Origin of the sequence: Tersicoccus phoenicis (genome assembly GCF_001968835.1) — a bacterium.
In the GTDB taxonomy this organism is placed as follows: Bacteria; Actinomycetota; Actinomycetes; order Actinomycetales; family Micrococcaceae; genus Tersicoccus; species Tersicoccus phoenicis.
This window is the reverse complement of record NZ_MRDE01000016.1, coordinates 168,584-223,011: the sequence shown is the minus strand read 5'-3', so window position 1 is coordinate 223,011 and position 54,428 is coordinate 168,584. Positions and strand designations below refer to the sequence as shown.

The following is a 54,428-nucleotide window of genomic DNA, read 5'->3' as shown; positions in this document are numbered from 1 at the left end:
GCTGCCGGCCGCATGGCGGCTCATGGCAGATCGGTGAGCGGGGTCCCGAGCGCGTCCAGTTCGTTCCGCGCGTCGGGATGTTCAGCCAGGTGTGCCACGACCCGATCCCCGTCCGCACGGATCGCCGCACGCCGCACCCGTCGTGCTTCGGCCTCAGCGATCTCCCGCACGAAGGCGCTCAGTCCCTTGCCCTGCCCACGGGCTGCTGCCTCCAGCGCGGCCCGGTCGTCCGCATTCAATCGAATGGTCAGCGTCTCACCCACATACACCATTGTAGGACACCGGAGTAGCACGCGTTGGTGTCTACTTCCGGGACTGGACCGCGCCTACTCCTTGGCGCCCTTGAGGGAGCCGGTCACGCCGCCGGACTCCCGGCCGACCAGGCACAGCACCTGCCGGTCCGTCTGCCCCCGCCAGCTGCGCTGCGTGGGGTACAGGTAGAGCATCGTGTACGTCGACTGGTCGTTCGGCACGCCGACGAAGTCCGCGAACGCGGTGCGGCACTCCCGCTCAGCGACCGTGCCGGCCTCCTCCATGCCGGGAAACGTGGGCTCCGCCATCGTGTGGGCGGCGTACACCTCGAAGGCGTGCGACCGGTCGCACGGGATGACGTCGACCGTCTCGATGTTGTTCGCGGGATCGATCGGGCCGGTGCAGTCGCCGACCTCGAGAGCGAACGCGCTCGTCCGGGCCGTCTCGGTCACTCGCCCGAGGGCGTCGCGCGGCGGGTCGGAACTCGGGGCGCCGCAGCCGGCGGTCACCCCGACCAACGCGGCCAGACCCAGCGCCAAGGACGCGATCCGGAGCACGGTCGACGGCCGGACGGGAACCGCGTCCCGCATGCCGCCTCCCCTCGCTGGGTCGCTACCTCGTGTCCGTTCAGGGTAGACCTCGAGTCATGGCGGAGCGCCTCGCCGGACCGTAGACTCCCGTCCAACGGCCCGCGCGGGCCGCACCGGCCCCGAGTGACGACCTCATGATCGGCGACCTGACCTCCACCTCCGCACAGGGACGTGCCCGGCACGCACACCAGGCCCTCGGCGACGGCGCCGCGGACCTCGACGGTCTGCGCGCCGTCGTCCGCAGCTCCTGGTTGCGCTCCCTCGAGCTGCGGTCCGGCGCGGCACCCGCCCCGGCGCCCGGGGGTTTCCTCGACGAGCTGGACCGTTACCGCCGGGCCCACCCCATGGCCGCCGTCATGCCCGTGGTCGAGCGCTTGCTGATCCGGCCGAGCGCGTCGACCGGGCTGCTGGTGGCGATCGGCGACGGGATCGGGAACCTGCTGTGGGTCGAGGGCGACGACGACGCCGTGCGGCGGGCCGAGTCGCGGTTCTTCGCTCCGGGGATGGACTGGTCCGAGCGGGTGATGGGCACCAGCGCACCGGGCACCGCCCTGGCCACCGGCGCGGGCGTGCAGATCAGCGGGGCCGAGCACCTGAGCGAACTGGCCCACATCTTCAGCTGCACGGCGGTGCCGCTGCACGACCCGGACACGGGGGCGGTGATCGGGGTCGTCGACATCACCGGCGGGCCGGAGGCGGTCGCGCCGCACACGCTCGCGCTCGTGCAGGCGACGGTCGCCGCCGCCGAGGCCGAGCTGCGGATCGCGCGGCTGACCCGGAAACCGCACCGGACCCGGGGCGCCGGCGCCGGCGCTCCGAGCCCGCACCGGGACGTCCTGCAGATCACCGGGCGGGATCGCGGGCTGCTCAGCCTGGGCGGGAGCAGCCGCGAGCTGAGCCGGCGGCACACCGAGATCCTCACGTTGCTGGTGCACCACCGTGACGGCCTGACCGCTCAACAGCTCGCGGCTCTGCTCCGTGTCGAGCCGGAGCCCGCCACGCTGCGCGCGGAGCTGGTGCGGCTGCGCCGGGTGCTGACCGGGCTCGGGGCCGGTGACGCGCTCGGCTCGCACCCGTATCGGCTGACCACCGACGTGACGCTCGATGCCGACCAGGTGGTCCGGTACGTCCGCCGCGGCGCGCACCGGTTGGCGCTGACGCTGTACCGGGGACGGCTGCTGCCCCACTCGGTCGCCCCCGGGATCGTCGCCCTGCGAGTGGAGGTGTCCGCACAGTTGCGGGAATCGATCCTGGCCGACGCCGGCCACGAGGCGCTGATGACCTACCTGGAGCTGCCCGAGGCCGCCGACGACGTCGACGCCTGGCGGCTCGCGCTCGAGCTGTTGCCACCGCGCTCACCGCGCCGTGCCGGCGTCGTCGCTCACCTGGCGCGGCGGTCGCCGTGACTACCGACCGGCGCGCCCCATCGGCAGATGCGGGATGCCGTCCTCGCTGTAGGGGTCCCCGGTGACGGCGAACCCGAACCGGGCGTACCAGTCGGCCAGGTGAGCCTGGGCATCGAGCAGGATCGGGGCGCCGGGTGCCAGCTGCTCGCAGCGGGCCACGGCCGCTCCCATCAGGGACGAGGCCACCCCGCGTCCGCGCACCGTCGCACTGGTCGCGACCCGGCCGATCCGCAGCACCGTGCTGTCGTCGTCGGGCGCGGGCTCCCGCAGGATCCGCAGCGTGGCGACGGGCAGTCCGTCCTCGGCCGCCCACATCAGCTCCGCGCCCGGGTCGATGTCCCTGCCGTCCAGCTCGGCATAGGCGGCCCGCTGCTCGACGACGAAGACCCGCACCCGCAGCCAGAGCAGGCGATAGAGCAGGGTGGGGTCGCAGGCGGAGACGGGGGCGTGGTGGATGTCGAAGGGCACGGTCCACCGTACCGAGCCGGCCGCGCTGCAACCCCGCTGCAACCCTCCCAGGGCCGTCCGGCGCTAGCGTGATCCGCATCACGTAAATGACGACGTCCGTCAGGAGGATCAGCATGACCGTCTACGCGCAGCCCGGCCAGGAGGGCGCACTCGTCTCCTTCAAACCCCGGTACGACCACTGGATCGGCGGTGAATGGGTCGCCCCGGTCAAGGGCCAGTACTTCGAGAACATCTCCCCGGTCACGGGCAAGCCGTTCTGCGAGGTCGGCCGCGGCACCGCCGAGGACATCGAGGCGGCCCTGGACGCCGCCCACAAGGCCGCCCCCGCGTGGGGCCGCACGTCGGTCGCGGAGCGCGCCGTCATCCTCAACCGGATCGCCGACCGGATCGAGGAGAACCTCGAGCTGCTCGCCGTCGCGGAGACGTGGGACAACGGCAAACCTGTGCGGGAGACCCTGGCCGCGGACCTGCCGCTGGCGGTGGATCACTTCCGCTACTTCGCCGGCGCGATCCGGGCCCAGGAGGGCTCGCTGAGCCAGATCGACGAGACCACCACGGCCTACCACTTCCACGAGCCGCTCGGCGTCGTCGGGCAGATCATCCCGTGGAACTTCCCGCTGCTGATGGCCACCTGGAAGCTCGCCCCCGCGCTCGCGGCCGGCAACGCCGTCGTGCTCAAGCCGGCCGAGCAGACCCCGGCCTCGATCATGGTGCTGATGGAGTTGATCGCGGACCTGTTGCCCGCCGGCGTCCTGAACGTCGTCAACGGCTTCGGGGTCGAGGCGGGCAAGCCGCTCGCGTCGAACAAGCGGATCCGCAAGATCGCGTTCACCGGGGAGACCACCACCGGACGGCTGATCATGCAGTACGCCTCGCAGAACCTGATCCCGGTGACGCTGGAGCTCGGCGGCAAGAGCCCGAACATCTTCTTCGAGGACATCGCCGCCGCCGACGACGCGTTCTACGACAAGGCGCAGGAGGGCTTCACCATGTTCGCCCTCAACCAGGGCGAGGTGTGCACGTGCCCGTCGCGGGCGCTGATCCAGGAGTCCATCCAGGGCGACTTCCTCGACGCCGTCGTCGAACGGACCAAGCGGATCGTGCAGGGCAACCCGCTGGACACGGCCACGCAGGTCGGCGCCCAGGCCTCCAATGACCAGCTCGAGAAGATCCTCTCCTACCTGGACATCGGCCGGCAGGAGGGTGCCACGGTGCTCACCGGTGGGGCCCGGGCGGAGCTGTCCGGGGACCTGGCGGAGGGCTACTACGTGCAGCCGACCATCTTCGCCGGTCGGAACAGCATGCGGATCTTCCAGGAGGAGATCTTCGGTCCCGTGGTCTCGGTGACCTCCTTCACCGACTACGACGAGGCCATTCACCTGGCCAACGACACCCTCTACGGGCTCGGTGCGGGCGTGTGGAGCCGCAACGGCAACGTCGCCTACCGGGCGGGCCGCGACATCCAGGCCGGCCGCGTGTGGGTGAACAACTACCACGCCTACCCGGCGCACGCGGCCTTCGGCGGGTACAAGTCCTCGGGCATCGGGCGGGAGAACCACCGGATGATGCTCGACCACTACCAGCAGACGAAGAACCTGCTGGTCAGCTACGCCGAGAGCAAGCTCGGCTTCTTCTAGGCCGAAGCCGGGCGGTTTCCGGGCGGGCGGTCGACTGGCCGCCCGCCCGGTCCCGCTTCCCGCTCGGTCCCGCTTCCCGCTCGGTCCCGCTTCCCGCTCGGTCCCCAGCCCGCTCGGTCCCGCTTCCCGCTCGGTCCCCAGCACATCGGAGGATCCCATGACCACGCCGACCGCCGACCTCGATGCGCGCGTCACCGTGCCCGGTGAATCCGCCTCCCGGGTGGCCCTCACCCCGGCCGCGATCACGCTGCTGCAGACGCTCTGGGCGCAGCACGGCCCGTTGATGTTCCACCAGTCGGGTGGCTGCTGCGACGGCTCCTCGCCGATGTGCTACCCCGCCGGGGAATTCATCACCGGGGACGCCGACGTGCTGCTCGGTGTGTTCGACCTGCCCGCGGGTGATGCCGCCGGAACCGAGGACGGCACGCTCGGCGAGATCGACTTCTGGATGTCGGCCGAACAGTTCACCTACTGGCGGCACACCCGACTGCGGGTCGACGTCGTCGACGGACGCGGCAGCGGCTTCTCCGTCGAAGCGCCCGAGGGCAAGCGGTTCCTGATCCGCAGCACCCTGCTCCCGTCGCCGACTGATTCCCCTTCCGCGAGCTGACTGGTTTCCCCAGCGCCTCTCCCCCTGACAGAACCCTCCGTCGACCTTCCTCGCTCGCCGGTGCACCCCGACCGCTGACTGGTCAATAGACGCGGGAAATGTGGCTGTCCGGTCACGAATTCACGCATCAACTGACCAGTCGATGGGAGGGGGGCCGGAGCACGGGCGAAAGCGGCAGGGGAGAAGTCGCGGGGGAGGTGCGGAAGGGAGAGGAGACGGGGCGCGCGCGCGTCATGGCGCCGGATCCGTCGGTGCCAGCGTCTAGCCTTGAGTGCAGACGGGTCGTGGGGTGTCCGTCGCCGCGGGACGAGACGTGTTCCGCGGAGCCTGTCATCGCGCCGACGCGTCGACGGGCCACTCACTGCGGGACGGATCCAGGCTCGGCATCGAGCGGGTCCGCCCACCGGACCGAGGGGAGTCGCGGGTGGAACGACGCACACTCGATGACGGCCGCGACGTCGCGCGCACGACGCCGGACGTCGCGCGCACGACGCCGGACGCCGCGGGTAACGAGGTCGGCAACGGGGGCGGCCGCAGCACGACCACGCCACGGCGGGTCGATGAGCGCGCCGGCCGGTCGGGCCACATCGGCGGCCTGGACGGCCTCCGGGCGCTCGCCGTCGTCGCCGTGCTCGTCTACCACCTCAGTCCCGCCCTGCTACCCGGGGGCTACCTCGGGGTGGACGTCTTCTTCGTCGTCTCCGGTTTCCTCATCACCACCCTGTTGCTCCGGGAGCGGGACCGCTCCGGGCGGGTGGCCCTCGGCCGGTTCTGGCTGCGCCGTGCTCGCCGGCTGCTCCCGGCGCTCGCCGTCGTCGTCGTCGTCAGCGTGGCGCTCGGCCTGTTGGTCGGCAAGGACCTGCTGGTCGGGATCGGCCGGCAGACCCTCGGCGCCCTGACCTTCTCCAACAACTGGCTCGAGATCGCGGCCGGGTCCAGTTACTTCGCGCGCACGTCACCTCAGCTGTTCGTGAACTTCTGGTCGCTCGCCGTCGAGGAGCAGTTCTACCTGGTCTGGCCGTTCCTGTTCCTCGGGCTGATGGCGCTGCCGATCCGGCGCAGCACCCGGGCCTGGGTGGCCGCCGCCGGTGCCTTGGCCTCGGCGTTGGCGATGGCGGTGCTGTTCACTCCGGGCACGGACGCCACCCGCGTCTACTACGGCACCGACACCCACGCCTTCGGGCTGCTGCTCGGCGTCTGCCTCGCCTTCGCGTGGGACGGCGGGCACGGGATGAATCTGAGCCGTCCGCGGTGGCGACGTCGGCGGGTCCCGATCTCGCTCGGCGCCCTGGTGCTGCTGGTCGGGGCGATGGCGGTGATCGCCTCCGACGGCGCGTTCGCCTACCGGGGCGGCATTTTCATCGCCTGCGTCATCACGGCGGTCCTCATCCTCACCCTGCTCGAGGGCGCGAGCCCGGTGCAACGCGTGCTCGACAGCCGCCCGGTCGCCTGGGTCGGGGAACGCTCGTACGGCATCTACCTCTGGCACTGGCCGGCGCTGCTGGTCGCGGACGCGCTCCTTCCCACCGCCGTCGAGTCGCCTGGGTGGTGGATGGCCCGGATCCTCGCCCTCGTGGTCGCGGTCGTCGTGTCCGCACTGTCCTACCGCTGGGTCGAACTGCCGATCCGCCGGCACGGGTTCCGCGCGACCGGCCGGGTGGTCCTCGAGGCCCTGCGCGGAGGTGCGCGGGGGCTCACGACGCCGCGGGCGGTCGCCGGTGTCGCGGCCACGGTGCTGGTGCTGGCCGTGATCGGGATCGTCACCGCCCCGGAGAAGTCGGCGGTTCAGGCCACGATCGAACGGAACCAGTCGCTCGTCACCGGCACGGTGCCGACCGGGCGGGCCCCGGCCTCGCCGGACGCCACGCCGGGACCGGGCACCCCGGCGCCGTCGACCACTGCGAGTGCTGCCGCCCCCGGTGCGACGGCACCGGCGAGTGCCGCACCCAGTGCCGCGCCCAGCGCGACGCCGTCCGCCTCGACCGGCGCGCCCACGACGTCGTCGCCCGCTCCCGACGGGGGACCGCCGCTGGCCTATCCGGCGGGGGAGGAGACCATCGCGATCGGCGATTCCCTCGTCGTGACCAGCGCGGACGGTCTGCGGGACCGGTTCCCCGGCCTCGCGTTCGACGCGCAGTCCAACCGGCAGTGGCCGGACGGGGCCGCCGCCGTCGAGGCGCGGCTCGCCGCCGGCACGATGCCCCGCGCGGTGATCCTCCATTTCGGCACCAACGCCGGCGTGCCGGATCCGGAGCTGGTCCGGAAGGTGCTGGACAAGCTCGGCCCGGACCGGATGGTGGTGCTGGTCAACCTCTACGGCGCCAGCCCGTTCGTCCCGGAGGCCAACAAGGTGTTCGCCGAACTCGCACAGGGCCGGCGCAACGTGATCGTCGCGGACTGGAACAAGGCGATCGCCGGCCGTGTGGATCTGCTCCAGCCCGACCAGATCCATCCCGGCATCCTCGGCGCCCATCTCTACGCGGACACCATCAAGCAGGCGTTCCGGGATCTGGCCGTCCGTACCGGCGGCGCCGTGCCGACGGGCTGGGAGATCGCCAAGGACTACTGAGCGCCTGGGTGTCCGCAATGGCGGGCATGCACACAGATGCCCAAAGACCCTCACTCCACCGGCAACGACCCGAGGATCCGGTGCAGCGTCGCCCGGTCCTGGGCGGTGAGCGCTCCGAAGAACTCGGCGTTGCGCTCGGCCCGGGCGGCGTCGATCGCCTCGACGAGGCGACGGCCGTCCTCGGTCGGGCTCACCAGGGTAGCCCGCCGGTCCAGCGGGTCGGGCTCGCGGGTCACGAGTCCCTTCTCCTGCAGCGCGTCGACCACCTCGGTCGCCGAGCGAGCCGCGATCCGCAGCCGGTCCGCGACGTCCCGCAGCCGCGCCCGGTCGGTCTCGCCGATGCAACGCAGCGCCCGGGCATGGTGCGGAGTGATCCCCCACGGCTCCAACTGTGCCAGCATTCGCCGCCGCATCGAGCGGGAGACGGCGTGGAACAGTTCGGCCAGTTCACGAGGGTCGGCGGCGTCGTTCACGGCGCCAGTCTACCGATTGCGCGGTAACCACATAGTGAGGTAACCTCCTGAATAGCCGTGAGCCGCCGGGTGGCCGCTCCCCGCCCGCCGCCGACCTCGTGATCAGGAGGAGACGCATGACCGAAGCCGCCACGATCGGTGGGCGCTCACATGGCACCGCCCGGGTGGACCCCGCCGACGCCGCCACCCTGGCCGAGGCGCCGGTCTCCTTCCGCCGCGTCGCCGGCCTGTTCCGTCCCCATGCCGCGACACTGACGATCGTCGCCGTCATCATCGCGATCTCCTCGATCGTCGGGCTCGCGCAGCCCTTCCTGGTCCGGGAGGTGATCGACGTCGCGCTGCCCCGGCAGGACGTGACGGTGCTGCTGTGGTGCGTGGGCGGCATGCTCGCCGTCGCCGTCGTGACCGCCCTGCTCGGCGTCGTGCAGACCTGGCTTTCCACGGCGGTGGGGGAGCGCGTCATGCACCGCCTGCGGACCGAGGTGTTCACCCACGTCCAGCGGCAGTCCCTCGGGTTCTTCACCCGGACCCGCAGCGGCGAGGTGCAGTCCCGGCTCACGCACGACATCTCCGGCATGCAGGCCGTCTTCACGACGACGGCGACGTCGATCGCCGCGAACCTGACGACCGCGGTCGCCACCGCGGCCGCGATGGTGGCGCTGTCCTGGCAGCTGAGCCTGATCTGCCTGGTCGTCATCCCGCCGGCGGTGTGGTTGAGCCGGCGGGTGGCCCTGCTGCGACGCGACCTCACCGCCCAGACGCAACGCCACCTCGCGGCGATGCACTCCCAGGTCGAGGAGAAGCTCTCCGTCAGTGGTGCCCGGCTGGCCAAGACGCTCGGTACCACCGCGCGGGACACGGCCGCGTTCACCGACACGTCCGCGCGACTGGTCGACCTCGACGTGCGCTCCCAGCTGGCCGGCCGCTGGCGGATGGCGACGATGAGTATCGTCTTCTCGGCGATCCCCGCCGTGCTGTATCTGGTCGCGGGGCTGCCGGCGACGTCCGGCGCGATGACCATCGGCACCCTCGTGGCGTTCATCGCGCTGCAGACCACCATCTTCCGGCCCATCATGGCGCTGCTGAACGTCGGCGTGCAGTGGGTGTCCTCGATGGCGCTGTTCAGCCGGATCTTCGGCTATCTGGACCTGCCCGTCGAGGTGGCGCCGCCCGAGCGTCCCGTGCCGCTGGACCCGGTCGGCGTGCGCGGCGAGGTGCGGTTCGACGGCGTCGGCTTCGGCTACGGAGACGGCCCGAACGTGCTCTCCGGCGTCGACCTGACCGTGCCGGCCGGAAGCTCTCTGGCGGTCGTCGGGCACACCGGTGCCGGCAAGAGCACGCTGGCGTCGCTGCTGCCCCGGCTGCACGACGTCGACGCCGGCGCCGTCACCATCGACGGGGTGGACGTGCGCGACCTCGCGCCCGAGACGCTCGCGGCGATCGTCGGCGTCGTCTCGCAGGAGACGTATCTCCTGCACGACACCATCCGGGCGAACCTGCTGTTGGCGGCTCCGGACGCGACCGAGCCGGACCTCTGGGCGGCGTTGCGAACCGCCCGGCTGGCCAGTCTCGTCGCCGGGCTGCCGGACGGGCTCGACACCGTGGTCGGCGCCCGCGGGTACCGGTTCTCCGGTGGCGAGCAGCAGCGGCTCGCGATCGCCCGCACCGTGCTGCGTGACCCGCGGATCCTGGTGCTCGACGAGGCCACCAGCGCCCTGGACAACGGCACTGAACACGAGGTGCTCGCTGCCCTCGACGCGCTCGCCGCCGGCCGCACCACGATCTCCATCGCCCACCGGCTGACCACCGTGCAGGCCGCGGACCAGATCGCCGTGCTCGACGGCGGCCGGGTGGTCGAGCGCGGCACGCACGCGGACCTGCTCGACGCCGGCGGCCCCTATGCCCGGTTGGTCCGCGCCGTCGAGCGCGGCGGGGAGCTTCCGGCGCAACGCCCGGCGGCGTGACGCCCGGCAGCGTGAGCGTCCGGTCTGCCCACCCTCCCGTCGACGATCGCCGACCCCGCCGCGCTCACGCCGAAAGTGCGGACGTTGCACTCAAACCGGCCGGATGACTGCGTCACCCGCACACTCGACGGTAAGGAGGCGCCTCGTCCGTCGCCGATCGCCGACCCCGCCGCGCTCACGCCGAGAGTGCGGACGTTGCACTCAAAGCGGCCGGATGACTGCGTCGCCCGCACACTCGGCGACAAGGAGGTGCCGCAGCGAGCAGCGAGCAGCCGGGTTCATCGCGACACATGACGACACACCGTTGTGTACGACGTTCACATCGACAGCATCTGCTCGGTAGAGTCCAGGATCATGGCTCGCTCCACGTACCGACACGGCGATCTGCAACGCGCGCTGATCGACGCCGGGCTCGAGTTGGCCCGGGGGAGCGGGCCGGACGCCGTCGTGCTGCGGGAGACGACCCGCAAGGCGCAGGTCGCCGCGAGCGCCGCCTACCGGCACTTCACCGACCGCGACGCCCTCGTGCACGCCGTCTCCATGGCTGCCCAGGCGCATCTGGCCGAAGCGATCGAGCGGGCCCAGACCGAGGAACTGGCCGGGCTCCCGGCCGACGCCGACGACGTCGCCCGCTCCCGTGCCCTGCTCCGTTCCGTCGGTGCGGGGTACCTCGGATTCGCCTGGGCCGAACCGGGCTGGTTCCGCACCGCGTTCTGGGTGCACGAGGACCTTCGGGACGCCGCCGCGCCGATGACGGCGGGCCCGCTCGGCAAGACGCCCTTCCAGATGCTCGGTCACGCCCTGGACACCCTGGTCGACGCCGGCGTGCTGCCCGCCGATCAGCGGGCGGGCGCCGAGGTGCTGGCCTGGTCGACCGTGCACGGCATGGCGACCCTGACCATCGACGGGCCGCTGCGCGTGATCGATCCGGCGACCCGGTGGACGCTGGCCGGTCGGCTGCTGGCCATGGTCGAACGCGGACTGTAGACGTCGGCCGGACGTCACCGGTCGCCCAGGACCTCCCACTCCTCGACCGGTCCCGGCACGACGTCGAACAGGGGATGCGGCACGCGGTCGGCGGCGGCGAGGCGGTCGTGCCACGCGGGGTCGCGTCCGGCCGTCTTGGCCAGCAGATGCGCCCACTCGTGGTCGAGCTGGCCGGTGGTCACGGTCATCCGCGCCGGGGGGACCGCCGTCGACGGCGGCACCACGACCAGTCCCCGGTTGAACGTGAACTCTCGCGCGTCGGCCTCGTCCGCCAGTCCGGCGAGGTACGCCCCGACGGAGGCGACCGGGTCCACCATCCGACGGAACCGGGTCAGCTGCGGATGGTTCCGGTAGCCCTTCGTCCGACCCTGCAGCACCTTCTGCGCCAGCAGTGACTCGCGCCAACAGGCCACCAGCCCCCGCCGGTCCAGCAGCGAGGGGTGCAGGCTCCACAGACGCATCCGGCAAGGCTATCGGCGGGGCGAGTAGGTTCGGGAACGGGACGATCAAAAGGGAGGCCCCGAGGATGACGCCGACGACGCGGTGGGACGCACCGGAGAACGAGGTGATGCGCCGTCTCTACGAGCAGCGGTTCCGCGGGCTGCACGCCGACGGGGTCGACCTCGACGGGGAGGGTCGCCTCCTGGACGCCCTGCTGCCGCGGAACGCGACGGTGCTCGACGCCGGGTGTGGCACCGGGCGCCTCGCCGCTTACCTGACCCGGCAGGGGCACACGGCGGTGGGCGTCGACAAGGACCCCGCCCTGATCCGTGCCGCCCGGGAACTGCAGGCTGAGCGGGTCCGCGTCGTCCAGGGCGACCTCGTCGACCTCGACGCCGGCACGCTCGTCCGTGGAGGGCTGCCCGGCCGTTTCGACGCCGTCGCCGCGATCGGCAACGTCCTGGTCTTCGTCGCACCGGGCACCGAGCGGACGGTCCTGGCACGTTTCCGGGCGTTGCTGCCCGACGGTGGGCTGCTGCTGACCGGGTTCGCCACCGACCGCGACTACACGGTCGCCGACCTCGACCGCGACGCCGCGGCCGTCGGCTTCGTCCTGCGCCACCGGTTCGCGACGTATCAGCTGGCCCCCTTCACCGACGACGCCGGCTGGGCAGTCACCGTGTTCGACGCGGTGGCCGCGGACGGAGGGACGCGATCAGCGGGAGTGAGGTCCGGTCATCGATTGGACCCGCGGAGTTGCGTCCTCCACACTGAACGGTGACACGGATCACGCCGGCTCCCGAAGCCGACCGAGGCGCGAGGAAGCACACTCATGACCGTCACCACCCGCTCGCCCTGGACGTTCGCCCTGTGCTGGCTGACCGTCGTTTTCGAGGGCTACGACATCGTCGCCCTCGGCGCGGCCATCCCGCGGCTGCTGGACAGCCGTTACGCCGGTATCACCGCCCTCGACGCCACCTTCATCGCCACCATCTCCCTGGTGGGGGTCGGCATCGGTGCGGCCGCCATCGGCCCGATCACCGACCGGTTCGGCCGCCGCATCCCGCTGATGCTGTGCGTCCTCGTCTTCTCGGTCTTCACCCTGATCTTCCCGGTGCTGCCGAACACCGGGCTGCTGGCCCTGGCCCGGTTCCTGGCGGGCCTCGGCCTCGGCGGGTGCATGCCGGTGGCCGTGACGATGATGCAGGAGAGCGCCCGCGAGAACGGCAAGGCGCACTCCAGCACCATGACCATGACGGGCTACCACGCCGGAGCGGTCACTGCCTCGCTGCTCGCCATCGTGTTCGGCGCCCACTGGGGCTGGCTCTTCACCCTCGGCGGCGTGCTGGGCCTCGTGCTGCTCCCGGTCATGTGGGCGAAGCTGCCCGAGACCAGCACCGTGGCGACCGGTGGGCACGACGACGCCCACCCGCGCGTGCGGCCCGCCGACGTGCTGCGTCAGCCCTACCTGCGCACCACGCTGGGACTCTGGGTCGCGGCGTTCATGGGGCTGCTGCTCGTGTACGGGCTGAACACGTGGCTCCCGCAGCTGATGCGCGGGGCCGGGTACGGCGTCTCGAACTCCCTGCTGATGCTGCTCGTGCTCAACGTCGGGGCCATCATCGGCCTGCTGGTGGGCGGCCGCATCGCCGACCGGCGCGGGGTCAAGGGCACCACGATGTTCTGGTTCGGCGCCGCAGCCGTCCTGCTGCTCCTGCTCAGCATCCGGATCCAGAACGAGATCCTGCTCAACGCCGTCGTCCTCGTCACCGGCGTCTTCGTCTTCTGCGCCCAGGTGCTCGTCTACGGGTTCGTCGGCTATCTCTACCCCCGGCAGATCGTGGCCACGGGCATGGGCCTGACCTCCGGAGTGGGCCGCATCGGCGCCATCGTCGGCCCCTGGTTCACCGGACTGCTCGTGGCCGGTGGCGTCGCGTACCCGGGCGGCTTCTACCTGTTCGCGATCGCCGCGGTGCTCGGCGTGCTCGCGGTCGCCGTCATCCCGAAGCCGCGGTTGACGACGCCGACCGACGGGCAGGCGACGCGCGCTGCCCGCGCCGCGTGAGCGGTGTGTCGAACGACGGCGTGCCTCCCTGCCGTACCGAACCCCCGAGAAGGAGCAGACCGTGACCACCGTGAACGACGCCGCCTGGGAGCTGCTGCGGCACCACGGCATGACCACCGTCTTCGGCAACCCGGGCTCAAACGAGCTGCCCTTCCTCGCCGGCATGCCGGAGGACTTCCGGTACGTGCTCGGACTGCACGAGGGCGCCGTGCTCGGAATGGCCGACGGCTTCGCCCAGGCCACCGGCCGCCCGGCGTTCGTCAACCTGCACGCGGCCTCCGGGAGCGGCAACGCCATGGGCGCCCTGACCAACGCCTGGTATGCCCACACCCCGCTGGTCATCACCGCCGGGCAGCAGGTCCGCTCGACCGTCGGCCAGGAGGTGATGCTCTCCAACGTGGACGCGACCGTGCTGCCGCGGCCCCTGGTCAAGCACGCCGCCGAGCCGACCTGCGCCCAGGACGTGGTGCGCACGCTGTCCCAGGCCGTGCACACCGCCACGCTCGACCCCGCCGGCCCGGTGTACGTCTCCGTTCCGTACGACGACTGGGCGGCACCGGTCGGCACGGACACGGCCCATCTGCTGGACCGGCGGGTCGTGGCGGGCGGGGCAGTCGCGGAGGCGGAGATCGCCCGGATGGCGGGACTGCTCGACGCGGCGGAGGCGCCCGTGCTCGTGCTCGGTCCGGACGTCGACAGCGCCCGCGCCAACGACGACGCCGTCGTGCTGGCCGAGCGACTCGGCGCGGACGTGTGGGTCGCGCCGTCGGCGTCACGCTGCCCGTTCCCCACCGTCCACCCGGCGTTCCGCGGGGTGCTTCCCGCCTCCGTCACCGGTATCACCGAGCGGCTGACCGGTCACGACGTCGTCCTCGTGATCGGCGCCCCGGTGTTCCGGTACCACCAGTACGACCCGGGCGAGTACCTGCCCGCCGGGACCCGCCTGCTGCACGTCAGCTGCGACCCCGGTGAGGCGGCGCGGGCGCCCATGGGCGACGCCGTGGTGACCCCGATCGGGCCCGCGGTCGCCGCGCTCGCCGAGGCGGTCACCGAGCGGGGCCGCCCGGCCCGCTGGGACACGGCCGAGGGCGCCGACGAGGCGTCCGTCCCGGACGCGGGAGCCCGCGCCGCCGGTGGCCGTTTGGTGGCCGCGGACGTGCTCGCCACCATCGACGCGCTCGCCCCCCGGGACGCGGTGTACGTCAACGAGGCGACCTCCACGGTGGGCGACTTCTGGGCGAACATCCGGATGCGCCGGCCCGGCAGCTACTACTTCCCGGCGTCGGGCGGTCTCGGCTTCGGCATGCCGGCGGCGGTCGGCGTGCAGCTGGCCGATCCGCAGCGGCGGGTGATCGCGGTGATCGGCGACGGATCCGCCAACTACGGCGTCACCGCCCTGTGGAGCGCGGCCCAGTACCGGATCCCGGTCGTCTTCGTCATCCTCAACAACGGGACCTACGGCGCCCTGCGCGGGTTCGCGACCAAGCTCGACGCGCTCAACGCCCCCGGACTGGACGTGGCCGGCATCGACTTCGTGGCGCTCGCGGAAGGGTACGGCGTCCCCGGTCGTCGGGCGGCGACGCTCGAGGAACTGCGCGCGGCCCTCACCGATGCGCTCGCGGCCGACACGCCGACCCTGATCGAGGTCACGACCGAGGCGCTGGCCCGGATGTGATGCCCGACGTGTGAGCGGGAACACCAGCACCGGCCCGGCCGTTGGCCCCAGTACCGAGAGCCACCACGATGGTCACCACCGCGTCCCGTGGCGCGGACACCGCAGAAGACGCGGTTGAGCCGGCCATCGTGTCCATCGAACCGAAGGAGCACCGATGAGTCTGCTGGAATCGTCCGCGTGGGACAGCAAGATCTTCCTGAACGGTTGGCGCGCCGGCCGCGGTGGCACCGCGGACGCCATCGAGCCGGCAACCGGGAACGCCCTGGGCAGGTACGGCGTCGCGACCGCTGAGGACGTGGCCGAGGCCGCGGAGGCGGCCGCCCGCGCGCAACGGGCCTGGGCGGCGACCACGCCGGAGGACCGCGCCGCCGTCCTGCGCCGCGCGGGAGATCTGTGGCAGCAGCACGCCGAGGAGGTGGAGGACTGGATCATCCGCGAGTCCGGGGCGATCAGACCGAAGGCGCAACTCGAGACGCACATCGCCGCCAACGAGTGCTACGAGGCCGCGGCGCTGCCCACGCATCCGGCCGGCCAGGTGCTCGCCAGCAACGATGCGCACTGGTCCTTCGCCCGGCGCAAGCCCGTCGGCGTCGTCTCCGTCATCGCGCCGTTCAACTTCCCCCTCATCCTCTCGATCCGCGCCGTGGCGCCCGCGCTCGCGCTGGGCAACGCGGTGCTGCTCAAGCCGGACCCGCGCACCGCCGTCAGCGGCGGCGTCGCCCTGGCCCGCGTGTTCGAGGAGGCGGGGCTGCCGGCCGGGCTGCTCGCCGTGCTCCCGGGCGGCGCGGACGTCGGGGCCGCCGTCGTCGAGGTGCCGCAGGCCCGGGTCGTCGCGTTCACCGGTTCGACGGCGGCCGGCCGCTCCGTCGGTGAGGCCGCGGCGCGGAACCTGAAGCGGGCGCATCTGGAGCTCGGCGGCAACAACGCCCTGGTCGTGCTGCCCGGCGCGGATGTGGCGAAGGCAGCGTCGGCCGGGGCGTTCGCGTCCTTCCTGCACCAGGGCCAGATCTGCATGACCACCGGCCGGCACGTCGTCCACGCGTCCGTGTACGACGAGTACGTCGCCGCCCTCGCCGCGAAGGCCGCCGACCTGCCGGTGGGGGACCCGGCGAGCGGGACGGCGGTGATCGGGCCGATCATCGACGAGAAGCAGCTCAAGCGGATCGACGGGATCGTCCAGGACGCCGTCCTGCACGGCGCGCGACTGGCGGCGGGCGGCTCGAACGACGGGCCGTTCTACCAGCCCACCGTGCTGGCCGACGTGGCGACCGACAATCCCGCGTGGACGCAGGAGATCTTCGGGCCGGTGGCCCCGGTCGTGTCCTACTCGACGCTCGACGAGGCGGTGACCCTGGTCAACGACAACGAGTACGGGCTCTCCGTCGGTGTCCTGGGTGACGTCGGGACCGCGATGACGTTGGCCGACCGGCTCGAATCCGGCAAGGTGCACATCAACGAGCAGACGGTGCTGGACGAGGCCAACGCCCCGTTCGGCGGGGTGAAGGCGTCGGGCAACGGTTCGCGCTTCGGCGGCGCGGAGGCGAACCTCGACGCCTTCACCGAGGTGCAGTGGCTGACGGTCAAGCCGGAGATCGCCGACTACCCGTTCTGAACCTGTCCGTGCCGGAGCCGGACGTCCGGGCGCGGGCTGATCCGCCGGGTGCCGCGGTGCCGGTCGCCGATCAGCACCACGACGCCGTGCGCGAGCACGCACGCGACCAGGGCCACCCCGATCGGGTTGTAGCCCGCGCCCTGCAGCAACACCGACGGCGCCCACACGTTCGTCGCTCGGATGGTGCCCGTGCCACCGATCACGACGACCAGGCTCAGGCCGGTGACCAGCAGCAGCCCGAGCACACCGACGATGCCGGCGCGCAATGCGGGCAGGAACTGGACGACGGCAGCCATGAGCCCGGCGAGACAGACCATCACGATCAGCAGGACCGCGGTGGCCGGAACCGTGCTGACCAGTGGGCCACCGGAGTCGACCGTCACGGACCGCAGGGAGGACGCCAGCACACCAGCGAGGTAGGCGAACACCAGGCCGACGGCGCCGCCGGTCACCAGCCAGTGCCGGTGACCCGGGCAGGCGGCCTGGGCGGAGATGGCCGACGTCTGCCCCGTCCGCGTTCTTCCGGTGGCCCCGCGTGGAACCCGCGGCGCTCGACCGTGGCTGGGCCCGGGAGGAGGTCCTTCGGGGGGAGGGAGCTCGATCGGCGCCTGCTCGCTGTGCAGGTGTTTCATCACCGGCCCCCTGTCCGCGAGATTCCCCGGTTTCACGCCGATCCGGGTGCCTCGCAACCCGTCGATGACCCGACCGTACGTCACCGGGACGTCGTTCGCCAGCCGTCCCGTCATCTACTGACGGGTAGCCCCGCTGCACTCTCGGCAGGGCGTCGGCCGGTCCAGGTCGCGGCCGTGCTCCCGGTCAGGTGTCGGCGTCGACACCCGGTTCGTGCGCGTCCTCGGTCTCGTCCACCTCGGTGTGGCCCAGGTGTTGGAGCGCTTGATCGAGGAAGGCGGTGACGTGGCCGTCGAACAGGCGGTAGGTGACCGACCGTCCCTCTCGCTCCCCGGCCACCAGCCGCGCATGGCGCAACACGCGCAGGTGGTTCGAGAGCGTCGCCTGCCCGGTCTCCAACTCGTCCGCCAGGACGTTCACGCTGCAGGGACTGCGGCGGAGACGCAGGAGCACGCGCAGACGTGTCGGTGACGCCAAGCCCTGGAAGACCTCGGCAAGCTCGATGGTGTCTTCCGCGCTCAAAGTCGCCTCATCCATACCCACGCTCCTCGCGAACCAGTCTAGACGAGAACGACTCTGATCAACGTCCCCGTGCACCGGCACGGTCACTGTGCTCACGTGCGACCTCTAGACTGATGGACGATGAAAAGAGGTCGAATGTGCGGTCACGACCACTCCGCACGATGGGCATGAGAACGTCGTACCCCGTTGAGAGGATGGTGGTCGTCGTGTCCGGCGTGGTTGCCCGGCCGATCGGTCCCCGATCCGGAGTCCGTGGCTCGTCGGTGACCGGCCGACCGCACCCGGCACTCGCGCAGCCGGGGCCGACGCAGTGAACGACACCATGGCGGAATGGCCGGTGTGGCTGCCCACGGCGCCTCCCAGCCTCGCGGAGTACCTGTCGTGGAATCCGCAACCCATTCCGTTGCTGCCCATGGTGGCCGTGCTCAGTGGCGCGCTCTACCTGGCCGGTGCCGTGCGGTTGTGGCGGCGGGGCACACGGTGGTCCGTGGTGCGCACCCTGTCCTTCTTGTCGGGTTGTGCGGCTCTGGCCGTCGTGATGGGTGCCGGTATCGAAGGCTACGGCTTCTCGATGTTCTCGGTGTTCATGTTCCAGCAGCTGACCTTGATGATGGCGGTGCCGCCGCTGTTGGTGTACGGCTCACCGGGAACGCTGCTGCTGCGCGCCACTCCGCGAACCGGTCTGGGCCGTCCCGTGCTGGCTGCCGCGCTGGGTGCGTTGCGCTCGCGATGGGCCCGGATCGCACTGCATCCCGTGGTGGCGGTGCCCTTGTTCCTCGTGAGCTTCTACGGCCTCTATTTCAGCAGCGCGGCCGACGTGCTGCTCTCCAGCTGGGTCGGCCACAACGCCCTGGAGGTCGTCTTCCTCCTGTCCGGCATCCTCTTCACCGTCCCGATCATGTCCCGCGATCCGCTGCCGGTGCACCAACCACAGTGGGGCCGGTTGCTGGACCTGTTCGCCGAGATGCCGCTGCACGCGTTCTTCGGGGTGATCGTGATGATGTCGCCCCAGCCACTCGTCGATTGGTTTCGTGCTCCACCGCAGTGGGGTGTGGACCCGTTGGCGGATCAAGGCGTGGCGGGCGGACTGGCCTGGTCCTACGGGGAACTTCCCTCCCTGCTGATCGTGCTCCTGCTGCTCGTTCGATGGCAACGGGAGGACACTCGCCGGGACCGGCTGGCCGATGCCCGTGCGGACGTCGTGGGCACGCCCGATCTCGACGCCTACAACGACTACCTCGACATGCTCGGCCGGCGGCGCGAGCAACGCTGACCGGCGAGCGCCATCCGGCGCACCCCCCCCCCGCAGCAGCCCCTCCGGCGTCCCCCTCCGCGTCGACCCTCCGGCGTCCCCTTCCGCGTCGACCCCTCCGCGTCGACTATTGGATTTCTGGGGTTATGAGGGTGCTATTTCCCCAGAAATCCAATAGTCGACGGGGGGTGGGGGTGGGGGTGGGAGCGGCGTCGGTGAGGGTTAGCGGTCGACGACGGGGGTGGGGGTGGGAGCGGCGTCGACGACGGGGGTGAGACCGGGGTTGCCGTCGTCAGACGAGACTGGCGAGCAGGGCGCCGACGAGCATGGACGGGCCGAAGGGGATGGTGCTGCGCAGACCGCCGCGCCGCGTGACGAGCACGCCGATGGAGACCACGGCCCCGACCGCGAAGCCGAAAAACGCCCCGACGACCATGGTGCTCCAGCCCTGGAACGCGAGCACCAGACCGATCAGTGCCGCGAGTTTCACGTCGCCCATCCCCATGCCCGCCGGGTTGATCAAGGCTAGGAGGAGATAGAGCGCGAACAGGATGACACTGCCCAGTGCTGCCCGGGCCACGGACCCACCGTCCGCCCGGGCCACGGCTGCCGCGACGACGAGCAGAGCGGTGATGCCGAGGCTCGGGAGCACGACGGCGTTGGGCAGGCGGCGGTGCCGCAGGTCGATCACCGCCAGCGCGATGCCGACGGTCGCGACGAACAGGAGGACCGGCAGCGCGGGGGAGAGCCCGAATCGCCACGTCAGAGCCGCGAACACGAGAGCGGTCAGCAGCTCGAGCAGCGCCCGCCGAGGCGGCCGGGATGCCGCAACTTCAACCGCTCCCGCCGCCGTCGCCGCGGTCGCCGCGGAAGCCGGCGCCGCGGAAGCCGGCGCGGCGGAACCGGCGACGGAACCAGCGGCGGTCGACTCGCGCTCGGCGGCCCCCCAAGCGGCAGGTTCGAACATCGTCACCAGGTGCCGGGCGTACCGGCCGGCGGCCAGCCCGACCACCCCGGCCAGGACGAGCAGCCAGGGCGCGACGCCGGCACCGGGAGGAAGCATCACTTGGCGAACGTGTCGATGACGCCGAGGGCGGCCGGCCCGATCATGATGATGAAGAGAACCGGCAGGATGCAGAACATCAGCGGGAAGAGCACTTTGACCGGGATCTGCATGGCCTTCTCCTCGGCGCGCTGTCGGCGCTTGAGCCGCATCTCGGCCGCCTGGGTCCGCAGCACCCCGGAGATGGCGATGCCGTACATGTCCGCCTGGATGATCGAACGCACGAAACGGCGCAGATCCGCCACGGCCGTCCGCTCGGCCAGGTCCGTGTAGGCCTCGCGGCGGGACCGGCCCACCTGCATGTCCTGCAGGGTGCGCACGAGTTCCTCGGCCAGGGCGCCCTTGCCGTTGTAGGCGGCCCGTGACATGGCCCCCTCGAAACCCAGCCCGGCCTCCACGGCAATCGTCATCTGGTCCAGCGTGTCCGGCAGTTCGCGGGCGATCGCCGCCTGCCGCTCCTTCCCGCGGCTGTAGAGCAGCAGATCGGGGACGAAGTAGCAGAGGACGGTGGCGAACACGGCCAGCAGGAACCGGCGTCCGTCGCTCGACCCGAGCGTGAACAGCACACCGAGGGCCGCCGCGACCGCGGCGAGCACCACCTTGGCCGACAGCACCCGCCGCATCGGCCAGGCCGCCGGTCGTCCGGCCCGGGCCAGCGAACGATCCAGCCGGGCGATGAAGCTGGCCGGGGTGAATCTCCGCGCCAGGTCCGCGAGGCGCTGCCCCCGGTTCGCCTCGGTCACGGCCGCCACCGGCACCAGACCGCGGGACAGGTTGCGGCCGGCGGCGCGGTCCCGGTAGAGCCGGGGCGACAGCACGGCCCAGCCCAGCAGCGGGACGGCGAGCACGACGGCGGCGACGGCCAGGCTGACGGTCAGGGGCACGGGTGTCGTCTCCGCTCAGAAGGTGAAGCTGATGACCTTGCGCAGCCACAGGCCGCCGACGATCAGCAGCACGGCGGCGGCGGCGAGCATGGCCCAGCCGAGGGGATCCGCGAAGAGGCGGTTGAGGTAGGTGGGGGTGATCAGCACCAGGATCCCGCCGAGCGCGAACGGCAGGACCATCAGCACCAGCGCGGAGATGCGGCCCTCCGCGCTGAGCGCCTTGACCTGGCGGCGGATCTGGTTGCGCTCCCGGATGGTCTGCCCGACCTGGTCGAGGACCTCGGCGAGGTTGCCGCCGACCTCCCGGTGGATGGCGATGGCCTGCGCGACCCAGAGGAAGTCCTCGCTGCGCATCCGGGCGGCGGCCGCGTCCAGTGCCTGGCCCAGATCCCGGCCGAGCCGGGTCTCGTTCGTGATCCGGGCGAACTCCTCCGACGTCGGGGCGTCCGCCTCGGTGGAGAGCGCGTCGATCGCGCGGGGCAGGCTGTGCCCGGCGCGCAGACCGCTGGCCATCAACTCGAGCGTGTCGTCGAGCTGGTCGGAGAAGGCGGTCCGCCGTCGTCCGGCCAGCATGCCCAGCACCAGCCGGGCGCCGAAGGCCGCGACGAGGACGACGAGCAGGATGCCCAGCACCCCGGCGACGGGCACGATCAGCACGGACAGCACGACGGTGCTCGAGGCGACGACGATGATGAACTCGGCCGGCTTCATCCGCAGGCCCGCCGCCTCCAGTGCGGCCGCCAGGGCGGGAGCGCCGCGCAGCTGCTGCAGCATCCGTTCGATGGCCCGGGTGGTCGCGGCGGTGACGCTGGTGAGCTTCGACTGCTGCGGGGCGGCGGCGGGACCGTTGCGGGTCAGGGAGATCCGGCGCCGCGGCGGGAAGACGGCGAGGTACACCGCGGCCAGGGCGGCGGCGCACAGCAGGAGGCCGACGATGAACAGCACCGGCGACGGACCGGCCGTCGCGACCGTATCGGCGGCCACGGCTGTCCCGCGCAGCGGCGTCGTCAGCATCGGCGCACCCACCGCCGTCGTCATCGGCGTCGTCATCACCGACCGCCCGTGAACGAGGGGGCGGCGAACGACTGCCCCGCCGCGGCCGGGGCGGCGCCGAAGACGCGCGGGGAGAGCTCGATGCCGAGTTCGCGGAACCGGTCCGTGAACCGGGGGCGGACACCGGTCGGGATCGCCTTGCCCAGGAACCGGCCGTTGGGGTCGACGCCGGCGCTGTAGTCGAACACGAACGCGTCCTGGAGGGTGACGATCTCGCCCTCCATGCCCTGCACCTCGGTGACGTGCGTGACGCGGCGGGTGCCGTCGCGCAGGCGGGTCAGCTGGACGATCACGTCCACCGCCGAGGCGATCTGCTCGCGCACCGCCCGCAGGGGCAGGTCCATGCCGGCCATCAGCACCAGCGTCTCCAGCCGGGAGATCGCGTCACGGGGGGAGTTGGCGTGCACGGTGGAGAGGGAGCCGTCGTGGCCGGTGTTCATGGCCTGGAGCATGTCCAGGCTCTCCCCGCCGCGGCACTCCCCGACGACGATCCGGTCCGGGCGCATCCGCAGGGAGTTGCGGACCAGGTCGCGGATGGTGACCTCACCCTTGCCCTCGACGTTGGCGGGCCGGCTCTCCAGGGTGACGACGTGGTCCTGCTGCAACTGCAGTTCGACGGCGTCCTCGATGGTGACGATCCGCTCGTCGATGGGGATGAAGGAGGAGAGGACGTTGAGCAGCGTCGTCTTGCCGGTGCCGGTGCCGCCGGAGACGATGATGTTCAGCCGGCCCTTGACGCAGGCGTCGAGCAGTTCGGCCATCTCCGGGGAGAGGGTGCCGAAGCCGATCAGGTCATGCACCTGGAACGGGTCGGTGGAGAACTTGCGGATGGTCAGCGAGGAGCCGCGCACGGCCAGCGGCGGGATGATCGCGTTGACGCGGGAGCCGTCGGAGAGGCGGGCGTCCACGAGCGGGGAGGACTCGTCGATCCGGCGGCCGACCTTGGAGACGATGCGCTCGATCACTCGGCGCAGGTGCTCCTCGGACGAGAACCGGACGCCGGTCAGGGCCAGCCGCCCGCGGTGCTCGGCGTAGATCTGGGACGGGCCGTTGACCATGATCTCGGTGACGTCCTCGTCGTCCAGCAGCGGCTGGAGCGGGCCGTAGCCGATGACGTCGTCGGTCACCTCCTTGATCAGGCGCTGCCGCTCCTCCCGGGAGAGCGGGACGGCCTCCGCCTCGACGACCCGGATCAGTTCCTCGTGCACCAGCTCGTAGAGGGCCTCCTCGGTGAGGGAGGCGTCGAGCAGGCGGGTGCCCATCCGCTCGAACAGTTCTTCCCCGGCGCGTTGCTTGAGTTTGGCCAGCGCGTCGTGCTGGGCCGGGGAGCCGGGCGTGCCGATCCACGTGCTGGTGGGCTTGCCGCCGACGGGCGCCGGCATGGCGGTCCAGGAGGGCGGGGGACCGGACCGGTCGGTCGATCGGTCCGCCGGGGCCCCGGTGCCGGGGGAGGCGTTGGGGGAAGCGGGAGCGGGGGAGCCGCTGCCGGATGCGGGTCCGGTCGTCGGCGCGAGGGTCGGTGTCGTCGTGGCCGGCTCCCCGCCCGGTTGCCGGCTCGGCGTGCGAGCGGGTGCGGGCGGTGCGGCAGCGGTACCGCTGCCGGCGGCGGCGAGTCGTTGGGCCAGGTTCACGCCGTCCCCCTGCGGTGTCGGGCGGTACTCGTGGGCCGGCTCTTCGGCGTGGGCGGCTGGAACCGGTGGACCAGCTGCCGCAGGGTGCGCCCGGCCTTGTCCCGGGCGCCGGCCTGCAGCAGCGGCACCCCGCGGTTCGTGGCGAGCCGGACGGACCGGCTGAACGGGACGACGACGTCGGCCGCGTGCCCGAGGGTGGTCTCGATGTCGTGCCGGGACAGCCCGTCCCGGGTGTCGGCGTTATTGAGCACGATGTGGCGATTCCCCGGGACCAGGCCGAGCTGGCGGAGGATGTCCAGTTCCTTGCGCAGGCCCCGGACGCTGGGCACGTCCGTGCCGGCGACGAACACGTGGTCGGTCGCGCGGTCGAGCGCGGCCAGCGTCGCATCGGACAGCCCGGCGTCGGTGTCGACGACCACCCAGGGGTACTGGGCGGCGAGCTGGTCGAGCAGGTGGGTGATGTCCTCGGCGGTGATCTGGGCCTCGGCGCCCGGGGAGTCCGGTGCGCAGATGGCGAAGATCCCGGTTGGGTGCGCGCTCAGGAACGACTTGAGCACCATGGTGTCCCGCGCAGCCGCTCGGCTGACCGCATCGGAGAGCGTCTGCTCAGGGGTGAGTTGCAGGGTGTGCGCCACGTCGCCGAACTGCAGGTCGAGGTCGACGAGGACGGTGCTCTGCGGATCGGAAGCGGCCAGTCCGATGGCCAGGTTGGTGGCCACGGTGGTCTTCCCGGCGCCTCCCTTCGGGGAGAGCACGACGACGACCCGACCCCGCGCGGCCGGCCGACTACCGTCCGCGCCGGGCGTCCGGGCGGCGGAGGACCGCCGGTCGGCGGCGGAGCGGGCGGCCCGGTGCAGCAGGTCGCGGAACTCGGTGTCGTCGATGCCGGGCGCGATCAGGTCGCGGATGCCGGCGCGCATCGCGGCGAGCGGCAGGCCCCGTTCGACGGGTCGGACCAACAGGACGGTGATCTCCGGGTGGAACCGGTCGAGGGAGGTGGCCAGGGCCAGTCCGTCCGCGACGGGAACGTCGGGGGAGAGGACGACGACGTCGGGCCGGGACCCGTCGCGTGCAACGGAGAACAGGACGCCCGGATCGGCGGGCAGCACCGGCTCTCCCCAGCGGTCGAGGTCACCGCCGGTTGCCGCGGCGACCCGGTCGACGAACGCGTCGTCGCGGCTGATCACCAGGAACTGGCTCATTTGAAGAGTCCGTCCACGTTCAGTTCCTTCGTGCCCGTCTCGGAGGCCGTGACGGGCTCCTTCGTCAACCAGATGGCGCCGTTCTCGGCCGCCCAGACGATCTTCTCCACATCCGGTGCGGTCCGTGCCAACGTCACCAGCACAGCGCCGGCCGGGACCGCGGGAGCGTTCGGCGCGCTGCCGCCGCCCGTCGTGGTGGGCTCGGCGGAGGCCGTGGGCGCAGCGGTCGGCGTGGGCAGCCCCTGCACACTGGTGACCAGCACCTTGTGCAGTTTCAGGTGGGTGACGGCCTGGCTCAGGGGGTCCTTCTTCACGTTGTAGCTGAAGACGACTCCGACGGTGTCCCCCGGCACGAGCTGGCCGCCGACCACCCGCTGCGGTTCGAGCTGGATGGTGACCTCCTGCATACCGGCAGGCACCTTCACCCCGGGCTTCTCCGGCTTCAGGCTGGCCGGGTCGACGAATCGGCTGGTGAGCAACTGCTCGCCCGGGACCAGGGCCGTCGAGGGAACCTTGCCGGTCAGCTGGGACAGGTCGGTGACGGCGCCGGCGGCGACGGCGTTGGCCGGCAGGGTCTGCTGCGCCGTGAACTGCCCCAGCTCGTCCGCCGTCGTGCCCGCCGGGATCGGGGCGCGCACGACGTAGACCTGGCGGGACTCGGCGCCCTTCAGGGCACGCTGGTCGGCGCCGGCGACGTAGTTGGTCAGGGCGACCGCGCCGACGACGGCGAGCACGACGGCGATCACGGCCGCCAGGATCCGGACTTTCACGGAAGAGAATCTCCTACTGGCTCAGGGAGACGAAGGATGCGTTCATGGTCGGGCCGCCCAGCCGCGTCACGGACCACCGGGCGGCGCTCTCCAGGCTGACGAGCTTGGTGAAGGAGCCCTTGATGCCGGTGCACTTGCTGCACTCCGCCGACGGGGAGCGGGCCCAGTTGCCCGGCCAGCTGGAATCGGTGATGCGGAACGCGGCGAACCCGTAGACGGTGTAGACGGCGTTCTGTCCCTGGCCGGACGCGGTGGAGTAGATCGGCAGCAGGATTGTGGTGTTGAGGATCTTCGACATGTCGCACGGCGGTCCGCTCTTGCCCGGGCGGCTGCCGACCTGGGTCACGATGTCGACGTCGGTGGCGCACGGGCTGGACTCGTCCAGCCAGCCGAAGCCGCCCGGGACGACGTTGCCGGAGCGGTCCGTGCAGGACGTGGTGGTGGTGATCCACACCTCCTGGTTGGCCGGCGTGCGGTCGTAGATGCAGCGCGCGGTCGTGAAGGGGAAGACGACGGCCGCGGCGGGGCTGCCCCAGCTGGCCTTCGCGCTCGCCGTGACGGTGCTGAACGGGACGCCGAGGATCCTGGCGAAGCTGTTGGTGAGCACGCCTTGGCCGCTCGTGGTGAGCGTGCCGGTGTCCACGGTGACGCTGTTCGTCGCGGTGTCGACGATCGCCGTCGCCCGGGAGGCGTTGTCGTTGGCGTTCTTCCCCGCCATCGCAACCGCGGTGGCGTTGGGATCACCGCATGCCCCGGCGGCACAGTTCTGGGCGACGGCCAGGGCCGCCGCGTCCGCGCCGTTCTGCAGCTGGACCCGTTCGGCGTAGATGCCACCGACGTCGATGACCAGCGCGGCGATGCCGAGCAGGACCACCATGCACAGCGCGGTGGTGACGGCGACGGCGCCGCGTTCTTGACGGAGCCGTTCCTGACCGAGCCGTTCGCGCTGCAGGCGGCGAAGCCGGAGCATCATCCTCCGCATTGCATGCTGCTCTTTCCGGTGATCGTGACGGTGGCGCCGAACATCCCGGTCAGGAAGGTCAGCGGGTAGGCGGCGGTGACGGTGACCACGGGGGTGGCGGCACCGGGAGCCGTGGTGCAGGAGGCTCCGCTGCTCGTGCCGACGGCGATCTCTCCGTCCGTCAGGGCGGGGTTCAGCGAGGGCGCCGCGGCGCGGGCGGCGGCGCGGGCCGCCGCTGGGTCGTTCCGGACGGCCATCACGCGCGCGGCTTCCCGGGCGGCACCGGACAGTTCGATCTGCGCGTTGTAGGCGCGACCGAACTCGATGATGCCGATCAGCAGGACGAGCAGGACGGGAACGACGAGCGCGAACTCCACGGCCGCGGCACCCCGCTCCGAACGCAGCCGTCGAAGCAGCATCCGGCGGAACGGCGTGCGCGGGAACAGGGGTGACCGGGGCCCGGCGGGGGACGACGTCGCCGTGACGACGCCGTCCCCCACCGGTTTCGCGCTCCCGAGGGACTTCACCTCAGGACCGCGATCGTGGTCAGCCGGCGGCCGGAACTCGGTTGAACGTCTGATCGGCGAGGCCGCTGAAGAAGGTGCTCAGCGCCGGACCGAAGGCCATGACGCCGCCAACGAGGACGACGGCGATCAGGCCCACGAGCAGGGCGTACTCGACGGCGGTGGCACCGGTCTCCTCACGGCGGAGACGCTGCTGCAGGTTGAACCCGAGGGCACGGAGGGTGACATAGAAGGAAACCATGGTTCTTTACTCCCCAGTAAAAGAGCATCGGCCCAGCGCCGACGCGATGGATCTGAAGGGGCGGCCCGGGCGAGTTGGGTGCCCGGTCCGCCCTTCATGCGCCACTGTCGGCACGAATCGCGCAACGGTAAGCAGTCTGTTCAGCGGCGGCGGCGTCACACGTGAACGCCCACGTCAGCGCCTCGAAGCTCCGCCCATGCCACCCCGATGCCCCGCCACCTGGCGTCCGGTCGCCGTTCCGCGGCGTGCTGACATGCTGGACCCATGACGACGGTGGCCGGTCTGGACGGATGCCGCGCCGGGTGGGTGCTCGCGGTGGTCGAGGAGCGACATCGCGGACTGCGACTGGCCGAGTTGCGGGTCATTCGTTCCCTGACCGAGCTGGACCGATCCGGACGAATGGCGTGCATCGGCGTCGACATCCCCATCGGTCTGCCGCAACGCGGTACCCGGGAGACCGACCAGCTGGCCCGGGCCGCCCTGGGCGACCGTCGGTCCTCGGTCTTCTCGACGCCGACCCGGTCGGCGCTCGCCGGGCCCACGCGCGCAGCCGCCGACGTCGTCAACCGCGCGCACGACGCGGGGGCGTATCGGCGCAGAGCTTCGGGCTATTCGCCAAGATCACCGAGGCCGACGCGTGGGTGCGGACGGCCAGGGACCCGGTGGTCGAGGTGCACCCGGAGCTGAGCTTCACGCAGTTGCTCGGTCATCCCGCCCGATTCGGCAAGAAGACGACGGCGGGCCTGTTCGAACGCATGGAGGCGCTGCAGGGCGTCGGGCTGGACCCGACGACGGCTCGAGACCTGGACTGTGCGCCGGACGACGCCCTGGACGCGGTGGTCGCGGCGTGGTCCGCGTGGCGGGCGGCGAAGGGAACGGCGGTGGCCTTCCCCGCGGAACGCGTCCTCGACGCGACGGGCCTGCCGATGCAGATCCTCGCGTGAGGGACGAGCCGGCGGGTAGATTCGCCGCATGCCGGTGTTGATCTCGTCCGTCACTGCCGACTCCTTCGGCGCGGCGGAGGTGGGCGCAAACCCGCTCCTGTCCACGGCCTGGGAGGTGCTCGCCGGTGGTATCGGTCTGGCGCTTCTCTTCTACCTGGTGGTCGGCCTGGTCTCGGTCCTCGCCGATCACGGGATCTCCGGCCCCGTCAGAGCGGCGTGGGCCGTCGTCGTGCTCGCGTTCCCGCTGATCGGTCCCACGGCGTGGTTCCTGTGGCGGTCGCAGCAACGCATTCCGCGCCACCGAGGCGCCGTTCGAGATCGGCGAATCGCAGGTGAAGCCTTCTCAAGTCGTGCCAACGTGCTGGAGCGCTGCGTGGTGAAGGTCGATCCCGACGTCCCGCTCGAGATGGTCGCCCCGCTGGGCTGCGGTCTGCAGACGGGCGCCGGCGCGGTGGCGGTGACGTGGTGAGAGGATCGTAGGGGAGCGCCGTGCCGGGCTCACGCAGGTGAATTCCAGCCGGGTGGGTCTGGACTGAACGAGGAGAAGCCATGAAAGTCACTGCCGCAGTCGTCCGTGAGACAGGCGCTCCGCTCACCATCGAGGAGCTCGACCTCGGCGAGCCTCGGCCCGACGAGGTGCGCGTCCGCATGGTCGCCTCCGGCATCTGTCACACCGACGCGACCGCCCGCGGCGGCGCTTACCCGATCGAGTGGCCGGCGGTGCTCGGCCATGAGGGTGCCGGGATCGTGGAGGAGATCGGGTCGGCGGTGAAGAGCGTCGCCGTCGGTGACCACGTGGTCATGGCCCCGGCCTCCTGCGGCCGATGCACCTCGTGCCGCCGCGGCGAGGCCGCCTACTGCGTGCACTACATCGAGTTGAATCTCAGCGGTCGTCACGGGTCGCTCTCATCCGGCGACGAAGCGGTGTCCTCGCACTTCTTCGGCCAGTCCTCCTTCTCCAGCCACGCCAACGTGCTGGAGCGCTGCGTGGTGAAGGTCGATCCAGACGTCCCGCTCGAGATGGTCGCCCCGCTGGGCTGCGGCCTGCAGACGGGCGCCGGCGCGGTGCTCAACGACTGCAGGCCGGAGGCGGCGTCGTCGTTGGCGGTGATCGGCACCGGAGCCGTCGGCTCTGCGGCCATCATGGCGGCCAGGATCGCCGGTTGCACCACCGTGATCGCCGTAGACCTGCACGATTCCCGGCTCGAGACGGCGTCGGAACTCGGCGCGACCCACACGGTCAACTCCGGAACGACGGACATGGTCGAGGAACTCGACCGGATCACCGACGGCGACGGAGTGGACTACATCGTCGACACCACGTCGGCGCCCCCGGTGCTGAATCAAGCCGCTCGGGCACTGGCGGTCCGCGGCAAGCTCGTGGCGGTGGGCAACACAACCTTCGGCACGGAGGCGCCGTTCGAGATCGGCGAATCGCAGGTGAAGGGGTGGACGTTCACGATGAGCGTCCAGGGCAGTTCGGTGTACCAGCTCTTCATCCCGAAGCTGATCGAGCTGTGGAAGCAGGGAAGATTCCCCTACGACAAGCTCATCAAGACCTACCCGTTCGAGGACATCAACCAGGCATTCGAGGATTCGGCGAAAGGATCCACGATCAAGCCCATCGTCGTGTTCTGACGAGCGGCGACCGGCACCGGACCTGCGCGCCAAGAACGCTGGCATCGCGTGGAGCCGGGTCACCGCCCCCGGCGGGGAGGAGTCCAGTCCCGGGGGCCGGGCGCTCGGACGTGGGTCCGAGGAACCTGACCCCGGCCTCGCCGCCGCCCGCGCGCACGGCCCGCGGCTGACGTCGCGGTGCGGGCGGCGCTGAAAGGACTCGGACCGCTCGATCCGGAGATCGCTGCGGAGGTCCCGCTCTTCCAAGAGCGCCGCTTGGCCGAAGGCAGGTCCGGTTCGGTGATCGCGCCCTGCCAGCCCTTGAGCTGGGTGGCCAACAGCCGGGCGAGACCGGGCTGGTAGTTCTGCTGGCTGTGCACGTTGACCCACGCGCCCCAGTCCACGAAGCTGCGCGCGGTCTCGATGCTCAAGCGGTGGTCCTCGGAAGTCCCGCTCGTCGTGACACCTTCGCCGTGGATCACGATCATGGCCGTGACGAACAGAAACGGGTACCGCTTCGCCAACCGGTCGACGGCCACCTTCATGTGGTTGTCGATGAGCCGCCCGGAGACGGTGTCACGGACCTGGGACCACTCGTTCAGCGTGTAGTCGCCGGGCCGGTACATCTTCGAGTCGATGAGCAGCAGGTTGTTGCCGAACAGGACGGCGTGGTCGATGTCGGCCCGCCGGGAACCGGGGAACCGGAGGCTGTGGAACACCGCGACGCCGGGAATCAGTGCATAGAACTTCAGTAGCTCAGCGGTGTAACGCTCGCCCATCACACCACGCGCGACGCGCGCCTCGCCGAACCGATCGACCGAGTCGGCGACCGAGCCGACGCTGCCGAACACCCGAGCCGGCGGCTCACAGTGGTTCAAATCGGGCAGGTAGCTCCCGAGCGTCTGGTTCCGACGGTACTTCGCGTCAAGTCGGAGCTTCGCGGCCTTGGGGATCACCAGGGCCATGACGAACAGGTAGACGCCCCACCACGGGCTGAAGCCGGTGAGATACCAGGGCACGAGCGAGAGGAGCGCGACGGCGGCGACGGCGACGTGACCGACCCGGCGGGTGAGCGCCTCGAACCGTTCCGTCGGAAAGGTGCGGACGACGGCGGCGGCGGTCAGGGCCAGTGCAAAGCCGAGGGCGGTGCCCGTGACTGACGGCAGGTGGGCGGCGGCGTACCACCGGGCCGACGCGTAGACGTCTGGCGACCCGGTGAAGGACGGCAACCCGGTGTGGTCGAACGGTCGGGTCAGTGCGACGAGGACCAGACCACCGATCCAGACCAGGCCGGTGATGAGCAGGAACCAGGCTTGCTTGCGGACGACGACCCTCCGGGCCATCACCACCGCGGGCGGATGGACCGGCTCGGTGATGGCGTCGAGCCAGGCAGGTCGCGGATCCACGCCCGTCGCCTCGAGTACATCCACGTCGATCGACGGTGTCGCTACCGGCTGCATTCGTCCCCCACTCGCCTCGATGCGCGGACGGATCGGCATCCGCCCTCTCGAGACTGTCGGCCGGCGGGCGCCAGGCGTAACGCGTGACCGCGCGCCCGCAGCTGTCAGTCGGGCAGCTGCGACCAGTGATCGGTCATCAGTCGCTGAACGTCATCTCGCTCCAGTGCGCTGGTCTGCTCCTCGATGAGATCGAGCTTCCGCTCCAGCGCCACTGTCAACCACGGCGGAAGGTCGGGATTGACACCGGACGGCAAGGCGACGGGTTCTGCGTGGGCGTGGATGCCGGAGTGGAGGCGACCCATGTCCGCAATCACGAGGACCGGCATGGTCAGGGGGAACCTGCTTCTGATTCGAGTTCGTTTCGACTCAGCCCGAACGCCTCCAGGGCACTGTCGAGATCCGTGCGAACACCGGAGTCGGTGGCGAATCGAGCCATCACGATGGCCGCGTCCTTCAGCAGCTCCCGATCCCTGCGCAGCCGGGCGATCTCCTCCGCAGACACGATCTCAGCCACCACGCGGCCGTGGCGGGAAAGGACGACGTCCTGGCCGGCTTCGGCGGAGGAGACCAGGCCGGAGATGCCGGTGCGGGATGCCGCAGAGATGGTCATCGGGATCATGGCATCGATTTTCCACAGGTTTCTGCACAGAATCGACCCGTCGACGTGCTCAATTGCCTGAGGCACGTCGACCCGTGGCGCATGCGCAATGGTCCAACTACGATGGACCATATGACCGTGGTGAACGTGGCCAGCGCCAAGGGCAGGCTCTCCGAACTCGTGGCGCGAGCCGAGGCCGGCGAGGAGATCATCATCGCGCGCGCCGGGCGGCCCGCCGTCCGCCTCGTCCCAGCGCAGGCAGGGCCTCGTCAGTTCGGCGGCCTTCGCTTCTCGGTTCCCGACGACTTCGATGAGGCGCTCCCGGAGGAAGAGCTCGCCGCGTGGGAATGACCTATCTGCTCGATACCCATGTCGTGCTGTGGTTGCTCGGCGACCCGGACCGTGTTCCCGAACACTGGCGACGGACCCTCGCTGACCGTGAATCGACAGTCGTCGTCTCGGCGATCTCCGCACTCGAGGTTGCGACGAAGGAGCGGCTGCGAAAGCTCGAGGTGCCCGGACTCGTCGCCGGTTGGGAAGCGCATCTGACGGCCTCCGGGATGACCTCGCTCTCGGTCAGCGCTCGCCATGCCTTGGCTGCCGGGAAGCTGGTGTGGGAGCACCGAGACCCCTTCGACCGAGTGCTGGTGGCGCAAGCGCGCTGCGAGGGCCACACGCTGGTGACCGTCGACCGTACGATCACCGCCCGAGAAGACATCGCCACCGCCACGTGGTGAGGTCACCCGTCGAGTGGCCGGACGACGTCGTCAAGGACGACGAATGAGAGCAGCTGCCGGCCACTCGGCGGCCCATCTGGGCCGGGGTTCGTCGAGTGGCTGGACGATGTCGTCACTGGGTTCACATGAGAGCGGTCCCTCGACCTCAGACGACGTATTCGGGCCCCGACGTCGGCCCCTCGGCCTCCCGCGCCAGCCGCTTCGCCAGACCGATGTACGACGCCGGGGTCAGCCGCTGCAGCCGGCCCTCCGCGCCGTCGGACAGGCCGAGCTCGCCGACGAACTCCCGCAGCCGGGCCTCGTCGACCCGGTGCCCGCGGGTCAGCTCCTTGAGCCGCTCGTAGGGGTTGTCCATGCCCGGGACCCCGGCGATCGCCTCGGCGCGCATCACCGTCTGGATCGCCTCGCCGAGCACCTCCCAGTTGTGGTCGAGGTCAGCAGCCAGAACCGAACCGGCGACGTCGAGCTGCCGCAGCCCCTTGGCGACGTTGTTCAGCGCCAGCAGGCCGTGACCCAGCGCCACCCCGACGTTGCGCTGGGAGGACGAGTCGGTCAGGTCCCGCTGCCAGCGGGAGGTGACCAGCGTGGCGGCCAGCGTGTCCAGCAGCCCGTTGGCGATCTCGAGGTTCGCCTCGGCGTTCTCGAACCGGATCGGGTTCACCTTGTGCGGCATGGTCGAGGACCCGGTCGCGCCCGCCACCGGGATCTGTTTGAAGTAGCCGATCGAGATGTAGCTCCACACGTCCGTGCAGAAGTTGTGCAGGATCCGGTTGAAGCGCGCGACGTCGGAGTACAGCTCCGCCTGCCAGTCGTGCGACTCGATCTGTGTGGTCAGCGGGTTCCAGGTCAGCCCCAGCCCGGTGACGAAGCTCCGCGACACGTCAAGCCAGTCGACGTCGGGCGCGGCGACCACGTGTGCGGCGTACGTCCCGGTCGCCCCGTTGATCTTCCCCAGGTACTCCTGGCCGCCGATCCTCGCCAGCTGCCGGTCCAGCCGATGCACGAACACCGCCAGTTCCTTGCCGAGCGTCGTCGGCGTCGCCGGCTGCCCGTGCGTGCGGGAGAGCATCGGCGTCTCCGCGTTCGCGGTGGCCAGCTCGCGCACCTGATCGACGACGCGCTGCGCGGTCGGCGTCCACACGTCGCGGACCGCGTCCCGGATGCCGAGCGCATACGCCAGGTTGTTGATGTCCTCGCTGGTGCAGGCGAAGTGGACCAGCGGCGTCAGGTCTGCCAGGCCGAGGGCCGGCAGCCGGTGGCCGATGAAGTACTCGACGGCCTTGACGTCGTGCACGGTCTCGCGCTCGATCGCGGCCAGCTCGGCGATCTCCTCGGTCCCGAAACCGGCGACGACGGCGCGCAGGCCGTCCCGCTGCTCGGCGGAGACCGGCGCCAGCCCCGGGAGCACGGCCCGTTCGGTCAGGTGGAGGAACCACTCGACCTCGACGTGGATCCGGTTCCGGTTCAGCGCCGCCTCGGAGAGGTGATCCACCAGGGGTGCCGCGTCCACCCGGTAGCGCCCGTCCAGCGGCCCGAGCGCGATGTCGGTAGCGGCCAGCGAGCGGCGGCCGGAGGGCAGGGTCGGGTCCGCGGCGGAAGGCATGGCCTCATTCTTCCACGGGCCCTCCCCGCCCGTCCGGCCGACGACGAGCAGGAAGGTGCCGACTGCTGCTTCCACTCCTTCAACCCGCCGAGTAAGGTCGTGTTATACATCCTGTATAGAGGGGAGCTCGGTGGTGCAGACAATCCAGGACGAGCTCGCTCGCGTACACGCGCAGCGGGAGCTCAACCGCCTTGACGCGCTGCGGGCATGCAGTAAGGCTCGTGCGACTGGAATGACGCAGGTGGAGATCGCCCGCTCCCTGGGTGTCTCTCAACCGGAAGTCCATCGCATGCTGCGGAAGGCCGATAGTTTCCCCGAGCTGATCGACAGGACGCCGCGGGAAGTCATCCTGGACTTCCATGCAGGGCTACTCGACCATGCGGACATGATGGCAGAGCTCAAGTCGTGGCCGTTCACTTTCAGCGGCGCCGCAGAGCCGGACAATCCGCTCGGGCCATCGACGCGAGGTTCCTGGGAGGACGTCGTTGACGCCGTCCATCGAGATCTGCTCCTCGTGGAGGACTACGAAGAGCTCTTTGCCGCCCATCAGGAAGACAGCGGGTAGATGGAACACGCGATCATGGGGAGGGTCGCGGATCAGCTCGAGACCCTCGTAGGCCTCCGCGGGGCATGGTCGTCCACTCTTGCCACGCAGTCATGGACCTCACCGGTGAAACCAGAACGATTGCGCTACCAGAGATGCCTGCTTGACGAATTGTTCGAGGCGGACCAGAGCGATGTAGCGCGAGAGGGTCGATCGGTCGTCCTCACGGCTGGCCCACCGGGCGCCGGAAAGTCGACAGCTGTTGCTGGGCTGGTGCTCGATGGGTGGCGGGTCATTGATGCGGATGACATCAAAGTCAGGCTGCTCGAGGACGGCAGGGTCGACGGACGGTTCTCGGTCGCGCTGGACACAGTTCTGGTGGACGGGTTTCCGGTCCGGCTCAACGAGCTGTCCACTCTCGTCCATGTGGAAAGCGCGAGACTCGCAGACCGCATGGCCGAACGTTCCATCGAGGCCGGCGAGAATGTCGTGATCGTGGGAACGTTGTCATGGCCCGGGACCGTGGAGGAAAATCTCAAGCGACTCGGCCTCCACGACTACCACGACGTGCGTGTCATAGACGTGGAGGTCCCCCGGGACATCGCACTGGACCGCGCTTACCTTCGCTGGGCACGAGGCAGACAGGCCGCCGCTGAGGGCCGCGACCCTCGTGGGGGACGCTTCACTCCACGCGCAGCTATCGAGAGTCTGTACAACGAGAACGAGCGTCACTCGCGATGCAACGAGAACGCCGTCCACTTCTTCACGTCAGACGCTGCCTCGGTGTTCGAGACTCTCGAACTTACAGTCTCGGCTGACGGCGCCGGTCCGCACGTGTACAAGCGCGCACTGGGTGAGTACCTCACTGCTGTACCTCGTGGCCTCAACGAGCAGGACGTTCGTGGGCCTCGCCCGCAGTAACCCTGGACCCGTCCCGACGACGACGGCGTGGACACTCCCACCGTGACGTGCGTCGCTCTACGGTGGAACCCATGTCAACCACTGTGTTCACCCATGCCCACGTCGTCCCCGTCGACGGCGATCCCTTCGACGGCACCGTCCTGGTCACCGACGGCACCATCACCGAGCTCGGCCCGAACGTCCAGGCCCCCGCGGACGCCGACGTCGTCGACGCGACGGGGAAGTGGATCCTGCCCGGCTTCGTCGACGCGCACGTGCACCTGGGCACGCACGAGGAGGCGGAGGGCTGGGCCGGTGACGACACCAACGAGATGACCGATCCGGTGGCCGCGCAGGTCCGGGCGATCGACGCGATCAACCCGGCGGACCTCGGCTTCGGCGACGCCCTGGCCGGCGGCGTGACGACGGTCAACGTCAACCCCGGCTCGGGCAACCCGATCGGGGGCCTCGCGGTCGCCATCCACACCGCCGGCCACACGGTCGACGCCATGGTGCTCAAGTCGCCGTCGGGCCTGAAGTCGGCGCTCGGGGAGAACCCGAAGCGCGTGTGGGGCGAGCAGAAGAAGATGCCGAGCACGCGGCTCGGGGTCGCCGCGGTGATCCGGCAGGCGTTCGTGGACGCGGCCAACTACCGCTCCACCCGGGACGCGGCGGGGGAGGCCTTCGCCGGCCGGGACCTCAAACTCGAGGCGCTGACGATGGTCCTCGACCGAGAGATCCCGTGGCGGCAGCACTGTCACCGGGCGGACGACATCGCGACCGCCGTGCGGATCGCCGACGAGTTCGGCTACCGGCTCGTGATCGACCACGGCACCGAGGCCCACCTGGTGGCCGACCTGCTCGCCGAGCGGGGCATCCCGGTGCTGATCGGCCCGCTGATGACCTCCCGCTCCAAGGTCGAACTGCGGAACCGGTCGCTGCGCAACCCGGGCCTGCTGGCCGCGGCGGGCGTGGAGATCTCCATCATCACCGATCACCCGGTGGTGCCGATCAACTTCCTCGTCCACCAGGCCTCGCTCGCGGTCAAGGAGGGGCTGGACCCGGCGACGGCGCTCCGGGCCATCACGCTGCACCCGGCCCGGGTGCTCGGCGTCGACGACCGGCTCGGCTCCCTGGCGCCGGGCAAGGACGCCGACCTGGTGCTCTGGTCCGGGGACCCGCTCGATCTGTACTCCCGGGCCGAACAGGTGTACATCGGCGGGGAGCGGGTCTACCGGTACGCCACGCCCACGAGCTGAGATACCTCGGAAGCAGGAGAAGAGTGAGGCGCCGGGGCGGGGTCTCAGACCCGCCCCGGCGCGCCGGGGATGCTGGGGGACACACCCGGCGGTGGTCGGAACACGTGGGGGTCACCGGTTCCGACCGGGGGCCGGGACAGGTGGGGGATACCTGCCCGACACGGTGGCAGTCGGAACGGGTGGGGGAACCCGCCCCGACTGGTTCGGGGAACTGCCCGACGGACCGACGTCAGTCGGCCATCGGCAGCCCGGCGGCCTTCGCATCAGCGAACGCCGCGTCGATGTGAACCGGGTCTTTCCCGGCCCGCTGGAGCAACGATGCCGCCACCCCGGCCCGGTACCCGGAACCGCAGTGAACCCAGACGCGGCCTTCGGGAACCTCGCCCATCCGGTCGACCAGTTCGTGCAACGGGATGTGAACCGCGCCCTCGAGATGGGAGGCGGCGTACTCCTCGTCGCGCCGCACGTCAAGGATGGCATCGTGTGCTGGGCGTTGGCTGATCAAGCCCTGCCAATCCACCCGCGGGTAGGACGACACGCCGGCGCCCGGCGCCAGCTGTCGCGGGTCCTCGCCGAGGGCCGCGTCGGGGGAGTCGATCCCGATGCGGGACAGGTCGCGGATGGCGTTCTCGACGTCGGCACGGGAGCCGACCAGGGTCAGCTGCCGGTCGTACGGGAACACCCAGCCCAGGAACGTGGTGAAGCTGGAACCGTTCCCGTACTCGAAGCTGACCGTGCCGGTCAGGTGGTCGGCCGCGTAGGCCACGCGCTCCCGCAGGTCCACCACCCACTCGCCGCGGTCCAGCCGGGCCCTCAGCTCGGCAGGGTCCAGGGAATCGGGCACCGTCAGCTCCGGCTCGGTCGGCCCGGCCGTGTTGCCCGGGCTCATGTGCACGTAGTAGCTGGGGTAGGCGGTGAGGTTGGCGATCAGCTCGCGGACGAAGTGCTCCTCGTCCTGATCGGTGTAGACGTGGTTGCTCGCGATCTGCTCACCGAGGGTGGACTCCGAGGCACCCGTGGCGGGGCCCGACGAGCAGAACGAGCCGAAGCCGTGCGTCGGGTAGAGCGCGGCGTCCTGGGCGGCCTCCTGCGCGAGGCGGCGGGCCGAGGCGTACTGGTCGTGGGTCAGGCCCTCCGTGTGCTCCTCACCGACCAGGTCGGTCCGGCCCACGGAGCCGTACAGGACGCCGCCGCCGGAGAACACCGCCTGCTCCTCGCCGTGGGTGATCACGTAGGACAGGTGGTGATGTGTGTGCCCGGGTGTCGCCACCGCCTTGACGTTCAGTTCACCCACCCGCACGGTCTCGCCGTCGGCGATCGGCGTGCGCTCGAAGGCGACGTCGTCGGCGGCGTTGACCAGGTAGACGACGTCGTGCTTGCGGGCGTACGCCAGGCCGCCGGTGAGGTAGTCGTTGTGGATGTGGGTCTCGGCGACGTGGGTGACGGTGACGCCGGCGGCGGCCGCCGCGGCCTCGACCCGGTCGATGTCGCGTTGGGCGTCGATCACGATGGCGGTGGTGCCGTCGTGGACGAGGTAGCTGCGGTCCCCGAGTTGCGGGGTCTCGATGGTGGTGACCTGCATGGGATTCCTCCTTGTTTGTTTCCTTGTGGATCGGGTGGGTGTGGATCAGGTGGTGAGCGTGCGGCGGACGGGGCAGCGCGGCACCGCGAACCAGCACACGACGGCGCCGAGAGCGAGCACGGCCGCGAGACCGACGACGAGCGGGCCGGCAGTGCCGGGCAGGTTCTGGGCCAGGACCAGCACGCCCATCACCAGGACGAAGACGCCGAACCACCGGCGCAGCGCGGCCGCCGGGATGTGGGCGACCAGCCGTGCCCCCGCGAGGGAGCCGACGATCGCGACGACGGTGACCGCCGCGACCAGCGGCCAGTCGAGGCTGGTGCTGGACGTCAGGTGACCGGCCAACCCCGCGGCGGAGTTGACGGTGATGACGAGCAGCGAGGTGCCCACCGCCTGCGGCATGGCGAGGCCGGCGAACAGAGCCAGGGCGGGCACGATGAGGAATCCGCCGCCGGCACCGATCAGCCCGGTGAGCACGCCGACGCCGAGGCCGATGCCGGCGAGCAGCCAGGCGGGAGACCTCGAGCCGCCGGCCGCGGTGTCCGCTTCGGAACGGCGACCACGGATCATGGCGGCCGCAGCCACCAGCATCAGGACCGCGAACAGCAGCATCAGCACGGAGCCCGGGATCAACCGGGCCAGCAACCCGCCACCGAACGCGCCGACGACGCCGGTGGCCCCGACCAGCAGCCCGGCGCGCCACGCCACCCGGCCTGCCCGCGCGTGTGCTACCGTGCTGACCGCCGACGTCGTCCCGACCACCACCAGGGAGGCGGTGATCGCCTCGGCGGGGGAGAACCCCGCCACCCAGGTGAGCACCGGGATGGTCAGGATCGATCCACCACCGCCGAGCAGTCCGAGCAGCAGACCGATCAACGCGGCGAGGATCAGGGTGAGCGTCAACATCGTGGTGGTGTCTCCTCGATCGGCTCAGCTCGGGTTCAGGCGCGATGTGGTTCAGGCACGGTTCGGTTCAGGCCGCGGACCGGGGGATCCGGTTGATCGCGGTGGCGGCCGTCGGCTCGTCGGCGCTGCGGTTCCACGGCAGGACACCGAGGGCACGGGCCATGGCACAGGTGTTGGAGGCGGCGGAGAACGCGAGGCCGGCGCCGATGGCCCCGGCAACCGTGCGCAGCTTCGGGGAGACGAATCGGCCCCCCGCCAGTCCGGCCAGCACGAGCGAGCCGGCGGCCATCCGGACCTGCCGCTCCATTCCCCAGGTCGACCGGCCGCGCACGACGTCGCCGCCGGCCGAGGCGAAGCCGGGAGCGCCGCCGTCGAGGACAGCGGCGGTGTCAACGCCCGCCGTCGCGAGCTTCTGGCGCGCCTGTTCGGCTCGGACGCCGGACTGGCACACCAGCACGACCCGCTCACCCAGCCGGGAGGCGAGATCCGCGGCATGCTCGGTCAACAGCGGCAGGGGAACGTTGTAGGACCCGCGGATGTGCAGGCTCTCGAACTCGGCGGCGGATCTGACGTCGATGACGACGAGGTCCTCGTGCTGATCCATCCACTCCCGCAGGACCTGGGGGGCGACGGTGGTGACGGTGGGGGAAGGCATACGGTCCTCTCGATGGATCGGTGGGTGTCTCCCCAGCATGGCAGATACCCCTGTGGGTATGCAAGTAACCCCCTGGGGTATACGATGTGAGCCGACTCGACAATCTCTGGAGGAACCCGTGCAGCTGGACACCACCGACCTCACGCCCACGATCAATCGGCTCAAGCGCGCACAGGGGCAGCTTGCCGGTGTCGTGCGGATGATCGAGGAGGGCCGGGACTGCAAGGACGTCGTCACCCAGCTCTCCGCGGTGTCCAAGGCCCTGGACCGGGCCGGCTTCGCGATCATCGCCTCCGGTCTGCAGCAGTGCCTGAGCAACCCGGACGGAGCCCCGGACACGAAGGACCTGGAGCGGCTGTTCCTGTCCCTGGCCTGAGTCCCCGGGCCTGAGTCCCCTGGCCTGAGTCCCCGGGCCTGAGCGCGGACACGACGAAGGCCCCCGGCGCGATGCCGGGGGCCTTCGTCGTGTCGGTGAGGCGGTTCGTCGAGACTCCGACGGAGAGGCTCCGACGGAGAGGCTCAGACCGTGAGCAGCACCTTGGTGGCGCGGCGCTCGTCCATCGCGCGGTAACCCTCGGCCGCCTCCGCCAGGGGCAGCGTCAGGTCGAACACCACGCCCGGGTCGATCTTCCGGTCCCAGATCAGCTGGATCAGCTCGGGCAGGAACCGCCGCACCGGCGCCGGACCGCCGTGCAGGTGCACCATCGAGCCGAACAGTTCCCCGCCGGGCAGCTCGACGTCGTGGGACACGCCAACGAAGCCGACGTGCCCGCCGTGCCGGGTCGAGCGGATCGCCTGCATCATGGACTCCTGAGTGCCGACCGCCTCGATCACCGAGTGCGCACCGAGCCCGTCCGTCAGCTCCTTGACCCGTTCGACGCCGGCGTCGCCCCGCTCGTCGACGATGTCGGTGGCACCGAACCGCCGCGCCAGCTCCTGCCGGTCGGCGTGCCGGCTCATGGCGATGATCCGCTCCGCGCCCAACTGCTTCGCGGCCAGGATCCCGAGCAGCCCGACGGCGCCGTCGCCGACCACCGCGACGGTCCTGCCCGGCCCGGCCTCCGCGGCGACCGCCGCGAACCAGCCCGTGCCGAGCACGTCGGAGGCGGCGAGCAGGGAGGGAATCAGGTCCTCGTCCGGCTGCCCGGGCGTCGCGACGAGCGTGCCGTCGGCCAGGGGGATCCGGGCGTACTCGGCCTGGGTGCCCACGCGGCCCATCGGGACCACGTGCACGCAGCGGGACTGGTACCCGGCCCGGCAGATCTCGCAGGTGTTGTCCGAGGCCATGAACGAGCCGACGACGAAGTCGCCGGGCTTGACGGTGGTGACGGCGTCACCGATCTCCGTCACGACGCCGACGTACTCGTGGCCCATCGGGGCGCCGTCGACCTCGTCCGCACCCCGGTAGGGCCACAGGTCCGACCCGCAGATGCAGCTGGCGGCCAGCTTGATGATGGCGTCCGTCGGCTCGACGATGACGGGGTGCTCGCGTTCCTCGACCCGGACGTCGCCGGGACCGTGCATGATGACTCCGCGCATGGGGTTTCTCCTTCGGTCGTGTGTGTTCCTTCCTATCCAACCGCGTCCTGCGGTCGGTGAGGACTCTCTGGTGAGAGGTGTACCGCCAGAGCACCCCACGGTGTGCGGCGTGTCTCTACGCTGGAGCGCATGGATCATCGGGCCGAGGTACGGGAGTTCCTCATGTCGCGCCGGGCGAAGCTCTCGCCCGAGGACGCCGGACTGCTGCCGGGCGGCAACCGGCGGGTACCGGGACTGCGCCGGACGGAGGTCGCAATGCTCGCCGGTGTCAGCGTCGAGTACTACGCCAAGCTGGAGCGCGGGGCGATCGCGGGTGCCTCCGCGTCCGTGCTCGACGCCGTCGCCGGGGCCCTGCGTCTGGACGACACCGAGCGTGCCCACCTGTTCGACCTGGCCCGCGCGGCGGACGGCATCCCCACCTCCGGGCGCCCACGGCGCCGCGCCGCTCCGCCGCCTGCCGCGCGCACCGGACTGCAGTGGGCGCTGGACGCCATCACCGACGGTGTCGCGTTCGTCCGCGACCCCCGCCAGAACCTGCTGGCCACCAACGCGCTCGGCCGGGCGTTCTATTCGCCGGTGATCGGCGACGGCGGGCGGACACCGAACCTGGCGCGGTTCCAGTTCCTGGACCCCGCCTCGCACGACTTCTATCCGGACTGGGAGTTGTTCGCCCAGATGTGCGTCGGCATCATGCGTGCCGAGGCCGGCCGCGACCCGCACGACAAAGAACTCCAGGACCTGGTCGGGGAGCTCTCCACCCGCAGTGAGACGTTCCGCCGGCTGTGGGGTGCCCACGACGTGCGGACGCACGGTTCCGGGCTCAAGCGCTTCCGGCATCCGGTGGTCGGGGAGCTCACGCTCACGTACGAGGAGCTCGCCCTCACCGCCGAGGCCGGCCGGATGCTGTTGATCTACACGGCCGAGCCCGGGTCGGACTCTGCGGAACGGTTGCGACTGCTGGCCAGCTGGCAGGCCACCCGGGCGGCCGAGGTCTCACCGAGCCCGTAGCCGGCCTCTTCGCCGGGCGCGCGTGCAGGTGCTGCTGCAGTGACGCCTGCTGACGCGGGCCGCTGCCGCTCCTGACATCATGCCCGCTGACGCGGGCCGCTGCCGCTCCTGACATCATGCCCGCTGACGCGGGCCGCTACCGCCACCCGTGCTGAGGCAGGACCTTCTCCCTCCACAGCGACGCGCGTCCCCGGCCGTTGTCCACCGCTGTCGGTGCGCACGCTTTCAACGTCCCCGGGCCGGTCTAGCGTCGGCACCGGGCGCCACCGGGCACGGTGCCCGGAGGGGCGGACGGGAGGGGCCCGCAGGGGCGGGCAGGAGGGGCGGACAGGATGAGCGGCGTGACCGGTGGGTCGGCCGGGCCGGCGATGGGACCGGGCGACGGGCCGGCGGCCGGTCCGAGCGGCGAGCGGCTGATGGCCGCCGCACTGGTCGAGGACCTGGTCGACCGGGTGCGGTACCTTCTCACGGACGTGGCCGACCAGCGGGTCGAGCTGGCCCGAGCAGGCTGCACGGCGTGGCAGTCCACGGCGGCGCAGGGATACCGCGACGCGCTGCTCTCCCTGGCCGGCGCACTGGCGAACGCGGAGACCGAGACCCAAGGGTTCGGCGTCCACCTGGTCCGGCTGGCCGAGGACCTGCGGTACGGCCGGACGGGCGACCTCGTCGATGCCCAGACGCGCGTGGTCGACGCGGTTCTGCGGGCGTACGCAACCCCCGGGGCCTGGCCGTGACGGCCCGGCAGCGGGGTGGTCGATGAGCTACTCGTGGGACCCCGTCGGGGTCTTGGGTCCCGCTGGCGGTGACCGCAGCGGTGCGGCCACGTTCGTCCCGGCCCTTCCACCCGCGGCGGGTACCTCCAGCGGCACGCTGACCGTGCGCGGCGGCGTGAACGGGATCGCCTACAGCCTCGAGGAACTCGACCAGGCGGCTGCTCGCGTCCAGCTCATCGCGCAGGACCTGTGCCGGTTGAGCGCGGCACTGGCCGCCGTCACCACCGACCTCTGGCAGCTGCCGGCCGTCGCCCAGGTGGCCGCGACGGCCGCCCGGCTCGCCGGCGGCTCCGCGCAACTGGCGACGGGAACGCTCGGGACCCGACTGCTCGACCTGGCCGCCGGCGTCCGCACCGCCCGGGCGACCTACCAGCAGAGCGAACTGATGGCACTCGCGGCGGTCGCGGCCCGGCAGCGCCTCGAGCTCACCGGCCTGCGCCTCGTCGGGGGTGCTGCCGCCACCTTGCCGGTTGCCGGCCCGCTGGTCGGCGTCACCGCCGGGCTGGTCGGCACCGGCCTGGCAGGCTGGCTGGCGGCGCTCGCCGTCCGCTCACAGACCGTCGGGTACCGGGATGCGGTACAGGACGAGCTGGCGACCCTGCCCCGGCTGATCGACCCCACCGATCCGCCGCTGGTGCTGCCGGCCCTCGACGTGCTGCTGCGCGAATCCGGCGACGGCACCGGGGCCCTCGGATGGATCACCCTGGCCGCCGTCGCCGCCGGCCGGCGCGGCGGCGTCATCACCCCCGGCACCCTGACCGTCGCCGCGGTCGGCGCTCCCACCACCGAGCCGGCGACCCCCGCCTCGCTGACCTCGCTCATCGCGGACCTGCGGACCGCCACGGAACAGTCCCGGGCCGGGTCGGACGGGGTTCCGCGCAGCACCGTGACCGTGCGCCGGTTCGACGGCGGCACGAACCCGGTCTGGGAGGTCGACATCCCCGGCACCACCGGGTGGGCTCTCACGGACGGGCCCGGCCTGTTCGACCTCGAGGGCAATGCCGAGGCGATGACGGCGATGGACGACGCCGGCAGCACGGTCCGGCCCACCCAGGTCGGTGCCCTGGTCACCGCCGCCCTGGCCGCCGCCGGTGCACCGCGCGGCGCCCGGGTGATCCTCGCCGGGCACAGCCAGGGCGGCATCCACGCGACGGCCCTGGCCGCCGACCCGGCGTTCCGCCGCCGGTACGACGTGCGGCAGGTGCTGACCGCCGGTGCCCCGATCGCCGGCTTCACCGTGCCGGCGAGCACCGCGGTGCTGAGCCTGGAGCATCGGGACGACGTCGTGCCCGCCCTCGACGGCCGGGCCAACCCCGATGCCCGGAACCGGGTCACCGTCACCGGCGCGACGCCCACCGGGGCCGTGGGACCGCAACAGACCGTCGCGGCCGCCCACCGGCTCTCCACCTACCAGCGGATGGCGGCGGCGGCCGACCGCTCGACGGAGGGAAGCCTGCGCGACCAACGCGAGTCCCTGCGCGGGCTCACCCGGGGCGTGAACCGGCAGACCGTGTGGGTCTACGAGGGACGCGACCTGCCGCCTTCCCGCGGCGCGCCGCCCGGCAGTGATGCGCCGCCCGGCCGGGACCGGCCGCCTTCCCGCGGCGCGCCGCCCGGCAGTGATGCGCCGCCCGGCCGGGACCTGCCGCCTTCCCGCGGCGCGCCGCCCGGCCGACCCCTCGCCCACTGACACCCGGCCGCCCGCTTGCTACCCCCGGCCACCCGCTTCCTGACGCGCCGTCCACCCGCGGTGCCCGGCCGTGTCCTCGGCGCCTCCGCTACGGTGTGAACGGGACCACACCAGCGGACCACATCACGGGAGGTCACGACGATGCTGTCGGACATCGAGATCGCCAACGCCGCCGACCTGCGGCCCATCCGCGAGGTCGCGGCCGAGACGCTCGGCATCGAGGAGGAGCATCTCGTCCCCTACGGGCGGCACAAGGCCAAGGTCGACCTTGGCTATCTGGCCACGCTCGCCGACCGGCCGCTCGGCAAGCTGATCCTGGTCACCGCGCTCTCGCCCACCCCGCCGGGGGAGGGCAAGACGACGACCACCGTCGGCCTGACCGACGCGCTGCACGGGCTCGGGCACCGCACGGTCGCCTGCCTGCGCGAGCCGTCGATGGGCCCGGTGTTCGGCATGAAGGGTGGTGCGGCCGGCGGCGGGTACAGCCAGGTGGTGCCGATGACCGACATCAACTTGCACTTCACCGGCGATTTCGCGGCGATCGCCGCCGCCAACAACCTGCTCGCCGCGCTGATCGACAATCACGTCCACCACGGCAATGCCCTGGATCTGGACATCCGCACCATCACCTGGCGGCGCGTGCTCGACGTCAACGACCGTGCCCTGCGCGAGGTGGTGGTCGGTCTCGGCGGCCACGCCAACGGCTTCACGCGCGAGGACGGTTTCGACATCGTCGTCGCCTCCGAGCTGATGGCGATCTTCTGCCTGACCGAATCGTGGGCCGACCTGAAACGCCGGATCGGTGACATCGTCGTCGGCTACAACCGGTCGGGTGGCCCGGTGACGGCGCGCGACCTGCAGGCCGACGGCGCGATGGCCGCGCTGCTGCGCGACGCGCTCTCCCCGAACCTGGTGCAGACCCTCGAGGGGGCGCCCGCTTTCGTGCACGGTGGTCCCTTCGCCAACATCGCCCACGGCTGCAGTTCCGTCGCGGCGACCCGTGCCGGCCTGCGGCTGGCGGACTATGTGGTCACCGAGGCCGGCTTCGGTGCGGATCTCGGCGCGGAGAAGTTCGTCGACATCAAGTGCCGCAAGTCGGGGCTGCGGCCCGACGTCGCCGTCGTCGTCGCCACGGTACGGGCCCTGAAGTATCACGGCGGGGTGGCGCTGGCTGACCTCGGCACCGAGGACGTGGCCGCCGTCGAGGCCGGGATGGTCAACCTGCGCCGCCACCTGGCCAATGTGCGCGGCGTGTACGGCATCCCGTGCGTGGTCGCGGTGAACCGGTTCCCCACCGACACCGACGCCGAGATCGGCGCCGTCGTCGACCTGGTGGCCGCCGAGGGTGTCCGCGCGTTCCCCGCCACCCACTTCGCCGACGGCGGCGCGGGGGCCCGCGAGCTCGCGACCGGGGTGCTGCAGGCGCTGGACGAACCGTCGCCGTTCACCTTCTCCTACACCTACGACGACGACCTCTCCCTGACGGCGAAGGTCGAGGCCATCGCCACCCGGCTCTACGGGGCGTCGCTGGTCACCTGGGACGCGCGGGCGCGACGCCGGCTGCAGCGGATCGAACGCGACGGGTACGGGAGCCTGCCGGTGTGCGTGGCGAAGACTCAGTACTCGTTCTCCACCGACCCGACCGCGGTCGGCGCGCCGTCCGGCCACGAGTTGCACGTGCGAGAGGTGCGGCTCTCCGCCGGGGCCGGCTTCGTCGTCGTCGTGTGCGGGGACATGATGACGATGCCCGGGCTGCCCGCCGCGCCGGCCGCCGCCCACATCGATCTCGCCGACGACGGGACGATCCTCGGCCTGTCGTGACGGAGGTCATCGGTATGCTCCTTCTCCAGCACGACCGCAACGCGGGTAGCTGTTTGAGGATGACTCAACCGATGCCCCTCAAACTAAAGTAAAGTTTTAGGATCTAGGTCTAAGCTGATGATGTGGCGCAGCGACGAGACTCCCTCCAGGCGCTGCAGGCCCTGGGTTATCGGCAAGCGGGATACTTCTCCGCCGCTCAGGCGGTCAAGGCGGGATTCAGCTACCAGGCGCAGAAGTATCACGTCGACAGCGGCAACTGGCTTCGAATCGAGCGTGGCATCTTTCGCCTGCGGGACTGGCCCGCGTCCGTCGACGACGCTCTCGTGCTGTGGACGCTCTGGAGTCGGCACCGCGGCGTCATCTCCCACGCCAGCGCGCTGGCTGTCCACGACCTCGGTGTCCTCGACCCGGGCACAGTGACCATGACCGTTCCGCCCGGTTTCCGGGCCAGCACGCCGGCGGTCCGTACCTTCACGGGAACTCTGGCGACTGACGACGTCGAAGAGCGGGAAGGTTACCGCGTGACCACGCCGCTTCGCACGCTGCTCGATGCTTCGGCGTATGAGCGGCAGGAGGTCGTCGACGACATTGTGACAGAAGCGGTCGCCCGCGGCCTCGTCTCGCGCCGGGCACTGCGTCTGCGCGCCGACGCCTTCGGGGACCGTGCCGCCCTGCGCATCGAACGGGCGCTGACTGCGGGGGAGGAAGGATGAATCCGCGGGAGCCGCGTGCGCTCCGGGCCAGCCTCGACGCGCGCCTGCAAATGCTTGCTCACGACCGGGCACAGGACGTCAACCGCCTGCGACGGCACTTGACGTTCCAGCGGGTGCTGCGTCGACTCGACGAGTCCTGGGTACTCAAGGGCGGATACCTGTTGGAAGCCAGGCTGGGGAGCCGTGCTCGAGCCACGAGGGACCTCGATCTTGCTTTGGTCGGCACCGCCGATGATCTCGCCGACGCGCTGACTGAAGCACTCCAGGTCGACGTCGACCAGGACGGATTCGTGTTCCGGATCAGCGCGGCTCGACCGCACCTGGCCGACGTCGAGCAGCTCGGCGGCCCTGGTGCCCGATTCTCAGTGACGGCTCTGTTGGCCGGACGCACCTTCGCCAACATCAGGATCGACGTGGTCGCGCGGCAACGAGAGATCGGTGGTGGTACGGAGCGGGTGACGCTGCCCGTCGTCGTGACGGAGCCGGAATGGGTACCGGTCACGGTCACGGCGGTCGACCTACCTCAGCACGTCGCCGAGAAGTTTCACGCTCTCACGGCTGTGGACGCACACCCACGTCCGTCCACCCGGGTCAAGGACCTGATCGATGTCATGCTCGTATCCGAGGCGGGAGTGCTCGACGAGCAGCGCCTCCACGCCCGGCTTCGAGCAGTCTTCGAGGCGCGCAACGGAGCACCGCCGCCTCCGGATCTCCCCGATCCGCCTGCCGCATGGAACTCGACTATGCCGTCATGGCCGCGGACCACTTGATCTCCGCCCGCACACTCACCGGAGCGATGGCCGCGGCCCGACAGCTCTACGTCCGGGCTCTTGAGATCAGTACGCCCCCGAAGGAGCAGCGATGAAGGCCGCCGCGCGTCCGACCATCTGTCACGCCCAGTTTCCACAGGCCGTGCGAGGCTGCCGAGTCGGTCAGTCCCGGACGGAGCGCCGGGACGGGCGCCGCTCCGAGGGCCTCAACCACCCGGTCAGCAGGGAGACCACGCCGATGATCAGGGCGGCCAGGATCGCCGTCCAGAAGAACGAGTCGATCATCAGTTTCGCCGGCGTGAACGTGCTCAGCCACGCGGTCAGCCACAGCATCAGGGCGTTGATGACGATGCTGAACAGGCCGAGGGTCAGGCAGGTGATCGGGATGGACAGGAACGCCAGCACCGGCCGGATGAACGCGTTCACCAGGCCGAAGATGAGGCTGATGATCATGTAGGCGGCCATGGTCGCAGCCTGTGCGCTGCCGAAGGTGCTGACCATGGCGGCGTCGGCCGTGATCCGCAGTCCGGGCAGCAGCCAGGCGGCGACGGCGAGGGCCAGGGCGTTGATCACCCAGCGGAACAGGAACCGGCTCACAGCACCATCGTGCCATGGGTTGTCCACGGCGTGCAGAGTACCGCCGGCCCCGGTCCACTCCTACCGGGCACCGGGCTCGACGGAGGAGCCCGGTGGCTAGGGTGTGGGTATGACGTCGACCGAGCCTCGTCCCGCCCCTGCTGCCGCGTCCGGCGGCCCGGATCCCGTGCCGGGCGTGCGGCCGCGAGCGGTGCTGGACGCGCTGCCCCGGTACGCCGCGGGCCGCCCGGCCACCGTCGTCGAGGGCCTGCAGAGTTTCAAACTCTCCTCCAACGAGAACCCGCTGACACCCATCCCCGCCGTCCTGGACGCCATCCGGGACTGCACGTCCATCAACCGGTACCCCGACGCGGTCAGCACCCGGCTGCGGGAACGGCTCGCCGAACACCTGGACGTGCCCGCCGACCACATCGTCACCGGCGGCGGCAGCCTCGGCGCGCTGAACCAGGTGCTCGCCACCTACGCGGGGCAGAACGACTTCGGCGCCCCCGACGAGGTGGTCTACGCCTGGCGCTCCTTCGAGGCGTACCCCATCTCGGTGGGCCTGTCCGGCGCGTCCAGCGTGCAGGTGCCGCTGCTGCCGGACGGCCGGCACGACCTCGACGCGATGGCCGAGGCCGTCACCGGCAACACCCGCGTCATCCTGCTCTGCACCCCCAACAACCCCACCGGGCCCATCCTCACCCGCGACGAGGTGGTCTCCTTCCTCGCCCGCGTGCCCAACGACGTCGTCGTCGTGCTCGACGAGGCCTACCTCGAGTTCGTGCGCGACCCCGACGCCGTCGACGGTCTGGGGCTCTACCGCGAGTACCCGAATCTGGTGCTGCTGCGCACCTTCTCCAAGGCGCACGGCCTGGCCGGCCTGCGGGTCGGGTACACCGTGGCCCAGCCGAACATCACGGAGAACCTGCGGGTCAGTGCCGTGCCGTTCGCGGTCTCCTCGGTGGGCGAGCAGGCGGCCGTCACCTCGCTGGACCACCTCGACGAGGTGCTGGCCCGGGTCGACACGCTGGTCGCCGAACGCGAACGCGTCGTCGCCGCGCTGACCGACGCGGGGTGGGACCTGCCGCAGGCGGAGGGCAACTTCGTCTGGCTGCGGCTCGGGGGCCGATGCGGCGCGTTCACCGAGGCCGCCGAGCAGCGGGCCCTGGCCGTCCGCCGCTTCGGTGACGAGGGCGTTCGGGTCAGCATCGGCGAGGTCGACGCCAACACCCGGTTCATCGAGCTCTGCCGGTCGTTCGGCGCACGTGGAATCGCCCGATGAATGGTCGCGGCCGGAGGCGCTCGCTAGGCTAGGCCGGTCAAGCCAGGTCGTATGCGCCGAGCGGAATACACGGGTCGTCGCCCGTCGGCGCCGTTGTCACCATCCCAGGGCCCCACGCCCGGACAGGAGCCGGATCGATGTCTTCCCGCGGCACCACGGGTATCCCCGAGCCGACGCCGGGTCCAGCGGCGCCCGAGCGGACCTCGGACGGGCCGTCGAACCCCGGGCCGGATCCCGACGGCCGGCCGAACCCCGGGCCGGACGGCAGCCGGCCGGACCAGCAGCCCGCGGGCGTGCCCGGTGACGACGCGACGGTCGAGCTGCCCGACCTGCCCGGCGCGGACGAGATGATCCAGCTCCTCGACGAGCACGGCAACCGGCAGCCGCACCCGTTCTTCGACGACTTCCTCACCGACGTCACCGACGAGGACCTGCGCACCTTCTACCGCGACATGGCCGTCACCCGCCGCTTCGACGAGGAGGCCACCGCCCTGCAACGGCAGGGCCAGCTCGCCCTCTGGGTCTCGGCCCGGGGACAGGAAGCGGCGCAGGTGGGCTCCGGCCGGGCCGCCGCGCCCCGGGACTACCTCGTGCCCACCTACCGGGAGCACGCCGTCGCCCGCACCCGCGGCGTCGACTTCGCCGACATCCTGCGCCTGTTCCGGGGGGTCTCCAACAGCGGCTGGGATCCCCGGGAGCACCACTTCCACGTCTACACGCTGGTGCTGGCCGCCCAGGTGCCGCACGCCGTCGGGTACGCGATGGGGATCGCCCGGGACGGCGCGGTCGGCAACGAGGAGCCGGACCGCAACGAGGCGGTGATCGGGTACTTCGGCGACGGGTCCAGCACCGAGGGCGAGGTGCACGAGGGCATGGTGTTCGCCGCCTCGTTCACCGCCCCGATCGTGTTCTTCTGCCAGAACAACCAGTGGGCCATCTCGGTGCCCTTCGACGTGCAGTCCCGGGTCCCGCTCTCCCGCCGGGCCGCCGGCTACGGCTTCCCGGGCGTCCGGGTGGACGGGAACGACGTGCTCGCCGTGCACGCCGTCACCCGGTGGGCCCTGGAACGGGCGCACACCGGCTCTGGGCCCACGCTCGTCGAGGCGTTCACCTACCGGCTCGGCGCCCACACCACCGCGGACGATCCGACCAAGTACCGGCTCGCCTCCGAGGAGGAGGAATGGGCGCAGAAGGACCCGCTGCACCGGTTCGAGCGCTACCTGCGCGGCCAGGGGCTGGCCGATGACGCCTTCTTCGCCGACGTCGCGGCCGAGGGCGACGCCGTCGCCGCGCACGTGCGCGAGGCGACCCTGGCCATGTCCCTGTCCGGGCTCGACACCGCGTTCGCGACCGTCTACGGCCAGCCGCACCCCCTGGTCGAGGAGGAACGGCGCTGGCACGAGCAGTACGAGGCGTCCTTCGACGACGACGCCCGCGACGGCACCCACTGAAGGGGATTCGACACGTGACCACGACCGATACCGGCGCCGCACCGGCCCCGGCAGCACCGAGCACCACGACGCTGACCATGGCGAAGGCGCTCAACGCCGGCATGCGAGCCGCCCTGGAACGCGACGACAAGGTGCTTCTGATGGGCGAGGACATCGGCGACCTGGGTGGCGTCTACCGGATCACCGAAGGTCTGAAGAAGGACTTCGGTGCGTCCCGGGTGGTGGACACCCCGCTGGGGGAGGCCGGCATCGTCGGCACCGCGATCGGTCTGGCCATGCGCGGCTACCGGCCGATCTGCGAGATCCAGTTCGACGGGTTCGTGTTCCCGGCGTTCAACCAGATCACCACCCAGCTGGCCAAGCTGCGCACCCGCACCGAGGGCAGGCTCAGCGCGCCGGTCATCATCCGGATTCCCTACGGCGGCGGCATCGGCTCCATCGAGCACCACTCCGAGTCGCCCGAGGCGTACTTCGCGCACACCCCCGGGCTGCGCGTCATCAGCCCGTCCACCCCGCACGACGCGTACTGGATGATCCAGCAGGTGGCGCAGGGCGCCGACCCGGTGATCTTCCTCGAGCCCAAGCGCCGGTACTGGCTCAAGGGCGAGGTGGACACCCACCGGCCGACCCCGGACCCGTATCGGGCGCAGATCGTCCGGGAGGGCACGGACGCCACCGTCGTCGCCTACGGTCCGCTGGTCCCGGTCGCGCTCGCGGCCGCCGACGCCGCCGCCGAGGACGGCCACCGGCTCGAGGTGATCGACCTGCGCAGCATCTCACCACTGGACGCGGACACCATCGAGAACTCCGTGCGCCGCACCGGCCGCCTCGTCGTCGCCCACGAAGCGCCGACGTTCGGTGGCATCGGCGGGGAGATCGCGGCCCGCCTGACCGAACGCTGCTTCTACAGCCTCGAGGCACCGGTGCTGCGGGTGGGCGGCTTCCACCTGCCCTACCCGCCGGCCCGGGTGGAGGAGCACTACCTGCCCGACATCGACCGCATCCTGGACGCGGTCGACCGCGCGCTGGCCTACTGAGGAGCGGACATGGCCCAGACGTTCAACCTGCCGGACGCCGGTGAGGGACTGACGGAGGCGGAGATCGTCTCCTGGAAGGTCTCGCCGGGCGACACCGTGGCGGTCAACGACGTGCTCGTCGAGATCGAGACCGCGAAGTCCCTGGTCGAGCTGCCCAGCCCCTGGGCCGGCGTCGTCGGCGAGCTGCTCGTCGCCGAGGGGGTGACCGTGGAGGTCGGGACCCCGATCATCACCGTGCTCGACGCCGGGGAGACGCCCGGCACCGCTTCCGCGACGGGAACCGCGGGAGCTGCGGGAGACGCCGCGGAGCACGAGGACCCCACCCCGCCCGACGTCGGCCCGCAGCCGGCGCCGCCCGGGCCGCTGGTCGGCTCCGGCCCCCGCGCCGACGCCGTCAAGCGCCGTGCCCGGCACACCGGAACCCGGCCGCACCCCACGACCGGCGGCCGGCCGGCGCAGCAGGAGCCGACGGCGACAGCACCGGCTACAGAGCCGGCGGCGGCACCATCGGCCCCGGAACAGTCGCCGCGATCCGCGGACCCTGCCCCCAGCCCCCAACCGCAGGTCCCGCCGTCACCACCCGCCACCCCCCGGTCCGCCGCCGCGCCGAGCGCGATACCGTCCGGCACCGAGGCCCGGCCCCACGCCGCCCGGAACCCGATCGAGCGGCTGGTGCAGCGGGTGCTCGCCAAGCCGCCGGTCCGCAAGGCCGCCAAGGACCTCGGCATCGACCTCGCCGACGTGACCGCGTCCGGCGTCGGCGGTGAGGTCACCCGCGACGACCTGCTCTCCTACGCCGAGCAGGTGGCCCGGAACCAGGCCCGCGCCCCGCAGTTCTGGGACGCCGGTCAGGGCCGGATCGAGCGGATCAAGGTCCGCGGCGTGCGCAAGGCCACCGCCGCCGCGATGGTGCAGTCCGCGTTCACGGCGCCGCACGTGTCGATCTTCGTGGACGTCGACGCCACCCGGACCATGGAGTTCGTGCAGCGGCTCAAGGCCTCCCGCGACTTCGCGGGCATCAAGGTCTCCCCGCTGCTGATCCTGGCCAAGGCCGTGATCTGGGCCGCGGCCCGCAATCCGCAGGTCAACGCCAGCTGGGTGCCGGGCGAGGACGGCGACGAGATCCACATCAAGCACTACATGAACCTGGGCATCGCGGCCGCCACCCCGCGCGGCCTGATGGTGCCGAACCTCAAGAACGCGCAGGACCTCACCCTGAAGGAGCTGGCCGTCGCCCTCGGCGATCTGGCCGCCACCGCCCGGGCCGGGAAGACGAAACCGGCGGACATGCAGGGCGGCACCCTGAGCATCACCAACATTGGGGTGCTCGGCATCGACATCGGTACCCCGATCATCAACCCCGGCGAGGTGGCGATCGTCGCGTTCGGCACCATCCGGCAGAAGCCGTGGGTGGTCTCCGGCGAGGTGATCCCCCGCTGGATCACGACGCTCGGCGGCTCCTTCGACCACCGCGTCGT

General features: G+C 71.2%; 57 protein-coding genes (2 of these 57 running past the window's edge). 31 read left to right on the top strand and 26 right to left on the bottom strand.

Going from position 1 to position 54,428, the window contains the following annotated elements:
- The 3 genes from BKD30_RS03650 to BKD30_RS03640 form a co-directional block, all read right to left on the bottom strand.
- Positions 1–24 carry the start of a type II toxin-antitoxin system PemK/MazF family toxin gene (locus BKD30_RS03650; RefSeq protein WP_076702045.1) on the bottom strand. It extends 333 nt beyond the left edge of the window, so only the first 24 of its 357 coding nucleotides appear in the window; it begins with the start codon at positions 22–24; the stop codon falls past the left edge of the window.
- Positions 21–263: a type II toxin -antitoxin system TacA 1-like antitoxin gene (locus tag BKD30_RS03645; protein ID WP_076702042.1), complete on the bottom strand. Its 243-nt coding sequence runs from the start codon at positions 261–263 to the stop codon at positions 21–23. The genes BKD30_RS03650 and BKD30_RS03645 overlap by 4 nt, the downstream gene beginning before the upstream one ends.
- Before the next feature lie 63 nt (positions 264–326).
- Complete coding sequence (locus BKD30_RS03640; RefSeq protein ID WP_076702039.1) at positions 327–842, bottom strand: septum formation family protein; 516 nt, start codon at positions 840–842, stop codon at positions 327–329.
- A gap of 134 nt (positions 843–976) precedes the next feature.
- Here BKD30_RS03640 and BKD30_RS03635 point away from each other — a divergent pair, with 134 nt between their 5' ends.
- Positions 977–2,248, top strand: coding sequence for a GAF domain-containing protein (locus tag BKD30_RS03635; RefSeq protein ID WP_076702037.1), 1,272 nt, complete (start codon positions 977–979; stop codon positions 2,246–2,248).
- Here BKD30_RS03635 and BKD30_RS03630 read toward each other — a convergent pair whose 3' ends face one another.
- Positions 2,249–2,716, bottom strand: coding sequence for a GNAT family N-acetyltransferase (locus tag BKD30_RS03630; RefSeq protein WP_143588032.1), 468 nt, complete (start codon positions 2,714–2,716; stop codon positions 2,249–2,251).
- Positions 2,717–2,829: 113 nt separating this feature from the next.
- On the opposite strand from BKD30_RS03630, the gene exaC reads away from it, so the two are divergent.
- From exaC to BKD30_RS03615, 3 genes are all read left to right on the top strand, one after another.
- The gene (gene exaC / locus BKD30_RS03625) at positions 2,830–4,353 is read left to right on the top strand and encodes an acetaldehyde dehydrogenase ExaC (protein WP_076702034.1); all 1,524 of its coding nucleotides are present in this window, start codon (positions 2,830–2,832) and stop codon (positions 4,351–4,353) included.
- A 157-nt stretch (positions 4,354–4,510) separates the two neighbouring features.
- Entirely contained in the window at positions 4,511–4,963 is a 453-nt protein-coding gene (locus tag BKD30_RS03620) for a DUF779 domain-containing protein (protein ID WP_076702031.1), read from the top strand.
- A gap of 424 nt (positions 4,964–5,387) precedes the next feature.
- Positions 5,388–7,532: an acyltransferase family protein gene (locus BKD30_RS03615; RefSeq protein ID WP_083955977.1), complete on the top strand. Its 2,145-nt coding sequence runs from the start codon at positions 5,388–5,390 to the stop codon at positions 7,530–7,532.
- Positions 7,533–7,582: 50 nt separating this feature from the next.
- Here BKD30_RS03615 and BKD30_RS03610 read toward each other — a convergent pair whose 3' ends face one another.
- Positions 7,583–8,005, bottom strand: coding sequence for a MarR family winged helix-turn-helix transcriptional regulator (locus BKD30_RS03610; protein WP_235861400.1), 423 nt, complete (start codon positions 8,003–8,005; stop codon positions 7,583–7,585).
- 116 nt (positions 8,006–8,121) lie between these two features.
- Here BKD30_RS03610 and BKD30_RS03605 point away from each other — a divergent pair, with 116 nt between their 5' ends.
- A complete protein-coding gene (locus BKD30_RS03605; RefSeq protein WP_076702029.1) occupies positions 8,122–9,969 on the top strand; it encodes an ABC transporter ATP-binding protein in 1,848 nt (615 codons plus the stop codon).
- 354 nt (positions 9,970–10,323) lie between these two features.
- Entirely contained in the window at positions 10,324–10,956 is a 633-nt protein-coding gene (locus BKD30_RS03600) for a TetR/AcrR family transcriptional regulator (protein ID WP_076702216.1), read from the top strand.
- Positions 10,957–10,970: 14 nt separating this feature from the next.
- Here BKD30_RS03600 and BKD30_RS03595 read toward each other — a convergent pair whose 3' ends face one another.
- Positions 10,971–11,417 (bottom strand): pyrimidine dimer DNA glycosylase/endonuclease V, encoded by a 447-nt coding sequence (locus BKD30_RS03595; protein ID WP_076702026.1) that lies wholly within the window; start codon positions 11,415–11,417, stop codon positions 10,971–10,973.
- Between the two features lie 65 nt (positions 11,418–11,482).
- On the opposite strand from BKD30_RS03595, the gene BKD30_RS03590 reads away from it, so the two are divergent.
- The 4 genes from BKD30_RS03590 (at position 11,483) to BKD30_RS03575 (ending at position 16,749) form a co-directional block, all read left to right on the top strand.
- The gene (locus tag BKD30_RS03590) at positions 11,483–12,178 is read left to right on the top strand and encodes a class I SAM-dependent methyltransferase (RefSeq protein WP_076702023.1); all 696 of its coding nucleotides are present in this window, start codon (positions 11,483–11,485) and stop codon (positions 12,176–12,178) included.
- A gap of 51 nt (positions 12,179–12,229) precedes the next feature.
- Complete coding sequence (locus tag BKD30_RS03585; protein WP_076702021.1) at positions 12,230–13,462, top strand: MFS transporter; 1,233 nt, start codon at positions 12,230–12,232, stop codon at positions 13,460–13,462.
- A gap of 61 nt (positions 13,463–13,523) precedes the next feature.
- The gene (mdlC, locus tag BKD30_RS03580) at positions 13,524–15,137 is read left to right on the top strand and encodes a benzoylformate decarboxylase (protein ID WP_076702018.1); all 1,614 of its coding nucleotides are present in this window, start codon (positions 13,524–13,526) and stop codon (positions 15,135–15,137) included.
- 154 nt (positions 15,138–15,291) lie between these two features.
- Positions 15,292–16,749 carry an aldehyde dehydrogenase family protein gene (locus BKD30_RS03575; protein WP_076702015.1) on the top strand — a complete coding sequence of 486 codons (1,458 nt, stop codon included), beginning with the start codon at positions 15,292–15,294 and terminating at the stop codon, positions 16,747–16,749.
- On the opposite strand, the gene BKD30_RS03570 is transcribed toward BKD30_RS03575, so the two are convergent.
- Both BKD30_RS03570 and BKD30_RS03565 read right to left on the bottom strand, forming a co-directional pair.
- A complete protein-coding gene (locus tag BKD30_RS03570) occupies positions 16,737–17,495 on the bottom strand; it encodes a hypothetical protein (protein WP_076702012.1) in 759 nt (252 codons plus the stop codon). The two genes, BKD30_RS03575 and BKD30_RS03570, sit on opposite strands and share 13 nt — an antisense overlap.
- A gap of 70 nt (positions 17,496–17,565) precedes the next feature.
- Positions 17,566–17,916, bottom strand: coding sequence for an ArsR/SmtB family transcription factor (locus BKD30_RS03565; RefSeq protein ID WP_076702009.1), 351 nt, complete (start codon positions 17,914–17,916; stop codon positions 17,566–17,568).
- Between the two features lie 307 nt (positions 17,917–18,223).
- On the opposite strand from BKD30_RS03565, the gene BKD30_RS03560 reads away from it, so the two are divergent.
- A complete protein-coding gene (locus BKD30_RS03560; RefSeq protein ID WP_076702213.1) occupies positions 18,224–19,174 on the top strand; it encodes a cytochrome c oxidase assembly protein in 951 nt (316 codons plus the stop codon).
- Between the two features lie 271 nt (positions 19,175–19,445).
- On the opposite strand, the gene BKD30_RS03555 is transcribed toward BKD30_RS03560, so the two are convergent.
- From BKD30_RS03555 to BKD30_RS03515, 9 genes are read right to left on the bottom strand one after another with little or no spacing between them, the layout of a single operon-like run.
- Positions 19,446–20,216, bottom strand: a complete 771-nt coding sequence (locus BKD30_RS03555) for a prepilin peptidase (protein WP_235861409.1) — start codon at positions 20,214–20,216, stop codon at positions 19,446–19,448.
- On the bottom strand, positions 20,216–21,100 hold the full coding sequence (locus tag BKD30_RS03550) for a type II secretion system F family protein (protein ID WP_076702006.1): 885 nt from the start codon (positions 21,098–21,100) through the stop codon (positions 20,216–20,218). The genes BKD30_RS03555 and BKD30_RS03550 overlap by 1 nt, the downstream gene beginning before the upstream one ends.
- Positions 21,101–21,115: 15 nt before the next feature.
- Positions 21,116–22,138: a type II secretion system F family protein gene (locus BKD30_RS03545; protein ID WP_235861398.1), complete on the bottom strand. Its 1,023-nt coding sequence runs from the start codon at positions 22,136–22,138 to the stop codon at positions 21,116–21,118.
- An 11-nt stretch (positions 22,139–22,149) separates the two neighbouring features.
- On the bottom strand, positions 22,150–23,784 hold the full coding sequence (locus BKD30_RS03540; RefSeq protein ID WP_408033350.1) for a CpaF family protein: 1,635 nt from the start codon (positions 23,782–23,784) through the stop codon (positions 22,150–22,152).
- Positions 23,781–24,986 carry an AAA family ATPase gene (locus BKD30_RS03535; RefSeq protein ID WP_076702000.1) on the bottom strand — a complete coding sequence of 402 codons (1,206 nt, stop codon included), beginning with the start codon at positions 24,984–24,986 and terminating at the stop codon, positions 23,781–23,783. The genes BKD30_RS03540 and BKD30_RS03535 overlap by 4 nt, the downstream gene beginning before the upstream one ends.
- Positions 24,983–25,756, bottom strand: a complete 774-nt coding sequence (gene cpaB, locus BKD30_RS03530) for a Flp pilus assembly protein CpaB (RefSeq protein WP_076701998.1) — start codon at positions 25,754–25,756, stop codon at positions 24,983–24,985. The genes BKD30_RS03535 and cpaB overlap by 4 nt, the downstream gene beginning before the upstream one ends.
- A 13-nt stretch (positions 25,757–25,769) precedes the next feature.
- Positions 25,770–26,729: a pilus assembly protein TadG-related protein gene (locus BKD30_RS03525; RefSeq protein ID WP_159440535.1), complete on the bottom strand. Its 960-nt coding sequence runs from the start codon at positions 26,727–26,729 to the stop codon at positions 25,770–25,772.
- Positions 26,726–27,244, bottom strand: coding sequence for a TadE/TadG family type IV pilus assembly protein (locus BKD30_RS03520; RefSeq protein WP_328586889.1), 519 nt, complete (start codon positions 27,242–27,244; stop codon positions 26,726–26,728). Before BKD30_RS03520 ends, BKD30_RS03525 begins: the two co-directional genes overlap by 4 nt.
- A 19-nt stretch (positions 27,245–27,263) precedes the next feature.
- Positions 27,264–27,482 (bottom strand): Flp family type IVb pilin, encoded by a 219-nt coding sequence (locus BKD30_RS03515; RefSeq protein WP_076701991.1) that lies wholly within the window; start codon positions 27,480–27,482, stop codon positions 27,264–27,266.
- Between the two features lie 264 nt (positions 27,483–27,746).
- Here BKD30_RS03515 and BKD30_RS16995 point away from each other — a divergent pair, with 264 nt between their 5' ends.
- From BKD30_RS16995 to BKD30_RS03500, 4 genes are all read left to right on the top strand, one after another.
- Positions 27,747–28,169 carry a DUF429 domain-containing protein gene (locus BKD30_RS16995; RefSeq protein ID WP_408033349.1) on the top strand — a complete coding sequence of 141 codons (423 nt, stop codon included), beginning with the start codon at positions 27,747–27,749 and terminating at the stop codon, positions 28,167–28,169.
- A complete protein-coding gene (locus tag BKD30_RS16990; RefSeq protein ID WP_408033353.1) occupies positions 28,103–28,426 on the top strand; it encodes a DUF429 domain-containing protein in 324 nt (107 codons plus the stop codon). The genes BKD30_RS16995 and BKD30_RS16990 overlap by 67 nt, the downstream gene beginning before the upstream one ends.
- Before the next feature lie 28 nt (positions 28,427–28,454).
- Positions 28,455–28,895: a PLDc N-terminal domain-containing protein gene (locus BKD30_RS03505; protein ID WP_076701989.1), complete on the top strand. Its 441-nt coding sequence runs from the start codon at positions 28,455–28,457 to the stop codon at positions 28,893–28,895.
- Positions 28,896–28,975: 80 nt separating this feature from the next.
- Entirely contained in the window at positions 28,976–30,064 is a 1,089-nt protein-coding gene (locus BKD30_RS03500; protein WP_076701986.1) for an NAD(P)-dependent alcohol dehydrogenase, read from the top strand.
- Between the two features lie 59 nt (positions 30,065–30,123).
- On the opposite strand, the gene BKD30_RS03495 is transcribed toward BKD30_RS03500, so the two are convergent.
- The 3 genes from BKD30_RS03495 to BKD30_RS03485 form a co-directional block, all read right to left on the bottom strand.
- A complete protein-coding gene (locus BKD30_RS03495; protein WP_218189243.1) occupies positions 30,124–31,449 on the bottom strand; it encodes a nuclease-related domain-containing protein in 1,326 nt (441 codons plus the stop codon).
- 158 nt (positions 31,450–31,607) lie between these two features.
- A complete protein-coding gene (locus BKD30_RS03490; RefSeq protein WP_076701981.1) occupies positions 31,608–31,829 on the bottom strand; it encodes a hypothetical protein in 222 nt (73 codons plus the stop codon).
- A gap of 2 nt (positions 31,830–31,831) precedes the next feature.
- Positions 31,832–32,233: a type II toxin-antitoxin system Phd/YefM family antitoxin gene (locus BKD30_RS03485; RefSeq protein ID WP_143588030.1), complete on the bottom strand. Its 402-nt coding sequence runs from the start codon at positions 32,231–32,233 to the stop codon at positions 31,832–31,834.
- Between BKD30_RS03485 and BKD30_RS03480 the strand changes: the two genes are divergently transcribed.
- A complete protein-coding gene (locus tag BKD30_RS03480; RefSeq protein WP_076701976.1) occupies positions 32,234–32,452 on the top strand; it encodes a type II toxin-antitoxin system Phd/YefM family antitoxin in 219 nt (72 codons plus the stop codon).
- Positions 32,449–32,838 (top strand): type II toxin-antitoxin system VapC family toxin, encoded by a 390-nt coding sequence (locus BKD30_RS03475; RefSeq protein ID WP_083955972.1) that lies wholly within the window; start codon positions 32,449–32,451, stop codon positions 32,836–32,838. The genes BKD30_RS03480 and BKD30_RS03475 overlap by 4 nt, the downstream gene beginning before the upstream one ends.
- A 145-nt stretch (positions 32,839–32,983) precedes the next feature.
- Here BKD30_RS03475 and purB read toward each other — a convergent pair whose 3' ends face one another.
- Complete coding sequence (purB, locus tag BKD30_RS03470; protein ID WP_076702198.1) at positions 32,984–34,441, bottom strand: adenylosuccinate lyase; 1,458 nt, start codon at positions 34,439–34,441, stop codon at positions 32,984–32,986.
- Between the two features lie 130 nt (positions 34,442–34,571).
- On the opposite strand from purB, the gene BKD30_RS03465 reads away from it, so the two are divergent.
- The 3 genes from BKD30_RS03465 (at position 34,572) to BKD30_RS03455 (ending at position 37,144) form a co-directional block, all read left to right on the top strand.
- Positions 34,572–35,006 (top strand): sugar-binding transcriptional regulator, encoded by a 435-nt coding sequence (locus BKD30_RS03465; RefSeq protein ID WP_083955971.1) that lies wholly within the window; start codon positions 34,572–34,574, stop codon positions 35,004–35,006.
- Positions 35,007–35,906: an AAA family ATPase gene (locus BKD30_RS03460; RefSeq protein WP_076701972.1), complete on the top strand. Its 900-nt coding sequence runs from the start codon at positions 35,007–35,009 to the stop codon at positions 35,904–35,906. It begins immediately after the preceding gene.
- Positions 35,907–35,977: 71 nt separating this feature from the next.
- Positions 35,978–37,144 (top strand): amidohydrolase, encoded by a 1,167-nt coding sequence (locus BKD30_RS03455; protein ID WP_076701969.1) that lies wholly within the window; start codon positions 35,978–35,980, stop codon positions 37,142–37,144.
- Positions 37,145–37,373: 229 nt separating this feature from the next.
- Here the strand turns inward: BKD30_RS03455 and BKD30_RS03450 are convergent, their stop codons facing one another.
- The 3 genes from BKD30_RS03450 to BKD30_RS03440 form a co-directional block, all read right to left on the bottom strand.
- Complete coding sequence (locus BKD30_RS03450) at positions 37,374–38,726, bottom strand: MBL fold metallo-hydrolase (RefSeq protein ID WP_076701966.1); 1,353 nt, start codon at positions 38,724–38,726, stop codon at positions 37,374–37,376.
- A 45-nt stretch (positions 38,727–38,771) separates the two neighbouring features.
- Positions 38,772–39,632, bottom strand: a complete 861-nt coding sequence (locus BKD30_RS03445) for a sulfite exporter TauE/SafE family protein (protein ID WP_076701964.1) — start codon at positions 39,630–39,632, stop codon at positions 38,772–38,774.
- A 67-nt stretch (positions 39,633–39,699) separates the two neighbouring features.
- Positions 39,700–40,287, bottom strand: coding sequence for a rhodanese-like domain-containing protein (locus BKD30_RS03440; protein ID WP_076701962.1), 588 nt, complete (start codon positions 40,285–40,287; stop codon positions 39,700–39,702).
- 118 nt (positions 40,288–40,405) lie between these two features.
- Between BKD30_RS03440 and BKD30_RS03435 the strand changes: the two genes are divergently transcribed.
- Positions 40,406–40,663, top strand: coding sequence for a metal-sensitive transcriptional regulator (locus BKD30_RS03435; protein ID WP_076701960.1), 258 nt, complete (start codon positions 40,406–40,408; stop codon positions 40,661–40,663).
- A gap of 143 nt (positions 40,664–40,806) precedes the next feature.
- Here BKD30_RS03435 and BKD30_RS03430 read toward each other — a convergent pair whose 3' ends face one another.
- On the bottom strand, positions 40,807–41,826 hold the full coding sequence (locus BKD30_RS03430) for a zinc-dependent alcohol dehydrogenase family protein (protein WP_076701957.1): 1,020 nt from the start codon (positions 41,824–41,826) through the stop codon (positions 40,807–40,809).
- A 129-nt stretch (positions 41,827–41,955) separates the two neighbouring features.
- Here BKD30_RS03430 and BKD30_RS03425 point away from each other — a divergent pair, with 129 nt between their 5' ends.
- From BKD30_RS03425 to BKD30_RS03400, 6 genes are all read left to right on the top strand, one after another.
- Complete coding sequence (locus BKD30_RS03425; RefSeq protein WP_076701955.1) at positions 41,956–42,834, top strand: helix-turn-helix transcriptional regulator; 879 nt, start codon at positions 41,956–41,958, stop codon at positions 42,832–42,834.
- A 332-nt stretch (positions 42,835–43,166) separates the two neighbouring features.
- Positions 43,167–43,568, top strand: a complete 402-nt coding sequence (locus BKD30_RS03420) for a hypothetical protein (protein ID WP_076701952.1) — start codon at positions 43,167–43,169, stop codon at positions 43,566–43,568.
- A 22-nt stretch (positions 43,569–43,590) separates the two neighbouring features.
- On the top strand, positions 43,591–45,297 hold the full coding sequence (locus BKD30_RS03415; protein WP_076701950.1) for an alpha/beta hydrolase family protein: 1,707 nt from the start codon (positions 43,591–43,593) through the stop codon (positions 45,295–45,297).
- 141 nt (positions 45,298–45,438) lie between these two features.
- On the top strand, positions 45,439–47,118 hold the full coding sequence (locus BKD30_RS03410; RefSeq protein WP_076701947.1) for a formate--tetrahydrofolate ligase: 1,680 nt from the start codon (positions 45,439–45,441) through the stop codon (positions 47,116–47,118).
- 122 nt (positions 47,119–47,240) lie between these two features.
- Positions 47,241–47,831, top strand: a complete 591-nt coding sequence (locus tag BKD30_RS03405) for a type IV toxin-antitoxin system AbiEi family antitoxin domain-containing protein (RefSeq protein WP_076701944.1) — start codon at positions 47,241–47,243, stop codon at positions 47,829–47,831.
- The gene (locus tag BKD30_RS03400; RefSeq protein WP_076701941.1) at positions 47,828–48,601 is read left to right on the top strand and encodes a nucleotidyl transferase AbiEii/AbiGii toxin family protein; all 774 of its coding nucleotides are present in this window, start codon (positions 47,828–47,830) and stop codon (positions 48,599–48,601) included. The genes BKD30_RS03405 and BKD30_RS03400 overlap by 4 nt, the downstream gene beginning before the upstream one ends.
- A gap of 162 nt (positions 48,602–48,763) precedes the next feature.
- Here the strand turns inward: BKD30_RS03400 and BKD30_RS03395 are convergent, their stop codons facing one another.
- Positions 48,764–49,198, bottom strand: coding sequence for a phage holin family protein (locus BKD30_RS03395; RefSeq protein ID WP_076701938.1), 435 nt, complete (start codon positions 49,196–49,198; stop codon positions 48,764–48,766).
- Between the two features lie 109 nt (positions 49,199–49,307).
- Here BKD30_RS03395 and BKD30_RS03390 point away from each other — a divergent pair, with 109 nt between their 5' ends.
- From BKD30_RS03390 to BKD30_RS03375, 4 genes are all read left to right on the top strand, one after another.
- Positions 49,308–50,462, top strand: a complete 1,155-nt coding sequence (locus tag BKD30_RS03390; protein ID WP_076701935.1) for a histidinol-phosphate transaminase — start codon at positions 49,308–49,310, stop codon at positions 50,460–50,462.
- A gap of 347 nt (positions 50,463–50,809) precedes the next feature.
- On the top strand, positions 50,810–51,913 hold the full coding sequence (locus tag BKD30_RS03385; protein ID WP_076702191.1) for a thiamine pyrophosphate-dependent dehydrogenase E1 component subunit alpha: 1,104 nt from the start codon (positions 50,810–50,812) through the stop codon (positions 51,911–51,913).
- Between the two features lie 77 nt (positions 51,914–51,990).
- On the top strand, positions 51,991–52,950 hold the full coding sequence (locus BKD30_RS03380; protein WP_076702187.1) for an alpha-ketoacid dehydrogenase subunit beta: 960 nt from the start codon (positions 51,991–51,993) through the stop codon (positions 52,948–52,950).
- A gap of 9 nt (positions 52,951–52,959) precedes the next feature.
- Positions 52,960–54,428, top strand: the 5' portion of a protein-coding gene (locus tag BKD30_RS03375) for a dihydrolipoamide acetyltransferase family protein (RefSeq protein ID WP_076701932.1). Its footprint extends 76 nt past the window's final position; the window shows 1,469 of its 1,545 coding nt (coding positions 1–1,469); its start codon is at positions 52,960–52,962; the stop codon falls past the right edge of the window.

Excerpts from the sequence above, each read along its gene's own strand:
- BKD30_RS03640 (WP_076702039.1), bottom strand. The coding sequence starts at position 842 with ATGCGGGACGCGGTTCCCGTCCGGCCGTCGACCGTGCTCCGGATCGCG.
- BKD30_RS03635 (WP_076702037.1), top strand. The coding sequence starts at position 977 with ATGATCGGCGACCTGACCTCCACCTCCGCACAGGGACGTGCCCGGCAC.
- exaC (WP_076702034.1), top strand. The coding sequence starts at position 2,830 with ATGACCGTCTACGCGCAGCCCGGCCAGGAGGGCGCACTCGTCTCCTTC.
- BKD30_RS03620 (WP_076702031.1), top strand. The coding sequence starts at position 4,511 with ATGACCACGCCGACCGCCGACCTCGATGCGCGCGTCACCGTGCCCGGT.
- BKD30_RS03605 (WP_076702029.1), top strand. The coding sequence starts at position 8,122 with ATGACCGAAGCCGCCACGATCGGTGGGCGCTCACATGGCACCGCCCGG.
- BKD30_RS03600 (WP_076702216.1), top strand. The coding sequence starts at position 10,324 with ATGGCTCGCTCCACGTACCGACACGGCGATCTGCAACGCGCGCTGATC.
- BKD30_RS03595 (WP_076702026.1), bottom strand. The coding sequence starts at position 11,417 with ATGCGTCTGTGGAGCCTGCACCCCTCGCTGCTGGACCGGCGGGGGCTG.
- BKD30_RS03590 (WP_076702023.1), top strand. The coding sequence starts at position 11,483 with ATGACGCCGACGACGCGGTGGGACGCACCGGAGAACGAGGTGATGCGC.
- BKD30_RS03585 (WP_076702021.1), top strand. The coding sequence starts at position 12,230 with ATGACCGTCACCACCCGCTCGCCCTGGACGTTCGCCCTGTGCTGGCTG.
- BKD30_RS03575 (WP_076702015.1), top strand. The coding sequence starts at position 15,292 with ATGAGTCTGCTGGAATCGTCCGCGTGGGACAGCAAGATCTTCCTGAAC.
- BKD30_RS03570 (WP_076702012.1), bottom strand. The coding sequence starts at position 17,495 with ATGACGGGACGGCTGGCGAACGACGTCCCGGTGACGTACGGTCGGGTC.
- BKD30_RS03565 (WP_076702009.1), bottom strand. The coding sequence starts at position 17,916 with ATGGATGAGGCGACTTTGAGCGCGGAAGACACCATCGAGCTTGCCGAG.
- BKD30_RS03560 (WP_076702213.1), top strand. The coding sequence starts at position 18,224 with ATGGCGGAATGGCCGGTGTGGCTGCCCACGGCGCCTCCCAGCCTCGCG.
- BKD30_RS03555 (WP_235861409.1), bottom strand. The coding sequence starts at position 20,216 with ATGCTTCCTCCCGGTGCCGGCGTCGCGCCCTGGCTGCTCGTCCTGGCC.
- BKD30_RS03545 (WP_235861398.1), bottom strand. The coding sequence starts at position 22,138 with ATGACGACGGCGGTGGGTGCGCCGATGCTGACGACGCCGCTGCGCGGG.
- BKD30_RS03535 (WP_076702000.1), bottom strand. The coding sequence starts at position 24,986 with ATGAGCCAGTTCCTGGTGATCAGCCGCGACGACGCGTTCGTCGACCGG.
- BKD30_RS03525 (WP_159440535.1), bottom strand. The coding sequence starts at position 26,729 with ATGATGCTCCGGCTTCGCCGCCTGCAGCGCGAACGGCTCGGTCAGGAA.
- BKD30_RS03515 (WP_076701991.1), bottom strand. The coding sequence starts at position 27,482 with ATGGTTTCCTTCTATGTCACCCTCCGTGCCCTCGGGTTCAACCTGCAG.
- BKD30_RS16995 (WP_408033349.1), top strand. The coding sequence starts at position 27,747 with ATGACGACGGTGGCCGGTCTGGACGGATGCCGCGCCGGGTGGGTGCTC.
- BKD30_RS03505 (WP_076701989.1), top strand. The coding sequence starts at position 28,455 with ATGCCGGTGTTGATCTCGTCCGTCACTGCCGACTCCTTCGGCGCGGCG.
- BKD30_RS03500 (WP_076701986.1), top strand. The coding sequence starts at position 28,976 with ATGAAAGTCACTGCCGCAGTCGTCCGTGAGACAGGCGCTCCGCTCACC.
- BKD30_RS03490 (WP_076701981.1), bottom strand. The coding sequence starts at position 31,829 with ATGCCGGTCCTCGTGATTGCGGACATGGGTCGCCTCCACTCCGGCATC.
- BKD30_RS03485 (WP_143588030.1), bottom strand. The coding sequence starts at position 32,233 with ATGGTCCATCGTAGTTGGACCATTGCGCATGCGCCACGGGTCGACGTG.
- BKD30_RS03480 (WP_076701976.1), top strand. The coding sequence starts at position 32,234 with ATGACCGTGGTGAACGTGGCCAGCGCCAAGGGCAGGCTCTCCGAACTC.
- BKD30_RS03475 (WP_083955972.1), top strand. The coding sequence starts at position 32,449 with ATGACCTATCTGCTCGATACCCATGTCGTGCTGTGGTTGCTCGGCGAC.
- purB (WP_076702198.1), bottom strand. The coding sequence starts at position 34,441 with ATGCCTTCCGCCGCGGACCCGACCCTGCCCTCCGGCCGCCGCTCGCTG.
- BKD30_RS03460 (WP_076701972.1), top strand. The coding sequence starts at position 35,007 with ATGGAACACGCGATCATGGGGAGGGTCGCGGATCAGCTCGAGACCCTC.
- BKD30_RS03455 (WP_076701969.1), top strand. The coding sequence starts at position 35,978 with ATGTCAACCACTGTGTTCACCCATGCCCACGTCGTCCCCGTCGACGGC.
- BKD30_RS03450 (WP_076701966.1), bottom strand. The coding sequence starts at position 38,726 with ATGCAGGTCACCACCATCGAGACCCCGCAACTCGGGGACCGCAGCTAC.
- BKD30_RS03445 (WP_076701964.1), bottom strand. The coding sequence starts at position 39,632 with ATGTTGACGCTCACCCTGATCCTCGCCGCGTTGATCGGTCTGCTGCTC.
- BKD30_RS03440 (WP_076701962.1), bottom strand. The coding sequence starts at position 40,287 with ATGCCTTCCCCCACCGTCACCACCGTCGCCCCCCAGGTCCTGCGGGAG.
- BKD30_RS03430 (WP_076701957.1), bottom strand. The coding sequence starts at position 41,826 with ATGCGCGGAGTCATCATGCACGGTCCCGGCGACGTCCGGGTCGAGGAA.
- BKD30_RS03425 (WP_076701955.1), top strand. The coding sequence starts at position 41,956 with ATGGATCATCGGGCCGAGGTACGGGAGTTCCTCATGTCGCGCCGGGCG.
- BKD30_RS03420 (WP_076701952.1), top strand. The coding sequence starts at position 43,167 with ATGAGCGGCGTGACCGGTGGGTCGGCCGGGCCGGCGATGGGACCGGGC.
- BKD30_RS03415 (WP_076701950.1), top strand. The coding sequence starts at position 43,591 with ATGAGCTACTCGTGGGACCCCGTCGGGGTCTTGGGTCCCGCTGGCGGT.
- BKD30_RS03410 (WP_076701947.1), top strand. The coding sequence starts at position 45,439 with ATGCTGTCGGACATCGAGATCGCCAACGCCGCCGACCTGCGGCCCATC.
- BKD30_RS03400 (WP_076701941.1), top strand. The coding sequence starts at position 47,828 with ATGAATCCGCGGGAGCCGCGTGCGCTCCGGGCCAGCCTCGACGCGCGC.
- BKD30_RS03390 (WP_076701935.1), top strand. The coding sequence starts at position 49,308 with ATGACGTCGACCGAGCCTCGTCCCGCCCCTGCTGCCGCGTCCGGCGGC.
- BKD30_RS03385 (WP_076702191.1), top strand. The coding sequence starts at position 50,810 with ATGATCCAGCTCCTCGACGAGCACGGCAACCGGCAGCCGCACCCGTTC.
- BKD30_RS03380 (WP_076702187.1), top strand. The coding sequence starts at position 51,991 with ATGGCGAAGGCGCTCAACGCCGGCATGCGAGCCGCCCTGGAACGCGAC.